This is a genomic window from Aquimonas voraii, assembly GCF_900101825.1.
Lineage (GTDB): Bacteria > Pseudomonadota > Gammaproteobacteria > Xanthomonadales > Xanthomonadaceae > Aquimonas > Aquimonas voraii.
Window position 1 is genome coordinate 566709 of sequence record NZ_FNAG01000001.1, and the last position, 56572, is coordinate 623280.

The window sequence follows — 56572 nt, forward strand, 5'->3', positions numbered from 1 at the left end:
AATGAAGCCGAAGCCGACGTGCGCGTAGGGTGCGCCTGTGGCGCACCCGCAGTTTCGAGAAACGCGAAGCCCCGACCGAAGTCCAAGCCTGCGCGTGGGTGTGGTGCGCGACACGCGCACCCTACAGGGCTTCGCTTACGTGCTTCTGGGGCTGAGCCATCCGTGGCGAGGTGCGCCCGCCCGCGCATCCTTGCGCGGGCCTAGCCAGCCGCTGGGTCCGCCATTCAAGGCGGACCCAGAGCGCGTCAAATGCTGCTTGGGCTGAGCCATCCGTGGCGGGTCGTTCCCGCCCGCGCATTCATGCGCCGGCCTGATTCGATGTGCGGACTGCGCTTCAACGCAGTCCACAAGCACATCAGTGTCGAGGGGCTGAGCCATCCATGGCGAGGTGCGCCCGCCCGCGCATCCTTGCGCGGGCCTAGCCAGCCGCTGGGTCCGCCATTCAAGGCGGACCCAAAGCGCGGCTGGCTAGCCCTCATCCCGCCAGCGGCGGAGGCGGGTGGCCAGGGCGATCATGGCGACGCCGGCAGCGGCGCCAATCCACAGGTTGAGCGAAGCCAGCGCCTGGCCCATCAGCTTCCAACCGAAGCTGCTGGTGACGTTTTGCAGATTGCCGCCATCGACGAGTAGCGCCGGATCGGTGACTGCCAGATGCAGCGGGAAGCTGCCAGGCAGTACGCCGAGCAGGATGCGCATGACCACATGCTTCCAGTACGCCGTGTACTCGAGGTTGATGAGGCTCAGCAGGTCGAACCAGTTCAGCAGCAGGCCAACCGAGACCGGCACCAGCAGTGCCCACAGGAAGGGCTTGCTGCGCGCGAAGGCTGAGATCAGCAGCAGCCAGCCAATGGTCGGCAGAGCCCAGAGTGCATTGACCGGCACGTTCGCCAGCATCTGACCCCACACGTTCAGCAGCGACACCGGCGCCCACAGCACAGTGAAGGGATTGATGCCGTGGAACAGCACGTAGAGGCTCAGCAGGATCAACAGGGCGAGCTGCAGCACCATCGCGATCAGGGTCGAAAGGATGGGCGCCAGCAGGGCGGCGGCCAGCACTTTCGAAACCACCATCGAGCTGTCTGACAACGGCAGCGACTTCCAGAAGAGCACGCTGCGGTCCCGGCGGTCATCGTAGAGTGCGCCCAGCAAGTAGAAGAAGACCACGAAGAACAGGATGAACTGCAAGAGGCCCGACATCGACAGCAGGGCCACATCGAGCGCTGAGCCCAGGGTCTGCAGCTCGTTGTCCGACAGCCGCTCGGTCAAGCGTTTCAACGGGATGCCGATCTGGATGTCACCCGTGAATTTCTTGCGGAAGACCTCGGCCGTGATCAGCCCCATCACGGTCAGCAGCAGGGTCACGCCGGCGCCAATGGCCGGTGCCCAGAAGAAGCCACCGCGGTTTTCCCAGTATTCGCGCTTCAGCAGCCAGGGCAGGGTGGTCTTCATGCGTAGGTTCCTTTCATGGTGGCCACGAAGATGTCGGCGACGCCGGGCGTGCGGATCTCGCCCATGCGGCTGAGCGCGGCGCGGTCGGCGCCATCGAACAGGAAGATGCTCTTGCCGAAGACCTGGCGCTCGTCCAGCGGCTTCATGGCGCGGCAGGTCTCGACATGCTCGGCGCCGACCATGACTTCGGTAAAGCGCTCGCCCACGTCCTCCATGCTCGCCGACAGCGAGACCTCGCCGTCGCGGATGAAGATCAGGTCGGTGAGGATGTGCTCGATTTCCTCGACCTGGTGGGTGGTGACGATGATCGTCTTGTCGTGGTCGAAGTAGTCATTGAGCAGGTGCTGGTAGAAGGCCTTGCGGTAGAGGATGTCGAGGCCGAGGGTGGGTTCGTCGAGCACCAGCAGGCGGGCGTCGATCGCCATCACCAGGGCCAGGTGCAGCTGCACGATCATGCCCTTGGACATGGTCTTGACCTTCATGTCCGGGGTCAGCTTGGTGGCCTTCAGGAAGGCTTCGCACTTCTCTCGCGAGAAGCGGGGGTGCACGCCTTCGACGAAGTCGATCGCCTCGCGCACGCGGATCCAGCGCGGCAGAACAGCAACGTCGGCGATGAAGCAGACGTCCTGCATCAGCTGGTTGCGCTGGGTGCGCGGGTCAAGGCCCAGCACCTTGAGTTCGCCCTCGTAGGGGGCGAGACCGAGGATGGCCTTGAGCGCCGTGGTCTTGCCCGCGCCGTTCGGGCCTATCAGGCCGACGATGCGGCCGGCGTGGATGTCGAAGTCGAGGCCCTTGAGGGCCGTGGTCTTGCCGTAGCTCTTGCTGAGGCCGCGCGCGCTGATCACCGTGCTCATGCCTGTGTCTCCCTGTCCTCGTCGCGATTCATGAGTTGGTCGAGGCGTAGCCCCAGTCGCTCGATCCGCGCCAGCACGGCGGGCCACTCCTCCTTGAGGAATCGCTCGCGTTCGCTGGCCAGCAGCTTTTCGGGTGCGCCTTCCGTGACGTACATGCCTAGACCTCGACGTTTCTCGACCAGGGATTCGTCCACCAGCTCCTGATAGGCGCGCGAGACGGTGATGGGGTTCAGCTGGAAATCGGCAGCCACCTGCCTTACCGAAGGCAGGGCATCGCCCGGCTTCAACACGCCGTCCAGCAGCATGCCGATCACCTTCTCCTTGAGTTGCAGGTAGATCGGCGTGTTCTCGTTCCAGATCACGCTCATGCGTTAAATCTCCTGGTCCGCCGGGCGGGCGCCGCCGCCAGGCACGTAGGGCAGGGTCATGCGTAGCTTCAGGCTGCCGGGAGTCGTGGCTCTCGGCAGCGGCATCGCGAGTCCACCTGCCGGGGGGGAGCGCATTGCCTCGATGGGCGCGACGGCGCTTGGGTGCAGTGCGAACAAGGCAGCAAGCAGGCCGCAATAGGCGAGGGTCGAGACAAGACTGAACGCCAGACGGGTGCCAGGGGCGAGATGTTGGCATTTCATGGAGGGGCGCTCCTGTCTGTGCGGGTGGGGCGTTGGTGTTGTAGTTGACTATAACACTAGATTTTGGGCTGTCAAGCACGTCCGCGTTTGCCGGCCAGACGCGACTGGCCTAGCCTGTGCTCTGGCCGCAGTCCGCATGGGCTCGCGCCTGTCACGAGATCTGCGCGCAAGCTGCCGATTTCCCACATTTTCTCGCCGGCTTCGGCCGGCCAAGTCCAGATTCGGAGCCCTCATGCAGATCGCAGACCGCTGCGTCGTGTCCTTCCACTACACCCTGACCAACGACGCCGGCGACGTTCTCGACAGTTCGTCCGGCCGTGAACCCCTGTCCTATCTCCACGGCGCCGGCAACATCGTGCCGGGTCTCGAATCGGCGCTCGAGGGTCGCGAGGCGGGCGACAGTTTCAAGGTGTCGGTGGCGCCCGAGGAGGGCTACGGGGTGCATCACGAGGGTCTGGTCCAGCAGGTGCCGCGCGCGGCCTTCGCCGGCGTCGACGAGGTCCAGATCGGTATGGAGTTCCATGCTCAGGGGCCGCAGGGGCCCTTGGCGGTGACGGTTACTGCGGTGGACGGCGATACCGTCACCATTGATGGCAACCACCCGCTGGCAGGCCAGACCCTGCATTTCGCCATCGAAGTGACCGGAGTCCGCCAAGCCACTCTGGAAGAGAGCCTGCATGGCCATGTGCATGGCCCGGGTGGCGTCGAGCATTGAAGTGTGCGTCGGCGTAAAGCGTTGATCTGAAAAGGTTGTCCGGTCTTGAGTCCCTGTAAGATCTGCGTAGTCGCTTTGACGTGAATGATGGCGTATAGTGGCTTCGCTGTGTTTGCTGGGGTCACCGTGACTCGTGACCCGATGGTGTTGGTTCCACAACGTTCATCGCTTCACCTCGTGTCTTTCTCCGAGCAGACCCAGTCGGCGGCATCCAAAGTCGCCGCATTCATTTCATTCAAGTTGCAAGGAGCAAGACATGTCTGATCGTCAGACCGGCACCGTGAAGTGGTTCAACGACGCAAAGGGCTTTGGCTTCATCAGCCGCCCGGACGGCGAGGACCTCTTCGTTCACTTCCGCGCCATCCTGGGCACCGGCTTCAAGTCGCTGCAGGAAGGCCAGAGCGTGAGCTTCGTCGTGACCAAGGGCCCGAAGGGCCTGCAGGCCGACCAGGTCCAGCCGCTGTAATCTGCAGTTCAACTGCCGATTCGAACAAAGCCCCGGGAAACCGGGGCTTTGTTTTTTCCGCCCGCCATGTCTTGATGCGGAAATGAAGCCACTGCTCATCCTGCATGCTGGCGATGAAGCCGGCACGACTCGACGATTGATCGACGCGGTCCGCGAGGGCGCCCAGACCGCGGAGCCCGGGCTGCCGGTTCGCCTGCAGCCGGCATTGGAGGCTGGGCCCGAAGCCCTGTTTGAAGCGGGGGCCGTAGTGTTCGCCACGCCGGAGAAGTTCGGCTACATGGCGGGTGCGTTGAAGGACTACTTCGACCGATGTTTCTATCCGCTCGAAGGCAAGGTCCCGGGGCTTGGCTACGCGCTGCTGGTAAGCGCCGGCAACGACGGGCGAGGTGCGGTCGACTCCGTGCAGCGCATCGTCCGCGGCCTGGCCTTGAAGCCGGTTGCCGAGCCGCTGCGTGTCGTCGGGCAGCCGCGCCCTGAGGATCTCGCCGCGGCGCGTGAGCTCGGCGCAGCCCTCGCCTCCGGGCTCGTCTTGGGTATCTTCTGAATCGCCATCGACAAGGACGCCTGCATGAACGAAGCCGCTGAATCCCATATCCACCGCGACTCTGCGGACGGTGCGGCGCCACCGCGACTGCTCACCGAGATCGAAGCTCGTATCCTCGCCAGCCTGTTCGAGAAAGCGCAGACCACGCCGGAGCAGTACCCCCTCACCGTGAATGCGCTGCAGCTGGCCTGCAACCAGAAGAACAACCGCGACCCGGTCAGCCAGTACGAGCAGGGCGCGATCGTGCACGCGCTGCGCGATCTGGAGAATCGCGGCTGGGCGCGGCAGTCCTCCGAGGGCGTGCGCGCGCAGCGCTGGGAGCACCGCTTAGATCAGCACCTGGGCCTGACCCCGCGCAAGGCGGCTGTCCTATGCACCCTGTTGTTGCGCGGCCCGCAGACGCTCAACGAGATCCACACCCGCAGCGAGCGCCTCACGCCGTTCCCGGGTGTCGAGGATGTCGAGGACACCCTGGAGCGCCTCATCGAACGCGCTCCGCCGCTGGTGGTGAAGCTCCCGCGCCAGCCCGGTCAGCGCGAGGAGCGCTACATGCACCTGCTGTTCGGTGCGGTCGATCCGAGCTTGCTGGCCGAGCGTGCCGGCAGCGAGCGCGTACCTCGCGGAAGCTCGGGGCTGGAGGCCCGGGTGGAGGCGCTGGAGGCGGAAGTCGCCGAGCTTCGCACCGCACTGCAGGCGCTGGGCGCTCTGTAGAACTTTGCGCAAGCGTCACCGGCGCAGGGCCTTCGACCACCGTCGCAGGCCCTGCACGCGTGGGATCTCCTAAAATATCGGTTTCCCCCAGCCGGAAGCCACGCGCCATGGGCACGCCCGCCACGATCCGCCAGGACGACTTCATCCAGAGCGTCGCCGACGCCCTGCAGTACATCAGCTACTACCACCCGGTCGACTACATCCAGGCCCTGGCTGCCGCGTACGAGCGCGAGGAGAGCCCGGCGGCCAAGGATGCGATGGCGCAGATCCTGATCAACTCGCGCATGTGCGCCGAGGGCCATCGACCGATCTGCCAGGACACCGGCATCGTCACCGTGTTCCTGAAGATCGGCATGGACGTGCGCTGGGACGCCACGATGAGCGTCGAGGACATGGTCAACGAGGGCGTGCGCCGCGCCTACAACCACCCGGACAACAAGCTGCGCGCCTCGGTGCTCGCTGATCCCGCCGGCAAGCGCTTGAACACCAAGGACAACACGCCCGCGGTCATCAACATGACGGTGGTACCGGGCAACACGGTAGACGTGATCGTGGCTGCGAAGGGCGGTGGCTCCGAGGCCAAGTCCAAGTTCGCCATGCTCAACCCGTCCGACTCCATCGTCGACTGGGTGATGAAGACCGTGCCGACCATGGGCGCGGGCTGGTGCCCGCCGGGCATGCTGGGCATCGGCATTGGCGGCACCGCCGAGAAGGCCATGCTGCTGGCGAAAGAGGCCCTGATGGAGCACATCGACATCCAGGAGCTGATCGCACGCGGTCCTTCCAACCGCATCGAGGAGTTGCGCCTGGAGCTGTACGAGAAGGTCAATGCGCTTGGCATCGGCGCGCAGGGCCTGGGCGGTTTGACCACGGTGCTCGACGTCAAGATCAAGGACTACCCCACGCACGCGGCCAACCTGCCGGTGGCCCTGATCCCGAACTGCGCGGCGACCCGCCATGCGCACTTCGTGCTCGATGGTTCCGGCCCGGTCAGCCTGGAGCCGCCCTCGCTGGAGGACTGGCCCAAGCTGACCTATGACGCCAGCAAGGGCCGCCGCGTCGATCTCGCGACCGTGACCCGCGACGAGGTCGCCGGCTGGAAGCCCGGCGAGGTGCTGCTGCTGAACGGCAAGATCCTCACTGGCCGTGATGCCGCCCATAAGCGCATGGTCGATATGCTGAACCGCGGTGAGTCCCTGCCGGTCGACTTCACCGGGCGCTTCATCTACTACGTCGGCCCGGTCGATCCGGTGCGCGACGAGGCCGTGGGGCCCGCCGGCCCGACCACGGCCACCCGCATGGACAAGTTCACCGACCAGGTGCTGGGCGCGACCGGCCTGCTTGGCATGATCGGCAAGGCTGAACGCGGCCCCGCGGCAATCGAAGCGATCAAGAAGCACCGCTCGGTCTACCTGATGGCGGTGGGCGGTGCGGCGTATCTGGTGTCCAAGGCGATCAAGTCGGCCAAGGTGGTCGGCTTCGAGGACCTCGGCATGGAGGCCATCTACGAGTTCGACGTGCGCGACATGCCGGTGACCGTTGCCGTCGATTCGGCCGGCGAGTCGGTGCACAACACCGGCCCGAAGCAGTGGCAGGCGCGCATCGGCAAGATCCCGGTGGTGCTGGCCTGAGCGGGTTCGCATGCGTGTCCTGCTGATCGGCGGCTCGGGGCTGGTGGGGCGTGCGCTGGCTGCTCGCCTTTCCAGCCGTCCGGAGCTCCAGTTGGACCTGCTCCTGCGGCGGGTCGCCTCGGGGGTTTCCCCGGGCGCCCGCGTGTTCGCCGCCGAACCGCTGTCGGAGGCGCTCCAGCAGTGGCAGAGCGCGGGACAGGGCTGCGATGTGTTCATCAGCGCGCTCGGCACCACCCGGAGCATTGCCGGATCCATCGATGCCTTCGCACGGGTGGACCGGGACCTGGTGCTGCTGATGGCCAAGGCGGCGCGCGCAGCCGGGGCGCAGCAGGCCATCCTGGTTTCGTCCGTGGGTGCGGATCCGCGCTCGCGCAACGACTACCTGCGCATCAAGGGGCAGGTGGAGGCGGCGGTTGCCAACCTGGGCTTCGAGCGCTGCGACTTCCTCCAGCCGGGGCTGCTGCTGGGCGAGCGCGAGGGGCAGCCCGCGCGGCCGGCTGAGCGCCTCGGACAGCGGTTGGCGCCGCTGTTCAATGCCCTGCTCATCGGTCGGCTCGCGCGCTACCGCGCGATCGAGGCGGGGACCGTCGCGGCGGCAGCATCAGCACTGATCGGTCGCCGCGGCTCAGGCATCTGCCGCCACCAGGGGCCCGCGCTGCAGGCCTTGGCAGGGGGCGGCTAGGCGCACGCGAACGCAGAGCCGCAGAGCCGCGCCCGGCGTCCTCTAGAGGCGGATCGCGGGATGCGCGATCCGTGCGGCCGATTCGGTCACTGAACGTCGCTGCCCGCGCCCGGTCGCCTCACGTACACTTGCCGGCCTGTCCGACCCCAAGGTTTTCCCGGAGAACGCGCGTGCTGGAACTGCTGATTGCTGGCGGCTGGGTGATGTGGCCGATCCTGCTGTGCTCGGCCCTGGCCCTGGCCATCATCATCGAACGCTTCTGGAGCCTGCGACGCTCCAAGGTGCTGCCTCTCGACTTGGGCGATGAGGTCCGGCAGTGGGCGGCCAGCGGTCGGCTCGACCCCAAGCACATCGAAACCCTGCGTTCGAACTCGCCGCTGGGCGCCATCCTCGCGGCCGCACTGGAAGTGCGCCATCGCCCCCGCGAGCAGATCAAGGAGCGCGTCGAGGACGTCGGTCGCCATCAGCTGCACGGCATGGAGCGCTTCCTCAACACGCTCGGCACCATCTCCGGAATCAGTCCGCTGCTGGGCCTGCTGGGCACGGTATTCGGCATGATCGAGATGTTCCTGGGCATGCTCACCCACGGCGTGGGCGATGCCAACCAGCTCGCCGGCGGCATCGGCGAGGCCCTCATCACCACCGCCGCGGGACTGTGCGTGGCGATTCCCGCCTTCATGTTCTACCGCTACTTCCGCGGCCGCATCGCCGAGTACGTGGTCGAGATGGAGCAGCAGGTCATCGCGCTGATCGACACGCTCGAGAGCGTGCCGCAGCCGGGAAGCGCGCAGCCGGCGCAGCGTCCCCGTCGACCGATGCCGGGCGCCGCGGGTACCGGAGCCGCCTGATGAACTTCGGCAGCCGCCGCTCGCTGGAAGACCCCGAGCTGAACCTCACGCCGCTGATCGACGTGGTGTTCTGCCTGATCATCTTCTTCGTGGTCACCACCACCTTCGACGATCGCTCCGCGCTCAATATCCAATTGCCCACCGCCAGCCCTTCCGAGGCGCTACCCGTGGGCGAGCCGCTGCAGGTCCAGATCGATGCCGAGGGTCGTTATTTCATCGCGGGCAATGAAGTGCTGAGGCGCGATGCCGCGGCCCTGCGCGAGGCGTTGGAGCAGATCGCTGGTGATGACCGAGAGCGCAGCGTGATCCTGCGCGCCGATGCCCGCACCCCGCACCAGGCGGTGGTGACGGCCATGGACGCGCTCGGTGCGGTGGGTTTCACCAAGCTCTCGATCGCCACCGTGCCCGAGAGCGAGGCCGCGAGCGGCACCGAGGGCCGATGAGCGCGTCACCCGGGAGCGCCGAGACGGGGGCGCAGCTGTCGGCGGCGCAGTCCTACCGACGCCTGCTGGGCTATGCGAAGACCTACTGGGGCTTCGGCCTGATCGCGCTGATCGGCATCGGCCTCGATGCGGCTTCATCGGCGGCGTTCGTGCAGCTGATCGAGCCGATGCTCAATGACCTGTTCGTCGCCCGCGACCCGTGGGCGATCCAGTGGCTGCCGGTGATGCTGATCGGCGTGTTCGTGGTGCGCGGCATCGGCACCTATGCCACCGACTATGGCATGGCGCGGGTCGGCCGGGGCGTGGTGCGCGACCTGCGCGTGGCGATCTTCGCCCACTACCAGCGGCTGCCGGCCAGCTGGTTCGATCGCGAGCCCTCCGGCCAGATCATCGCGCGGGTGATCTACAGCGCCGAACAGATGGCGCATGCGGTTGCCGAGGCGCTCAAGGTCCTGCTGCTGGATGCACTGATGGTCATCGCGATGGTCGGCGTCATGCTTTCGAAGAGCGCCAGCCTGACCCTCTACCTGTTCGTGATGGTGCCCCTGGCCGGACTGGTCTGGCAGTTCGTGGGCAAGCGCTTCCGCCGCATCAACCGGCAGATCCAGGGCGCCGTGGGCGAGGTGACCGGCATGGTCGAGGAGGCCGTCGACGGTCATCGCGAAGTGCGTGTGTACGGCGGACAGGCGCGCGAGGCGGAGCGCTTCGGCGAGGCCGTGCAGCGCAACTTCCGCTTGAACCTGAAGGTCGCCGCGACCAATGCGCTGAGCACCTCGACCGTGCAGCTGATCGCCGCCAGCGTGCTGGCGGCAATCGTCTGGCGCGCCACACGACCGGACCTGCTCGACACCATGAACCCGGGCAGCTTCATGGCGCTCATCGGCGCGATGATGGTGATGTTGCCTTCGCTCAAGCGTCTGACCTCGGTGCAGTCGATGCTGCAGCGTGGCATCGCCGCCGCGGACGATCTGTTCGCCGTGCTCGACACGCCGCCAGAGCAGGATCGCGGCAGCCTGCGCGTCGAGCGTGCACGCGGCGACATCGAGTTCGACGCGGTGCGGCTGGCCTATCCGGGGGCGAATTCGCCCGCGCTCGACGGCGTCAGCCTCCGCTGTGCTCCGGGCACGGTCACCGCTCTGGTGGGGCGCTCGGGTAGCGGCAAATCGAGTCTGGTCAGCCTGCTGCCGCGCTTCTACGAGCCCAGCGAGGGCGTCGTCAGGTTGGATGGCCAGGCGCTGCAGGACTACCGGCTGGAGGACCTGCGTGCGCAGATCGCCCTGGTCAGCCAGCGCGTGGTGCTGTTCACCGGCAGCATTGCCGACAACATCGCCTTCGGCGCCATGCGCCGGGTGGAACGCGCCGAGATCGAGGCCGCCGCCGAGGCCGCCAATGCCATGGAGTTCATCCGGCCGCTGCCGCTGGGCCTGGACAGCCCGGTGGGCGAGGGCGGGGCGCTGCTGTCGGGTGGCCAGCGCCAGCGCATCGCGATCGCGCGCGCCCTGCTCAAGAACGCGCCGATCCTGATTCTTGACGAGGCCACCAGCGCGCTCGACAGCGAAAGCGAACGCCTGATCCAGGAGGCGCTGGCACGACTGATGCGTGACCGCACGACGCTGGTGATCGCGCACCGCCTTGCCACCGTCGAGCATGCCGACCAGATCGCCGTGCTCGAAGCCGGCCGCGTGCAGGAGGTCGGCCGCCATGCCGAACTGCTCGCCCACGACGGGTTGTACGCCTCTCTGCATCGCCTGCAGTTCAACGAGTCGGCGCCGGCCGCGGCCGATCCGCGGCCATGAGGCTCCGCGCCCGCCTGGAGTCTTGGCTGGTCAGGCGTTGGTACGGTTCGCGTCCGATCCTGCCCCTGCTGCCGCTGTCGTGGCTGTTCGGCGGAGTCGTTGCGCTGCGGCGCTGGCTGTATCGGCGCGGTCTTCTGAAGGCCGCGCCGCGCGCCATTCCCGTGCTGGTGGTGGGCAACCTGACCGTAGGCGGGGCAGGCAAGACACCGGCGGTGCTCGCCCTTATCGAAGGCCTGCGCGCGCGGGGCTGGCGCCCCGGCGTGATCTCGCGCGGCCATGGCGGTGACGCACACGCTGCGGCCCTGCTGCCCGAGCAGCCGGATCCGCGCCGTTTCGGTGATGAGCCGAGCCTGATCCGGAAGCGCAGCGGAGTGCCGGTGGCGGTGGCGCGCCGGCGCAGCGAAGCTGCCGCCCTGCTGGAGCGCATGGGTGAGGTGGATCTGCTGATCGCCGACGACGGCCTCCAGCACTACGCCCTCGCGCGCGACATCGAGGTGCTGGTGGTCGACGGCGAGCGTCGCTTCGGCAACGCGGCCCTGTTGCCGGCTGGCCCACTGCGCGAGCCGCTGGCGCGTGCCGGTGCCTGTGCCGCCCGGGTCTGCAATGGCGGCACGCCGCAGTCGGGGGAGTGGTCGATGCGGCTCCAGGCCCAGGCCCTGCGCGCTCTCGGCGAAGGCAGCGCGCAGCCACCCGAGGGCGGCCGGGTGCACGCCGTGGCCGGTATCGCCCATCCCGCGCGCTTCTTCGCCAGCTTGCGCGCGCTGGGTTTCGACCCGATCGAGCATGCGTTCGCCGACCACCATCCCTTTGTCGCTACCGACCTCGAATTCGCCGACGATCTGCCGGTGCTGATGACCGAGAAGGACGCGGTCAAGTGCGGGCGCTTCGCTTCCGCGCGCTGCTTCTACCTGCCGGTCAGCGCGAGCCTGCCGGAAGCACTGTTCGACCTGCTGCACGCGCGGCTCAAGGCCGCGCAGGATCTGCGAGGACACCGATGAGCCCTAGCTGCGATTTCGTGGTGGCGATTCCCGCCCGTCACGCCTCCACCCGCCTGCCCGGCAAACCGCTGCAGTTGATCGCCGGTGACCCGATGATCGTGCACGTTCTGCGGCGCGCGCTGGAGGCCGGTGCGAGCGAGGTGGTGGTGGCGACCGACGACGCGCGCATCGCCGAGGCCGTGGCAGGGCGGGGGGCCACGGTCTGCATGACCGCGCCCGAGCTGGCCTCGGGCACCGATCGCCTCGCCGCCGCCGCACGCGCCTTGGGCTGGTCCGATCAGCGCATCGTAGTCAATCTGCAGGGCGACGAGCCGTTGGCCCCGCCGAGTGCGATCGCCGCCGCCGCGAGGCTGCTTGAAGAGAGTGGCGCCCGCATCGCCACCCTGGCGCAGCCCATCGCCGACAGCGAGGAGCTGTTCAATCCCAACTGCGTCAAGCTGGTGCGCGCCGGCAACGGCGATGCGCTCTATTTCAGCCGTGCGCCGATTCCCTGGGATCGCGACGGCTTCGCTCGTGACCGCCTGCAGCTGTCTGGCCCGCACTGGCTCCGCCACATCGGTCTCTATGCCTACCGCGCCGGCGACCTGCAGCGCTTCGCCGCGATGCCGCCCGGGCGCCTCGAACAGCTGGAGTGCCTGGAGCAGCTGCGCGCGCTGGAGGCCGGCTGGCGGATCGCCGTCGCGCTGTCGCCCCAGCCCTTCCCCGCGGGTGTCGACACGCCCGAGGACCTCGCGCGGGTCGACGCGGCGCTGCGAGGCGCGCAGGCATGAGGACCGCCCGCGACGGCACCCGCAGCGTGCTCTTCGTTTGCCTTGGCAACATCTGTCGCTCGCCGATGGCCGAGGGCATCCTGCGAGCGCGTGCGGCTGAAGCGGGCCTCGCCCTGCACATCGATTCAGCCGGCACCGCCGGCTACCACGCGGGCTCGGCGCCGGACCCCAGGGCCATGCGGGTCGCGCGTTCCCGGGGCACGCCCATCGACGCCCAGCGGGCGCGCCAGTTCGATCGCCGCGACTTCAGTCGCTTCGACCTCATCCTGGCGGCCGATGCCAGCAACCTTCGCGACCTGCGTGCGCTGCAGCCACAGGCTGCACAGGTCTCGCAGGCGCGGCTCGCCCTGCTGCTGGAGTGGGCCGGCCTCGGCGAAGGCGCGGAGGTGCCCGACCCGTACTACGGCCGCATCGAGGACTTCGAAGAGGTGCATGCGCTGCTGGATCGCGCCTGCCGGCGGATCACGGCGCGGCTGCTCGGCATGGCAGAATGTGAACCGCAGCACGATGGGATGGGCTGGAGCAGCCACTGCTAGGACCCTGCCCGTTCCGCTCGGGTGAACAGCGCAAAGTGCGCGCAAATTGAGGATGCATCGATGGTGCCTGGCGCGCGCGCCCCTGAGTTCCACATCGCACTCGAGTGGGTCAATGCACCGCCGCAGCGCTTGGCCGAACTCAAGGGGCGCGCGGTCCTGCTGTATTTCTTCCATGTCGGTTCGGCCTGGTGCCAGAACGGGCTGGAAGACATGCGGCTGCTGCAGAACCAGTTTTCCGACGGGCTCAGCGTGCTCGGCGTGCATTGCCCGAAGTTCGAGGCCGAGCGCGATCCCAAAACCCTGCTGAAGGCCTTGAACCGCCTGTTCGTGCGCTTCCCGGTCGCGCAGGACTCAGACTTCATCAGCTGGCAGCACCATGGCATTGAGGCCTGGCCCACCGCCGTGCTGATCGATACCGGGGGCCGCGTCGTTGAGCGCGTGGTCGGCGAGCCGCTGCGCGAACGCCTGCAGTCGCTGATCGACAGCGTGCTGCAGAAGGCCGGCGAGACCGATTCCCGCGAGTACGAGGCGGCCAGTGCGTTCTCCCGCCCGGAGCCGCGGCTGCCGCTGGCGTTCCCGAGCGGCCTCGCCGCGAGCGAGCGCCATCTCTACGTTGCCGACACGGGCCACAACCGGGTGCTCGAGTGCACGCCGGATGGCCGCATCCTGCGCCAGTTCGGTTCCGGTAGCGCCGGTTTCATCGACGGTGGCAGCGCGGAGGCGAGCTTCCTTGCCCCGCGCGGCCTCGCGCTGTGGAAGGATGCGCTCTACGTGGCTGACACCGGCAACCATGCGGTGCGCCGGATCAGCCTGCTCGACGGCGATGTCGACACGCTTGCCGGCACCGGCCGCGCAGGCCCGAGCCCTGAGCAGGCGCCCGGCGACCCGGCCTCGTGTGCGCTGAATGCGCCGTGGTCGCTGGCGACGGCCTTCGACAAGCTCTACGTGGCAATGGCCGGATGGAACCAGATCTGGGAATACGACCTCGGGCGTCGTCGCCTCCGCCCCCTCGCCGGTTCCGGAGCCCTGGCACTCGGCGACGGCGAACAGCAGGCTGCGCACTTCGCGCAGCCGGCGGGCCTCGCCTTGGCGCAGAACACTCTGTTCGTCGCGGATTCCGCATCCTCTTCGATTCGCGGCATCCAGCTCGCCAGCGGCAAGGTGCAGACCCTCATGGGATCGGGCCTGTACGAGTTCGGTGATGTCGACGGCCCGCTCGGCCAGGCCCGTCTGCAGTACCCGCTGTCGATCGTGCTCGACCCGCGCGCGCCGCAGCTGTGGATCGCGGATACCTACAACAGCGCGCTCAAGCTGCTGACGCCGGCGACCCGGCAGGTCAGCACGCAGAACCTCGGCTATCGCCTGCATCAGCCGGCGGCGCTGGCGGTCAACCGCAGCAGCCTGTTCCTCGCCAACACCGATGCGCATGAGGTGCTGCGCATCGACTTCGACAGCCAGCTGCCGCGTCGCCTGTCGATCGGCGAGTGAGCCCGCGGCGGCGACACGGCACATGAACAACGAGTCGGTCACTGGCTTCGATGGCAAGGAGTTCGCGAGCCGCCTGACGCTGGCCCCGGGCGTCTACCGCATGCTCGCCGCCGACGGCAGCGTGCTGTATGTCGGCAAGGCGGCCAGCTTGCGCAAGCGCGTCGCCAGCTACTTCACCCGCAGCCCGCGCGAGCCGCGCCTGCGGGTGATGATCAGCCAGATCGCGAATATCGAGATCACCGTGACCCGCAGCGAGGGCGAGGCCCTGCTGCTGGAGAATCAACTCATCAAGTCGCTCAAGCCGCGTTACAACATCCTGTTGCGCGACGACAAGAGCTACCCCTACATCCACCTGACCACCGCCGACGAGACTCCTCGAATCCGCTTTCACCGCGGTCCCCGAAGCCAGCCCGGGCGCTACTTCGGGCCGTATCCGGGCGTGACCGCGGTGCGCGAAACCTTGGCTCTGATTCATCGCCTGTTCGGCCTGCGCAGCTGCGAGGACAGCGTGTTCCGCAACCGCACGCGGCCCTGCCTGCAGTACCAGATCCAGCGCTGCAGCGGGCCGTGCGTGGGACTGGTTGAGCCCGATGAGTACGCGGAATCGGTGCGCCGCGCGGCACTCTTGCTGGACGGGCGCAGCGACGATCTCGTCGGTGAACTGGCTGCGGCGATGGACCGTGCCGCCGAAGCACTCGAGTTTGAACGTGCCGCCAAGCTGCGCGACACCGTGGCGGCCGTGCGCAAGGTGCAGGCACGGCAGGTGGTCGACGGCGAACACGCCGAGCTCGACGTGCTGGCCTGCGCGCTGGAGGGCGGCCGCGCTTGCGTGCTGCTGCTGAGCTTCCGCGATGGTCGCAACCTCGGCAGCCGCAGCTTCTTCCCGAAGCTCAACGGCGCCGAGGACGCCGCCGAGGTGCTTGGCGCTTTCCTGACCCAGCACTATCTGGAGCAGAGCCCGCCGAAGGAGATCGTCCTGAGCCACGAGGTGCCCGACCAGGCTCTGATCGAGCGCGTGCTCGGTGAGATCGCCGGTCGCCGGATCGAGCTCAAGCTGCAGGTGCGCACCGATCGCGCGCGCCTGCTGCAGCTGGCCAGGCAGAACGCCGAGCTGGCCCTGCGCAGCGAACTGGCCAGCGCCGCCAGCCAGCGCGCGCGCCTGGACGCGCTGCAGGGGCTGCTGGACCTGCCCGAGCCGCCGCAGCGCATCGAGTGCTTCGACATCAGCCACACCCAGGGCGAGGCCACCGTCGCCAGCTGCGTGGTGTTCGATGCCGACGGACCGGTGCGGGCGCAGTACCGCCGCTACAACATCAGCGACATCACCCCCGGCGACGACTACGCCGCCATGCAGCAAGCGCTCACGCGGCGCTTCAGGCGCGCGGTCGAGGACGGCGTGCTGCCCGACCTGCTGCTGATCGATGGCGGCAAGGGCCAGCTGGAGCAGGCGCTGGGCGTCATGTCCGAACTGGACGTGCAGGGCGTGGCGGTGATCGGCGTGGCCAAGGGCGAGGAGCGCAGGGCCGGGCATGAAGCTCTCGTCTTTCCCGACGGTCGTCTGCTGCGCCCCGGCCCCGACTCGCCCGGCCTGCACCTGATCCAGCAGGTGCGCGATGAGGCCCATCGCTTCGCCATCACCGGCCACCGCGGGCGCCGCGCCAAGGCGCGCGAACGCAGCAGCCTGGACGACATCGAAGGCATCGGCGCCAAGCGACGCGCCGCCCTGCTGCGCCACTTCGGCGGGCTGGCTGGCCTGAAACGCGCCAGCAGTGAAGACATCGCGCGCGTTGAGGGCATCAACGATGCGCTCGCGCAGCGCATCTACGCCGCGCTCCACGGTCTGGAACCCGGCGAAAGCTGAGGCGCAGGCCGCGCGCGCGGAGACGGCGCACCACAAGCGTCGCCCGAGCGGGCAGAATTGACGCTCCGAGCCCAACCGCGCCCTGCGCGGTGCGCCGCGCCGACGGATGCACGCGTGCCCCTGAATCTGCCCAACCTGTTGACTCTGTTCCGCATTGCCCTGATTCCGGTGCTGGTGCTGGTGTTCTACCTGCCTTATGCATGGACCAACCTCGCTGCCGCGCTGGTGTTTGCGGTGGGCGCGATCACCGACTGGGCGGACGGCTATATCGCGCGTCGCTACGGCATGTTCTCGGCCTTCGGCGCCTTCCTCGATCCGGTCGCCGACAAGCTGGCGGTGGCGGTCGCCCTAGTCATCATCGTGCAGGCTCATCCGACCGTGTTCATGGCGCTCATCGCGGCGGTGATCATCGGGCGTGAGATCACCATCTCCGCGCTGCGTGAGTGGATGGCCGAGATCGGCCAGCGCGCGACGGTGCGCGTGGCTGCAATCGGCAAGATCAAGACCATCGTGCAGATGGTGGCCTTGGTGATGCTGCTTTATCGCGAGGACCTGCTGGGCCTGCCTGTGTTCCTGATCGGTGAGGTGCTGCTGGCGGTGGCGGCAGTGTTGACGCTGTGGTCGGGGGTCCAGTACCTGCTGGCCGCGTGGCCGGCGATGCGGGGCGAGGCCGCGATCGAAAAAAAGTCCACCGACGAGGCTTGACACATCATCTCTGATGCCTACAATGGCGGGCTCCAGCGCGGGAATAGCTCAGTTGGTAGAGCACGACCTTGCCAAGGTCGGGGTCGCGAGTTCGAGTCTCGTTTCCCGCTCCAGATCCACGAAACCCCGTGGTGACTTCGGTCCTCCGGGGTTTTGTTTTTAAGCGGAACGGCGAGCCGCTTCAGCGGCATCGGTGTGACGCTGGTGGTAGAGGCACCGCCACGGCCTGGTGGCAGAGTGGTCATGCAGCGGCCTGCAAAGCCGTGTACGCCGGTTCGATTCCGACCCAGGCCTCCATTCTCAGGAATGGGTGAAAAACAAGAGATACGCGGGAATAGCTCAGTTGGTAGAGCACGACCTTGCCAAGGTCGGGGTCGCGAGTTCGAGTCTCGTTTCCCGCTCCATTGAAAGCCCCGGGCGCAAGCCCGGGGCTTTTTGTTTGGATGATTGCGCCTTCGCGGGGACGCGCGTTCCTGCCTGCAGACGCAGGCGGGCGCTTGGCGGCGCCGGCAAGGCATGTGCTGGCTGAACTCGCTGTGGCTCCTGTCCTTCCTGCACTTGGTGCCGGGTCGGTGCAAGGGCTGGCGGCGACGCCCCCAACGCGGTGGTGCGGCGTGTGGCGTGCGCGATGATGCGCTTGACCGCTGCTTCCGGCGCCGTCCAGTCCCGTTCCGGCGGGCCCGCCCGGCGGCCCGCCACCCGCCGAGTATCCCGGAGGGCGGGGAACTGCGATGAATCAGAGCGTGCCGAGCTGGGAGCCCTTGCAGCATGGCCAGCCGCTTGCGCTGGAGCCCTTGCCTGCACCGGGTGCCACCCCTGGTCTGCAGCGTCCGCCTGACCGGCAAAAAAAAGCCCGCCGGCCCGGTGGCAGCAGGGGAGGGATCTGCGGCAACACCTGAATGGGCGGCGGGTTCTACCAAGCGCCCGCCGGCAAGCCGGCAGGCGCGCGTCCTCGGCGGACGCAAGCGGAAGTGCTTACTCGCTGGCGGGCGCGGACTCGGTGGGTTCACCCTTGGTCGCCACCTTCGCCTTGGACGCCTTGGCAGCCTTCACGGCCTTCTTGGCTGGGGATTTGGCGGCCGGCTTGGCGGCGGCAGGCCTTGCGGATTTCGATCCCGCCTTGGTGACGGTCACGTCGGCCTTTGCGCTCTTGGCGGCGGGCTTGCGCGCAGCGGGTTTGCTCTCAACGCCAAGCTTCTTGAGCTCAGCGGTCAGCGCGTCGACGCGCTTGGCCAGGTGGCCGAGATCCTCATGGCCCGGCACGCCGAGGCGGTTCAACGCGCGCTGCACGCGTTCCTCGAAGATCTTCTCGAGCTTGTCCCAGGTGTCGGTGGCGCGGTCACGCACCTGCTCGACGCGGTTTTCGACGGCGTCGCGGACGGCGTCGACGCGGCCGGTGGCGAGTTTGCGGGTCTTCTGTTCGATGCTGGAACCTTCCTTGACGAGGTTCTCGAACAAGCGCGAGCCTTCTTCCTGCGCGCGATTGAAGGCGCCCATGCCGGCCAGCCAGATGCCCTGAGCGGATTCCATGATCGAGCGCGACAGCGTCTCGGCCTTGCCACCAAGTGCAGCCACCGGGGACTTGGCGGCAGTCTTCTTCGCGGCCGGCTTGCTGGCCTTGGCGGTCTTGGCGGGGGCCTGGGCGGCCGCGGCTTTCTTGAACTTGGCCATGTGCAGTTCCTCGGTGGGAATAGGGGCGAACGTCCGGCATGCTGCCGGCGCCACCTAGAATAATCACACTATGCGGCGACTGTGCCGGCGCCCTTCAGCGCGGTTTGCGGCTGGGCTTGCGTTCGACGCGTTGCTCGATCAGTTCCTGCACTTCGTCCAGCGCCCGCGACAAGCGAGCGGTGGTCGCGGTGTGCGGCCGATAGGCGCGCCGCACCCCCTCCATCAGGGACGGCGCGCTGGTGTCCAGCAGGTCCTCGCGCAGGCCCAGACCAAGACGGGCAAGCAGGGGCCGCAGACGATCGCGATGGAGGCCCAAGTCGCGCAGAGTGGCGCGGTAGGCATGCTCGCAGACGCGCTGCCGCGAGGCGTAGCTGAAGGCGTTGGTGAAGAACACCTCGGCATCGTCGTGGTTGGGCTCGAAGATCAGCTGGTCGCTGTGCGCGTACTGCTGCGCGTACTTGGCCAGACCCACTTGCATGCGCGACTGCAGCAGGGTTCGGAAGGTCTGCGACAGCACCATCGGCAGCCCGCCTTCGGTGACCGAGGACAGGCGCTCGCCGTCCGCGCCGTGGGCGCTGTGGCCGTCGTAGGGCACCAGCGGGTTCAGGCCGATCAGCAGATCGATGTCCTCATCGAGCGCCACCGAGCCATGCATGGTGCGGCGCAGTGCGCCGTCCACCAGGTGTCGGCCGTGCAGCTTCACCGGAGGGTAGAGCCCCGGCAACGCGGCGCTGGCCTGCACGGCCACGGAGATCGGTACGTCGTCCCAGCCGCTGCTGCCGAAGCGCACGGTCTCGCCACTGTCGAGGTCGACCGCGATCACCCGCAGCTTGCGCTTGAGTTCGCGGAAGTCATTGCTGCGGCCGCGCCGGGTGAAGGCATCACGCAAGAAGTGTTCGATGCCGCTGTTGTCGAACAGTCCGTTGGGAATCAGCCCGCCGAAGCGGCCCAGCAGATCGCCCACGCCGACCTCACCCGGATGGGCCAGCGCATTGCGCCAGAAATCCAGCAGCAGACGCGGCAGCCCGATCACCCGTCGGGCGTATTCGAAGACCGCCGGGCGCAGGAAGGTCTCCGGGCGGAAACGCACGTCACCGCTGTCGCCGGTCAGGAAGATCCGGCACATCGTGGCGGTGTCCATGCGGTTGGCCAGCGAAGCCGCGAGAAAGGCGCCGGAGCTGACGCCGACGTAGATTTCCAGTCGCGTCAGGTCGAGGCCCTCGATCGCTTCGTCGAGGGCGCGCAGGGCGCCGAGTTCGTACATCCCCCCGATGGGGCCGCCGCCAGCGACGGCCAGGCCGATGCGGGGCTTGCGACGACGCGGGGCGCTGGCGGTCTGGATCGAGAGCATGCGCTAGGGTATGCAGGAGTCGAGCCAGCGAGTGTAACGCTGGCGTCGGCCTGCGCCCCGCATCCCAGGGACGCGCCCTTCGCCGCCTGCGACCAAGGTCGAATGCACGCCCATCACCCCACTGCCCGTCGCCTGTCGCGCCTCATTGCCGCCAATCAGCGCCTGCGTGACGCTGGGGCAGAGCCACGCAACCGCTCGCCATGGCTGCCCGCGCTGCAGCGCTGGCAGGCGCAGCGGCTGCAGCGCAGCTTCGGGAGCTTCCTGAAGCGCGGCGACACACGCCCTGCCGCCGAGTTCTTCCTGACCGATCTCTACGGCGACCATGATGTCAGCGGCCGCGACGCCGGCGTGGCGCGCATCGTGCCCCGGCTGATCCGCCTGCTGCCCGAGGATTTCCTGCGTACTGCCGCCGACGCCATCGAGCTGGGCGCGCTCAGCCACGCCTTCGACCTGCGGATGGTCGATCGGCTCGTCCTCCGGCACGGCCCGCACCCGACCGGGCTCGATGAGGCGCGATACGCACAGGCCTACCGGGACTGCGGACTGCCGCGTCTGCGCGCGCGCCAGATCGATCTGATTGTCGAGGTCGGGCAGTCGCTGGATGAGGCCGTGCGGCATCCGATGCTCGGGCGCGTGCTCAAGCTCTCGCGTCTGCCGGCGCGCGCCGCCGGTCTATGGGAGCTGCAGCGGTTCCTGGAGCGCGGATTTGCAGCCTTCGCCGAGCTGGGCGGTGCGGACGCGTTCCTCGGCACCATCGAGCGGCAGGAGCGCGAGGTCAGCCGCCGGCTGTTTGCAGGCCACGCGCGGCCCTTCGCCCTGGCTGGCGGGGCGAACGGGCAAGGCGGCTGATTGCCGCGCCGCCCCTCAGCTGTTTCAGCGGTCGGCCGCTTCGAAGAGCCGCCGATCAGGCGGGCCGGATCCCGCGCACGCCGTCCTCGACCACGTAGCGCCCGACGGTGCGCACCGCGCTCTGGCGCTGCTTGACCGTCTCAGGGGAGCGCAGCAGCACCTCGGCATCGCGGCCGATCTCGACCAGAACGTAGCCGCGCTCGTCGCTGTTCAGGTGCAGCAGCTGCGGGTTGTCGGCGCGCAGCGCCTCGTACGCGGACTGCGGCCAGCCCTGCGAGGACATCGAGGTGCCGCAGACCTCCGCGGCGAAGGTATGCGCCTCGCCCCAGGGATCGGCCTGCACGTTGGCGACCACGTTGGCGTGGAGGTCGCCGCCGATCACCATCGGGTTCGACAGCCCCGGTCGCGCCAGCGCCTCAATCAAGGCGCGCTGGCTGTGCGGATAGCCGTCCCAGCCATCGGTCCAGACGGTACGTCCGGCACCGGCCCGGTTGTCCATGGGAGTCAGCAGGGTCTGCTGGGCGATCAGGTTCCAGCGTGCGTCGGAAGACTCCAACTCGCGGAGCAGCCAGGCCTCCTGCTCGCGGCCCAGCATCGTCCGCTGCGGATCCTCGAGTGCCGCGCAGGTCGCCGCATCAAGCGTGACCGAGCCGCCGCGCTTGACGGGATCCGGGCAGGCCATGGCGCTGCGGTACTGGCGGTCGTCGAGCACGAAGAAGCGCGCGAGTCGGCCATAGTCGACCCGAGTGTGGATCGGCATGGACCCATCGAGGCGCGGTCGCATGCGGCGCGGCAGCGGCATGTGCTCGTAGTAGGCCTGGTAGGCGGCGGCGCGGCGCAGCAGGAAGCGCGGGTCGGCGTGTTCGCTCTCGTCCGCGGCGGGGTCGTTGTCGACCTCGTGGTCGTCCCAGGTCAGCAACCAGGGCAGGGCGGCGTGGGCGTCCTGCAGGTCGGGGTCGGTCTTGTACTGGGCATGGCGCACGCGGTACTCGTCGAGCGTGTAGGGCTCGCCGCCCATGTGCCGGCGCACCAGATCGTCGCCCCAGCTGTTTTCGTAGATGTAGTCACCCAGGAACACCATCAGATCCGGCGAATCGCGCAGCAGCTGGGCGTAGCCGTTGAAGTGACCCTGCTCGTAGTGCTGGCAGGACGAGAACGCGAACTTCAGCGCCCGCGGCATCGCATCCAGGGCCGGTGCAGTGCGCGTGCGGCCGCTGCGGCTGACGGCGTGACCGGCGATGAAGCGATAGAAGTAGACGCGATCCGGGCGCAGGCCGCTGACATCCACGTGCACGCTGTAGGCCAGCTCATGCACGGCGCGCACGCGACCTTCGGCCACGACCTTGCCGAAGGCTTCGTCCTCGGCGACCTGCCACTGCACCGAGACCAATGCATCGCGCTCGATGCCGCCATCGGCCTGCAGCGGTGCCGGCGCCAGCCGCGTCCACAGGCTGAAGCCCTCGGGTGTCGGATAGCCGGAGGCGACGCCCAGTTGGAAGGGATCGGCCACAAAGCGCGGCCCCTGCTGGGCGCGCGTCTCACCTGATCCGAGCAGGCCAAGCAGGCCGAGCCCGGCTGCAGCGGAGAGTAGATCGCGACGGCTCAAGCGGCCGGAGCGCAGCAGGGCGTCGAGTCGGGCGGAGCGGTTCGAATGGGGCATGGCGGGCAGTAGGGGGGCGGCGGGCGAGCGGTCTAGCCTGCCAAAGCGCGATGACGGGGGATAGCGTCGGAGGACGCGGCTCGCATTGACGCTCGCTTGAGTGATCTGCACCATCGCCCGACGGGAAGGGAGAGGCAGATGCCGAACACAGCTGCGAAGACAGCGCGCGGTGCACCCAAGCGCGAGGCCATGTCGAAGGTCGACACCGCCTGGCTGCGCATGGAGCGGCCGACCAATCTGATGATGATCACCGGCGTGCTGATGTTCTCCGAGCCTCTCGAGCTGTCGGCGCTGAAGAAGCTCATCAGCGAACGCTTCCTGGCTTTCCCGCGGTTCCGCCAGAAGGCGGTGGATGCCGCCACCGGTGCCCACTGGGAGGATGACGAGGACTTCGACCTGGACTGGCATGTGCGTCTGACCGCATTGCCGGGTCGCGCCGACAAGGCTGCACTTGAGAACCTGGTCAGCCTGCTGGCCTCGACGGGCCTCGACCACTCCAAGCCGCTTTGGCAGTTCCATCTCGTTGAACCCTACAACGGCGGCAGCGCGCTGATCTCGCGCATTCACCATTGCTATGCCGATGGCATCGCGCTGGTGCAGGTGCTGCTCTCGCTGACCGACGTCAGCCGCGAACCCAAGCCGGGCGCCGATCTGCCGCGGGCCTGGCTGAAGGACGACGGCCACAAGGTCACCAAACGCTTCTTCGACCCGGCCTTCCAGCAGTTCGACCGCGCCATGAAGATGGGCGGCAAGGTGATGGAGAAGAGCCTGGAGATGTACCGCGATCCGGGTCTGGCCGCGGTGCTGGCCAAGGAGGGCGGCGAGATCGCCCGTGAGCTTGGCCATGTGCTGATGCTGCCCGACGACCCCGAGACGCCGCTCAAGGCCGGGCTCGGCGTGAGCAAGCGCTGCGCCTGGGCCGAGCCGCTGCCGCTGCAGGAGGTCAAGACCATTGCCCGCGCGCTGGACTGCACGGTCAATGACGTGCTGCTGGCGGCCGTCGCCGGCGCGCTGCGCGCCTATCTGCTGGAGAGCGGCTTCGACCCCAATGGCTGCGGCATCCGCGCCACTGTGCCGGTCAACCTGCGGCCGCTGGAGCACGCCAAGAAGCTCGGCAACCACTTCGGCCTGGTCTTCCTCGACCTGCCGATCCACGAATCGAACCCGCTGCGCCGCCTGCAGCATGTCGCCGACAACATGCGTGAGATCAAGTCCTCGCGGCAGGCGATCATGACCTTCGGCGTGCTCGCCGCGCTGGGCATGGCACCACCCGCCGTGCAGAAGCTCGCGCTTGAGTTGTTCAGCAAGAAGGGAACGGCGGTGGCCACCAATGTGCCGGGTCCGCAGATGCCGCTGTATCTCGCCGGTTCGGAAGTCAGCGATCTGATGTTCTGGGTGCCGCAGACCGGCAGCATCGGCGTCGGCATCAGCATCCTGAGCTACAACGACCGCGTGCACTTCGGCCTGATCAGCGACGCCAAGTGCATCGCCCGCCCGCAGGAAGTCATCGACCGCTTCGCGCCGGAGTTCGAGAAGATGCTGCTGGCGACACTGCTGGAGGACTGGACTGCGCCGATCCGTCCGGAAGATGCGGAAGACACCCTGCGCCGCTGCCTGCAGTCACCCGAAAGCTTCACCCGCGCGGCCCCGGCCAAGGCCCGCAAGACGCCGCGCCGCAGAAAGAAGCTCGCGGGCGCCTGAGCGAGTTCGCGGGAAGTCCACTCATAGGGTGGGCCCCGGCCGAGGGTGAGCCATGCCTTCGCCGCGGACATCGGGCGCGAAACGTCGTTCGACGCGCTGTGAGGCACATCGAGCGTGCATAGGGTGGGCCCTGGCCCACCATGAGCCACACGCTCGCTTCAGTTACGATTGTCTTGGGCGCGGCACCTCTCGTGCCTGTCCAAGCTGCGGCAACGTCGACCTCCTGGTGGGCCAGTGCGCGCCCCATGAAGCGCGAATGCCTCTCTCCGGCGCGGGCGAACGTTCTGGAATATGCGAGTTCAGCGAGCGACACTGTGCAACTCGACATTCCGTGAGGTCGTCCCCATGTCGTTCGCCATCCGCTGCCTGATGCCGTTTCTGCTGGCCTGCGCCAGCGCCCACGCCGCCACCTACCAGGTCGGCCCTGGACGACAGTGGACCCAGCTGCAGCCGCTGTTCGACGCCGTCGACCTGCAGCCCGGCGATATCGTCGAAGTCGATGGCGGAGTGACCTACCCGGGCAACGTGATTCTGCGCGAAGCCGATGGCGGCGCGCCCGGCAATCCGGTCACGCTGCGCGGTCTCCGGGTCGGCGGACAGCGGCCGATCCTGCAGGGCGGCACCAACACCATCGAATTCCGGCTCGCCAACCACGTGGTCTTCGAAGGTTTCGAGGTGGTGGGCTCGGTCGCCGACAACACCTTCCGCTGCATCTACCACCACAGCCACGACGTGTTGATCCGCGACGTGCTGGTGCGCGACTGCCCGCGCCACGGCATCCTCGGCGCGGACAACGATTCCGGCTCGCTCACCATCGAGTTCAGCGAGATCCGCAACGCTGGCTCCAATCAGTTCAACCACGCCATCTACATGGCCACCGACGAGCTGCGCTATCCGGGCAGCGTGTTCCGTCTGCGCCACAGCGTGGTCCGCGACAGCCGCTTCGGTGACTCGGGCGAGGGCGGCAATCTCATCAAGAGCCGCGCCGAGCGCAACGAGATCCACTACAACTGGCTGGAGGGCGCGTGGTTCCACGCGCTGGAGTTGATCGGCCCGGATCCGGCGGGCGGCGTGCCTGCAAACGCGGCGCGCGAGGACTCGGACATCGTCGGCAACGTGGTCCTGCATGACGGAGCCTTTGGGGCGATTTTCCGTTTCGGCGGCGATGGCACCGGCGCCAGCAACGGCCGCTACCGCTTCGTCAACAACACGGTCATCCGCCGCGGCGGCAGCAACGACACGCCGACGCTGTTCCGTCTGTTCGACGGCATCGAGTCGGTGGAGATGCACAACAACGTGTTCCTGCGCGAGGGGGCATCTGCTTTTCGAATCATCCGCGAGGTCGAAGCCGCGTGGGTCGGCGGCGTCTCGCGCATCCGCGGCAGCCGCAACTGGTTCGACGCGGGTTCCACCTTCGTGCCCACCGGCTGGGTCGACAGCCTGACCGGCTCGGATCCCGGCTTTGTCAACGCTGCGGGCAACGACTTCCGCCCGGCGCCGGGTTCGCCCCTGCTGGATGCTGCGGGCGCAGCGATGACCGCGAATGGCTACGAGATCAGCGCGCCGCTGTTCCCACCGGGGTTCCATCCGGCGGCGGCCGTGCAGGCGGCCCTTGCCAGGCCGATCAGCGGTGCGCTGGACATCGGCGCCTACGAGCGTCCGATCGATGGCTTCCTGTTCGCCAACGGTTTTGAGGGCTGAGAGCGGGAACGGCCCCAGGCCCGAGGGACGTGCGGCCGGCATCTCCGGGCCTTGCTCGGCGCGGGTGGCCGGGCCAGCGAGCGGACGCCGGCAGGTCGGCTGAAACCAAGGGCTGCACCACTCGCGCTGGCTGATCCCTCAACAGGCGTCCGGTGATGCACACAGGGAAGCCCAAGCGCTGCCCGAGCGCGCACTGCAGACGCCGGCGCAGGCTTCAGGCATAAAGCGCTCTGAACCCGAGCCCGGCCCGCCCATGCACGCCACCGCCCCCGAGCCCTTGCGCATCCGCCGCTCGCACACGCCGCCCACGCCGGCCGTGCGGCGGCGCGAGCTGTGGGCCTGGATGATGTTCGACTTCGCCAACTCCGGCTACACGACGGTGGTGATCACGGCGGTGTTCAGCGCCTACTTCGTCGCGACCGTGGCCGGTAACGCCGACTGGGCGACGTTCGCCTGGACCGCGGCGCTGTCGCTGTCCTACGCGCTGATCCTTCTCAGCGCGCCCGTGCTCGGCGCCTGGGCCGATTTGCGCGCCGGCAAGCGCGCGCTGCTGTGGTGGACGACCGGGCTCTGTGTGCTGGGCACCGCCGCCTTGGCCTGGACCGGGCCCGGCAGCGTGGTGCTGGCGCTGGTCCTGATCGTGCTGACCAACACCGCCTACGGAACCGGAGAGAACGTGATCGCGGCCTTCCTGCCCGAGCTGGCGCGCGAGGAAGCGATGGGCCGCCTTTCGGGCTATGGCTGGGCGGTGGGCTATCTGGGCGGGCTCGCAATCCTCGCGGTCTGCCTGTGGTGGATCACCGGCGCCGACTCGCGTGGCTCGGAGACCGTTACCGCCGTGCAGCAGTCGATGCTGTTCACCGCGCTGGTGTTCGCGCTGGCTGCGCTGCCGACCCTGCTGCTGCTGCGCGAGCGCGCGCGACCGCAGCCCCTGCCGCCCGGCGGCGCGCTGCTGGCGACGGCGTTCTTGCGGGTGCGCGAATCGCTGCTGGGCAGCGCCGGGCTGACCGATCTGCGCTGGCTGCTGGCCTGCATCGTGTTCTACCAGGCCGGCGTGGCGACGGTGATCGCGATCGCCGCGATCTTCACCACCCAGGCGCTGGGCTTCACCACCGCCGAGAGCATCCAGCTGATCCTGGTCGTGAACGTTACGGCTGCGGCGGGCGCCTTCCTGTTCGGCTGGCTGCAGGACCGGCTGGGCCACAAACCCCTGCTGGCCCTGTCCTTGTTGGGCTGGCTGCTGGCGATCGGCCTGTTCTGGTTCTCGGAGTCGCGCACCGTGGTCTGGGCGGCCGCCAATGTGGCGGGCCTGTGCATGGGTGCGTCGCAGAGCGTCGGCCGCGCGCTGGTCGGCGTGCTGTGCCCGCCCGCTCGCGAGGCCGAGATCTTCGGCCTCTGGGGGCTGGCGGTGAAGCTCGCCAGCATTCTCGGCCCGCTGTCCTATGGCGCGGTCAGCTGGATCAGCGGCGGCGATCACCGCACGGCCATGCTCTGCACGGCCCTGTTCTTCATTGCCGGCCTGGCCATCCTGTTCAGCATCGACATTGAGCGCGGACGCGCCGCGCGCGGCCTCGGATAGGGAGGGCCTTGGCCCACTTCAAGTTCCAACCCCAGGAGCTCAATCGGGCGCCGCACGACTCAAATCGCGCTCCGTTGGGTGGACCCTGGCACACCAAGAGCTCGACCCCGCCGTGCCTGCGCACGCCAAGCGATGTCAAAGGGTGCCGATCAGGAGACTTCTTTCGGTACGGACCACGCTGCGTGGGCCCTCCGCGCTACTTCGGCGCCCCCGCCCCACGCCGTCCGATCTCGCAGCCCGTGCAGCCGCCGCAGGCGGATGGCGCGCTCACAGCTTCCGCAGCGCTCGCACACCGCGAGCGCACGCGCTGCCTTAACGGCCGCGTCAGCCGCCAAAGGCTGACGCCCAGGGCCAGCGCGACCAGCGTCCATTGCCAGTGCAGAGCCATCAGCCGCCTCCCAGGGCGACGGCGGTCTGGTAAGTCAGCAGCGCCATCACATAGGCCAGCGCGAACAGGTAGAAGGCGGCAAAGCCCATCTGCTTCCACGAGTTGGTTTCGCGCTTGATGGTCGCCAGCGTTGACAGACACATCGGTGCGTAGATGTACCAGACCAGCAGGGACAGGGCCGTGGCCAGCGACCAGTCGCTGGCGATCAGCGGCTCCAGCGCCGCGGCCGCGGCCTCGTCATCGACCGCCGACAGCGCATACACCGTGGCCAGCGAGGACACCGCCACCTCGCGTGCTGCCAGCCCCGGGATCAGTGCGATGCAGATCTGCCAGCCGAAGCCCAGCGGCGCGAACACGAAGGCCAGCGCGTGGCCGATGCGCCCGGCCAGGCTGTACTCGATGGCGGCGCCGGTGGCGCCGTCCGGCGGTGCCGGGAAGCTCAGCAGGAACCACAGCAGCACGGTCATGGCGAGGATGATCCCGCCGACGCGCTTCAGGAAGATCATGCCGCGCTCCCACAGGCCGATGGCGAGGTCGCGCACGTGTGGCAGGCGGTAGCTGGGCAGTTCCAGCAGCAGCGGGTGTTCGCCCTGGTCGCGCTTGAAGCGCTTCATCAGCCAGGCCACGGCCAGCGCGCTCAGGATGCCGGCGAGATACAGCCCGAACAGCACCAGACCTTGCAGGTTGAACAAGCCGCCAACCGATTCATTGGGTACGAAGGCCGCGATCAGCAGCGCATACACGGGCAGGCGTGCCGAGCAGGTCATCAGGGGCGCCACGAGAATCGTCGCCAGCCGGTCGCGCGGGTCGCTGATGCTGCGCGTGGCCATGATCCCCGGAATGGCGCAGGCGAAGCTCGACAGCAGCGGAATGAAGCTGCGTCCTGACAGCCCGGCCGCCGACATCATCCGGTCGAGCAAGAACGCGGCGCGCGGCAGGTAGCCGGATTCCTCCAGCGACAGAATGAATGCGAACAGGATCAGGATCTGCGGCAGGAACACCACCACGCCACCGAGCCCGGCAATGACGCCATCGACCAGCAGGCTGGCCAGCGGACCCTCAGGCAGCGCTGCGGCCACGATTTCGCCCAGCCAGGCCGTGCCGGCGTCGATGCCGTCGCTGAGCGGCGAGGCCCAGCTGAACACCGCCTGGAAGATGCAGAACATCACGATGGCCAGGATCAGCAGACCGTAGAGCGGGTGCAGCAGCACGCGATCGAGCTGCTCGTCGATGCGCGCGGTGCGCTCGGGCATCACCACGCAGCGCTTGAGCAGCTCGCGCACGCGGGCGTGCAGATCGATGGAGCGCTCGACCTCGGGCGCTGCGGCCGTCGGCAACGGCGCGTCCAGCGCGTCCAGCAGCTCGGCCGCGCCCTGGCGCTTGACCGCGATGGTCTCCAGCACCGGCACGCCGAGCTCGGCGGCGAGCGCTTCGCGATCGATGCGGATGCCGCGGCGCTTCGCCGCATCCATCTGGTTCAGCACCACCAGGGTTGGCCGGCGCAGGGCGAGGATCTCCAGCGCGAAGCGCAGGTGCAGGCGCAGGTTGGTGGCGTCGAGCACGCAGACCAGCACATCCGGCGGATCGACATCACTGCGCTGGCCCAGCACCACCTCGCGGGTGATGGCCTCGTCCAGGCTCGCCGCGTCCAGGCTGTAGGCGCCGGGCAGGTCGAGCACGCGCACCTCGCGGCCGGCCGGCGTGGTGAAACGGCCTTCCTTGCGCTCGACGGTGACGCCCGCGTAGTTGGCGACCTTTTGCCGGCTGCCGGTGAGGCGATTGAACAGGGCGGTCTTGCCGCAGTTGGGATTGCCCACCAGAGCGAGCTGGAGCGATGCCGTGCTCATGCGCCCGCCGCCTCGATTTGCACCTGCACACGCGCGGCTTCCGCTCGACGCAGGGCGAAGCGCGTGTAGCCGATCTGCACCAGCAGGGGCTCGGCGCCGAAGGGGCCGCGGGTCAGCAGGCGGACCGGTTCGCCCTGCACAAAGCCGAGTTCGCGGAGGCGTCGGCCGATGATGTCGGTGCTGCCCGGAAGCTCGTCCACGCCGAGCACCGTCGCGGTCTGGCCTGCGCTGAGTTGGTCGAGATGCATGGCGCGTTTCCTGAGAATGGTTCGCATTATAGGTTCCGCGCGGGCCGCGCGTCAGCCGCCCCGATCGCGCTCCGCGCTGCTGTCGGTCAGCCGGCGTTTCGGCGTGCCAAGCTGCACCCCCCAGCCCTGAGACGCCCGCCATGTCGATCGCCCGAATCCATCCACAGCCGCCTGAGGAGTACTGGTTCGTCGAGGGCTGCCACATCCTCGAATGGCACAATCGCGTCGACGACCCTGCACTGTCGGTCGCGCGTGCCCGGGTCGCCTCGGGCCAGACCACGCGCTGGCATCGCCTGCATGGCATCACCGAGCGTTATCTGATCCTCTCCGGGCGGGGCAGGGTGGAGGTGGAAGGGCTGCCGCCCACCGAACTCGGCGCCGGCGCGGTCGTGGTGATCCCGCCGGGCGTGGCGCAGCGCATCGCCTGCGTTGGCGAAGAGGCGCTGGTGTTCCTGGCGATGTGCACGCCGCGCTTCGAGGCGGCGGCCTATGAGGATGTCGACGCGACGTCGTCCTTCTGAGCCCGGGTCTCGGGAGACCACGCGGATGGGCTCGCGCGGCGGCCCGCCCGACCCGGCCGCGGTCCCGGCCACGAGTCGCTTCGATGGCCCGGCCCCTCGAAGGAGCGCGCGCCTGGGCGATACTGCGGGTTGTCCGCGCCGCCCGTGTTCGACCTCTCATGACCGATCTCATGCTGCCTTCGAACGACCGCTTCGTCGTCGCGATCTCCTCGCGCGCCCTGTTCGACCTGGAGGACAGCCACAGTCTGTTCGAACAGCAGGGTCTCGCCGCTTACGCCGAGTTCCAGCGCCTGCGCGAGAACGAACCGCTGGAGCCCGGCATCGCCTTTCCGCTGGTGCGCAAGCTGCTGGCCCTGAACGCGCATGCGCAGCCGGGTCTGCCGCAGGTCGAGGTGATCCTGCTCTCGCGCAACTCGGCCGACACCGGACTGCGCATCTTCAACTCGATCGAGCGCTATGGGCTGGAGATCGTGCGCGCCGCATTCACCAACGGCGCGCCGACTTTTCCGTACATCCGCCCCTTCGGCGCGCACCTGTTCCTGTCGGCACACGCCGAAGACGTGGCGCGCGCGCTCGAGGCCGGCGTGGCGGCAGCCACCATCCTGCCGAGCAAGGCTTCGCTGCGCGACTCCGAGCAGCTGCGCATCGCCTTCGACGGTGATGCGGTGATCTTCGGCGATGAAAGCGAGCGCATCAGCACCGAGCAGGGTCTGGCGGCGTTTGCCGCCAATGAGCGCGCCCAGGCCGAGCAGCCGCTGTCGGGCGGACCCTTCCGCGGCGTGCTGGCGGCGATTCATGCCATCCAGAGCGCCTTCCCGATGGAGAACTCGCCGATCCGCACCGCCCTGGTGACCGCGCGCTCGGCGCCCGCGCACAAGCGCGTGATCCTCACCCTGCGCCACTGGGGCGTGCGCCTCGATGAGGCCCTGTTCCTCGGCGGTCGCGACAAGGGGCCCTTTCTCGAAGCCTTCGGCGCCGACATCTTCTTCGACGACAGCCACAGCAATGTCGAGTCGGCGCGCAAGCATGTGGCGACCGGGCATGTGCCGCATGGGGTGCTGGGACGGCCGGGATGAGATCCTGTGCCTGCGGCCCCTCGCAGGCACCCTCAGGCGGAGAATCCGGGGTGGCCTGCTAGAATCGCGCCCCTTTCACACAGGCAGGCGGGTGTCTCGCCCATGAGCTGGCTTTCCAAACTGATGCCCTCGCGGATCCGCACCGAGGGCGGCAACAAGCGCGGCGTGCCCGAGGGGCTGTGGAGCAAGTGCGACAGCTGCGCGGCCGTGCTCTACCGGCCCGAGATGGAGCGCAACCTCGAGGTCTGCCCCAAGTGTGGGCACCACCATGCGATCGGTGCGCGCCAGCGGCTGTCGATGTTTCTCGACAGCGGCAGTGCCGTGGAGATCGCCCCCAACCTGGAGCCCAGTGACGCCCTGCGCTTCCGCGACCAGAAGAAGTACAAGGACCGCATCGCCGCCGCGCAGAAGCAGACCGGCGAGAAGGACGCGCTGATCGCCATGCACGGTCGTCTGAAGGGCCAGCCGCTGGCCGCCTGTGCCTTCGAGTTCCGCTACATGGGCGGCTCGATGGGTTCGGTCGTCGGCGAGAAGTTCGCCCGCGCGGCGGAGTACGCCCTGGCCGAGCGCATGCCCTTCGTCTGCTTTGCCGCCACCGGCGGCGCACGCATGCAGGAAGGCCTGTTCTCGCTGATGCAGATGGCCAAGACCTCGGCCGCGCTGGGCCGCCTGCGCGCGGCGGGCCTGCCCTACATCTCGGTGCTGACCCACCCGACCACCGGCGGAGTTTCGGCCAGCCTGGGCATGCTGGGCGATCTCAATGTCGCCGAACCGCAGGCCCTGATCGGCTTCGCCGGCCCGCGCGTGATCGAGCAGACCGTGCGCGAAACCCTGCCGCAGGGCTTCCAGCGCTCGGAGTTCCTGCTGAGCCACGGTGCTATCGACCTGATCGTCGATCGTCGCGAGATGCGCGAGCGCCTGGGCGCGATCCTGGCGATGCTGATGAAGGCCCCGCGTCCGGCGCCCGACCCCGCCGCGGAGGCCATCGGCGCATGAGCGGCAAGCGCTGGTTCGGCACCGACGGCATTCGTGGTCGCGTCGGCGAAGGCCCGATCTCGGCCGACTTCGTGCTGAAGCTCGGCTGGGCGGCCGGGCGCGTGCTGGCCCGCGAGGGCCATGCCGGCGTGGTGATCGGCAAGGACACCCGCATCAGCGGCTACATGTTCGAGTCGGCCCTGGAGGCCGGCCTGGTCGCCGCCGGCGCCAATGTGATGCTGCTGGGGCCCATGCCGACGCCGGGCGTGGCCTTCCTCACCCGCCAGTTGGGTGCGGACGCCGGCATCGTCATCAGCGCCTCGCACAATCCGCACTACGACAACGGCATCAAGTTCTTTTCGGCCGACGGTGAAAAGCTGACGGACGCCGTCGAGCTCGCCATCGAAGCGGAGTTGGAGCGCGCCTTCAGCACGGTCGGCTCGGAAGAGTTGGGCAAGGCCGTACGCATCCGCGATGCCGCCCAGCGTTACAGCAGCTTCTGCAAGTCGACGGTCGACCGTGGCTTCAGCCTGCGCGGCATGAAGATCGTGCTCGACTGCGCGCACGGCGCCAACTACCAGATCGCGCCCGAGCTGTTCCGCGAGCTCGGCGCCGACGTGATCTCGATGGGCGTCTCGCCCGATGGGCTCAACATCAACCAGGACTGCGGCAGCACCCATATGGACGCGCTGCGTTCGCTGGTGCGCGGCTCGGGTGCGGCGCTCGGCATCGCCTTCGACGGCGATGGCGACCGCGTGCTGTTCGTCGATGCCGAGGGCGGGCTTGTCGATGGCGATGCGCAGCTCTACATCCTGGCCTGCGACCGCCTGGCCCGGGGCGAGAACCCCGGCACCGTGGTCGGCACGCTGATGAGCAACTACGGCCTTGAACGCGCCTTCGCGCAGCGCGGCATACCCTTCGTGCGCGCCAAGGTCGGCGACCGCTACGTGCTGGAGCAGCTGAAGGCTCACGGCGGGCTGATCGGCGGCGAGGCCTCGGGCCATGTGCTGGTGCTGGACAAGGCCAGTACTGGCGACGGCATCGTCAGCGCCCTGCAGGTGCTGCAGGCGCTGCGCCGCAGCGGCACATCGCTGAAGGCCCTGCAGGAGGGCCTGAGCTGGGTCCCGCAGAAGACCGTAAATGTGCGCATCACCCCGGGCGCCAAGCCGCTGGAGTCGGCAGGGGTGCAGGCCGAGGCCAAGGCGGCCGAAGCCCGGCTGGAGGGCAGGGGACGCCTTGTCCTGCGCGCCTCCGGCACCGAACCGCTGATCCGCATCACCGTCGAAGCGGACGACGAGGCGCTGCTGCTGGATGTGCAGCAGCGCTTGCGTTCCGCCGTTGAAGCCGCGCTTTAGCGCGGCTTCAACGGCGGCGGGATTCGGGATTGGAGATTCGGGATTCGTTTTAGAGCCTTGCGACTGGGGCGAGCCTCTTGGACTCGCCCCGTATTCAGCCGTCAACGGAGCGAGCGCTTAACGTCTGCCGCGCGCTGACGACCGCGCTCTACGAATCCCGAATCCCCAATCCCGAATCCCGTCGCCTCCAAACCCCAGAACCCTGAACTCCGCCACTGCCAACAACGAAGGCGAACCACATGTCCATCCCCACCCTAGATATCCGCCGTTTCGACACCGACCGTGATGCCTTCGTCGCCGAGCTCGGCGCGGCCTATCGCGAGTGGGGGTTCTGCGGCATTCGCGGTCACGGCATCCCGCAGGCGCAGATCGACCGCGCCTATGACGTGTTCCAGCGTTTCTTCGCCCTGCCTGAAGCGGTGAAGAAGCAGTACCACGTGCCCGGCAGCGGCGGTGCCCGCGGCTACACGCCCTTCGGCATCGAGACCGCCAAGGGCGCCAAGCACTTCGACCTGAAGGAGTTCTGGCACGTCGGCCGCGAGATTCCGCGCGACTCGAAGTACGCCGAGGTGATGCCGGCCAACCTCTGGCCCAGCGAAGTGCCCGAATTCAAGGAGGTCGCCTACGGCCTCTACACCACGCTCGACCAGCTCGGCTCGCGGGTGCTGTCGGCGCTGGCCCTGCATATCGATCTGCCGGCCGACTGGTTCGCCGACAAGACCAACTTCGGCAACTCGATCCTGCGGCCGATCCACTACCCGCCGATCACCGCCGACGACATCCCCAATGTGCGCGCCGGCGCGCATGAGGACATCAACCTGATCACCCTGCTGGTCGGTGCCTCTGCGGCCGGCCTCGAAGTGCTCTCGCGCAAGGGCGAGTGGGTGCCGTTCACCGCTGACGAGGACACCATCGTGGTCAACATCGGCGACATGCTGCAGCGTCTGACCAACCACGTGTATCCATCGACCACCCACCGGGTCACCAATCCGCCCGGCGAGGCCGCGCGCAAGCCGCGCTATTCCACGCCCTTTTTCCTGCACCCGAACCCGGATTTCCTCATCGAGACCTTGCCGCAGTGCATCTCGGCCGAGAACCCGAACCGCTACCCCGAGCCGATCAGCTCGCACGACTACCTGATGGAGCGGCTGCGCGAGATCAAGCTGGTCTGATCGCAGCGGCACTGCACGACCTGAGCGGGGCCCGGCGCATGCGTCGGGCCTCGTTCTTTATGGACGCGCGCAAGTCGCGCCCTGCTGTCTGCCTCAGCGGTCCATGCCGGCGAAGCCCATGAAGGCCAGGGCCATGAGGCCGGCGGTGATCAGGGCGATCGGTGCGCCGCGGAACGCGGCCGGGACGTCGGCAAGGGCCAGGCGCTGGCGAAGTTGGGCGAACAGCAGCAGGGCCAGAGCGAAGCCGAGGGCGGCGCCGAAGCCCTGCAGCAGGGCCTCCAGCAGCGAGTGCCGGGCCTGCACGTTGAGCAGGGCGACGCCCAGCACCGCGCAGTTGGTGGTGATCAGCGGCAGGTACAGGCCGAGCACGCGGTAGAGCAGGGGCGCGCGGGCGCGCATGAGCAGTTCGGTGAACTGCACCACCGCCGCGATCACCAGGATGAAGCCCAGCGTGCGCAGATGGGCGAGATCCAGCGGCTCCAGCAGCCAGGCTTGCAGCGCCCAGGCCAGTCCTGAGGACAGGGTCAGCACGAAGGCGGTGGCCAGCGACAGGCCGAGTGCCGAGTCCAGTCGCTGCGACACGCCCATGAAAGGACACAGCCCCAGGAACTTCGCCAGCACGAAGTTGTTGACGAGCGCGGCACCGAACAGCAGGAGGGCGAGATCCGACATGGCGCGCAGTCTAGTCGAGGCCGTCCGGGCGTCCCTTGTCTGCGCCTGCCAGCGGGGGATCGAGGGCGAAGGCGACCACGTGCTCGAGGTCCAAGCGGATGCCGATGCGCTGGCCGATCGCATGGTCGTGGTGACTCGGCACCAGCGAGAGCAGGCGCTCGCCTGAGTCGAGCCTGAGGGTGTAGAGGAAATCGGCGCCGCGGAAGGCGCGGGCAACCACTTCGGCCTGCAGCGGGCTGGCATCGTCGTGGACCACATCATCCGGCCGCAGCAGCAGCTGAAGGCGCTGGCCCGGGGCGTGGCGGGATCGCGGCATGCGCGCTTCACCCAGGGGCGTCATGAGGCGCTGATCCTCCAGGCAGATCGCGCCCACAAACACCCCTTCCCCGATGAAGCGCGCCACGACCGGGTTGGCAGGCTGGTGGTAGAGCGCATAGGCGCTGTCCCACTGCTGCAGCGCGCCCTCGGCGACCACGCCGATGCGGTCGGCCATGGCGAAGGCCTCGACCTGCGAGTGGGTGATCAGCAGCGCGCCCACGCCTTCCGACTTGAGGGCGGCGCGCACGTCCAGAGCCAGGCGTTCGCGCAGGTCGGGGTCGAGGCTGGAGAAGGGTTCATCCAGCAGCACCAGCGAAGGCCGCGGCGCCAGCGCGCGGGCCAGCGCCACGCGCTGCTGCTGGCCGCCGGACAGTTCATGCGGATAACGGGGCTCGAAGCCCGCCAGGCCGACCAAGGCCAGCATGCGCCGCGCGCGCGCCTCGGCCTCGCGGCGCGGCAGGCGGAACAGGCCGAACATCACGTTGCCGAGCGCGGTCAGATGCGGCAGCAGGGCGTGGTCCTGGAAGACCATGCCGATGTCGCGCCGCTCCGGCGGCAGCTGCGCGCCGGGGCCGCTCAAGACACGGGGATCGGCGTCCGCCGCACGACTCTGGATGCGCCCGGCATACAGCGGCGCGAAGCCGGCGATGGCGCGCAGCAGACTGGTCTTGCCGGCCCCCGACGGCCCGAGCAGGCAGCCGATTTCACCCGCTTCGATGGCGAGGTTCACGCCGGCCAGCACCGCGTGGCCGTCGTAGCCCACCGCACAGTCGATCAGTTCAAGTCGCATCGCGGGCGCGCCTTGTCAGCAGAAGTACAGGGATCAGGCCGACCGCGACGATGCTGAGCGCCGGCAGCGCCGCGCGCCGCCATTCGCCTTCGTTGGTCAGCTCGAACACGCGGGTGGCCAGAGTGTTCCAGCCGAAGGGGCGCATCATCAGGGTGATCGGCATTTCCTTCATAACGTCGACAAACACCAGCAGGGCAGCCGTGGCCAGCCCGCCGCGCAGCAGCGGCCAGTGCACCTGCTGCAGCCGGCGCAGGCCGGTGACGCCCAGCAGCTGCGCGGCTTCCAGATGGCTTTCGCGCACGCGCAGCAGTGCGCCTGCGACCGGCGCATGTGCCACCGCGGTGAAGCGGACGCCGTAGGCGATCAACAGCAGGCCGAGACCGCCGGTGAGGGCCATGTCGATCTGCAGGCGATCCAGCAGCCAGCCGCTGGCGCGGGTCACCGGCACGTACAGGCCGATCGCCAGCAGCGCGCCCGGCAGGCCGTAGCCCACCGTGCCGACGCGCAGCGCCAGGGTGCTCAGAAGGCCCGGCTGCTCGCGTGCCGCGAGCGCCAGCACGAGCGCAGCCACCACGGTCAGCGCCGCCGCCATCGCCGACAGCAGCACACCGTTCCAGACGAACTCGACATAGCGCGCGTCAAGCTCATGCAGATGCGCGGAGGCGATCCAGCCGAGTCGCGTTACCGGCAGCACGAAAGCCAGCGCGAACACCAGGGTGCAGAAGCCCGCGGCGAGCCAGCGCCAGCGCCCCAGCGGCAGGCGCGTGGCATTCACCGCGCCCAGCTGCACGAAGGACTGCCGGCGCCGCGAGTGCGCTTCCAGCAGCACGAGCGCGATCACCGCGAGCAGCATCACGGCGGCGATCTGCAGGGCGGTGTCGGTGGAGAACATGGCGAACCAGGCGCTGTAGATCGCGCTGGTGAACGTGTCGTAGTTGAAGGCCGCGACGGTGCCGAAGTCGGCCAGGGTTTCCATCAGCACCAGCAGCACGCCGCCGGCGATGAACGGACGCGCCAGCGGCAGGGCCGCACGCAGAAAGGCGCGCCGAGGCGACATGCCCAGCGCGCGGGCCGCTTCGAGTGCACGTGCGCCCTGGCTGGCGAACGCGTCGCTGGCGACAAGATAGACATACGGAAACAGCGCCAGCGTCATCACCGCGATCACGCCACCGCGCGATCGGATCTCGGGAAGCGTCAGGCCGTGCTCGCGCAGCAGGGTGGCAAGAGCGCCGCTGTAGTCGAACAGACCGATGAACGCCACCGCGAACACATAGCCGGGCAGGGCCAGCGGCAGCACCAGCGCCCAGCGAAAGAAGCGCCGGCCGGGGAATTCGGTGAGCGCGATCAGCGCCGCCAGCGCGGTGCCGAGCAGGGCGCTGCCGAGGCCCACGCCGAGCAGCAGCCAGAACGTGTTGAGGCCGACCCGCGGCAGCGTGTGCTGCCACAGGTGGCCGAGCAGTTCCGGATTGGGGTTGAACAGCGCCGCCAGCGCAGCGACCAGCGGCACCGCACTGGGCAGGCAGAGCGCCAGCGCCAGCAGGCTGAGCCCGCCCAAGCGCCCGCGCCGCGTGGGCGGCGCGAACGGAATCGCATCAGCGGTAGCCGACACGATCCATCAGCTGGGTCGCCTGCACCTGCAGCGCGCCGGCGCGCGAGACATTGATCAGGTCCTGACGGAAGGGACCCCAGTCGGCGACGGCGGGATCGACCGCAACCGCCGGGTTGGCCGGGAACTCGAAGTTCACCGAGGCGAACTGGGCCTGTGCCTCACCCGCCGACAGCCACTCAAGGAAGGCCTGCGCGGCTTCCGGCCGTTTCGCGTGCGTGGTGACGCCGGCGCCGGACACGTTGACGTGCACGCCGCGCTGGCCTTCGCCCTGGTTGGGCCAGAAGATCGCCGCCGGCAGGGCCGGGTTGTCCCGCTTCAGCCGGCCGAAGTAGTAGGTGTTGGCGATGCCGACATCGCAGCGGCCGGCCGCCACCGCCTGGATGACCTCGTCATCGCTGGCGAAGGGCTGCGCCGCCAGATTGGCGACCCAGCCGGCGACGATCGCCTCGGCACCCTCGGCGCCGTGGTTCTCGATCAGGGTCGCGACCAGGCTCTGGTTGTAGACCTTCTTCGAGGTGCGCAGGCAGAGCCGGCCCTTCCACTCGGCGTTGGCCAATGCCTCGTAGGTGCTGAGCTCGGAGGGCTGCACCTTGTCGGTGTTGTAGATGAGGGTACGGGCGCGCACCGACAGGCCGAACCAGCGGTTTTCCGGGTCCTGCAGATGGCCGGGGATGTTGCTCTCCAGCACCGGCGATTCGAGCTTGCGGAGCAGGCCGAGCTGGGCCGCCTGCCAGAGGTTGCCGGCGTCGACCGTCATGAAAACATCCGCTTCGGTGCGGGCCCCTTCGGCCTGCAGGCGGGCCATCAGCGGCGCTTCCTTGTCGGTCAGGAACTCGATTTCGACCCCGGTCTCGGCGGTGTAGCGGTCGAACAGCGGTTTGATCAGCTGCTCGTTGCGCGCGGTGTAGACCACGAGATCGGCGGCCTCGACAGCCGGCGCGAGCGAAAGCGCGAGCCCGGCGAGGACGGGAGCGGCAAGGAGAGGAAGGCGGATGCGCATGGGAGAACCTGGTCGATGAGGCCGGAAATGAGAATCGATGTTATCCAGCCCGAGGTGTACGGTCCATGTGCCTGAAGCCGATGCGTACACTTGCGGCCCATGAACGAGACCCCGAAGCATGCCAGCCGGCGTGCGGCCGCAGGAAGCCGGCTGCCGTCGCGCAGTGAGGCAGATTCCATCGAACTGTTCGCCGAAGCGGCGGTGCGCGCGATCGACGCGCGCTTGATCGAGGCGCTCGACGGCGACGCCTATGCCCTGATGCAGCGTGCGGCCTGGTCTGCACTGGATGCGCTCAAGCAGCGCTGGCCGCGGGCGCGCACCCTGGCGGTGGTCTGCGGACCGGGCAACAACGGCGGTGACGGCTGGGTGCTGGCGCGGCTGGCGGAGTCGGCGGGCTTTGATGCCTGGGTGGTGCACCTGCGCGCCGACGACCATCGCGGCAGCGAGGAGGCGCGTCGCGCGCGCTGCGATTGGCGCGGCCGCCGCGTGGCCTGGGAGGACGATCCCGAGCTGGCTGCGGAGAGCCTTGGCCTGGCGGATTTGGTGGTCGATGCCGTATTCGGTCTCGGCCTGACGCGCGCGCCCGCGGCGCCGCACGCCGATCTGATCGAGGCCATCAACCTGGCCCCAAGTCCCGTGCTGGCGCTCGATCTGCCCTCAGGCGTGGATGCCGACACGGGCGCGGTGCCCGGCGCGGCAGTGCGGGCCGATGTCAGCATCAGTTTCGTCGCGGCGAAGCCTGGGCTGTACACCGGCGCCGGCCGCGCGCTTTCGGGGGAGCGCCGGCTGGCTTCGCTGCTGCTCGAGGGCGTGGACCCGCCGGGCCCCAGCGCCCACTTCGAGCCGATGGCGATCGCGCTGGATGCGCGAGCACTGGCCGGGGCCCTGCCGCGCAGGCGCATGGATGCGCACAAGGGCGACAGCGGGCATGTGCTGGTGCTGGGCGGCACCAGCGGTATGGCAGGCGCGGCCCTGCTGTGCGCGCGCGCCGCGCTGCGCGCCGGAGCCGGGCTGGTCAGCATGGGAACGCGCGCAGCCCACGCCGCGGCCCTGGTCGCGGCGCAGCCGGAATGCATGGTCCGGGGCGTCGAAGCCGTGAGCGATCTGGATCCGCTGCTTGAGCGTTCAAGCGTGGTCGCGCTGGGACCCGGCCTGGGGCAGGGCGAGTGGGGCCGTGCGCTGTTTGGGCAGGTGCTCGCGGCGCATCGGCTCTGCGTGCTCGATGCCGACGCCCTCAACCTGCTGGCGCAGATGCCACGCGCCTGTCCGCACGCCGTGCTGACTCCGCACCCCGGCGAGGCCGCGCGCCTGCTCGGTGTGAGCACCACGGAAGTTCAGCGCGACCGCTACACCGCGCTTGCACATCTGGTGCAGCGCTACGAATGCCCGGTGGTGCTGAAGGGCGCAGGCAGCCTGGTCGGCGCGCCCGGCGAGGTGCCGCGGGTGATCGACGCCGGCAACCCGGGCATGGCGGTCGGCGGCATGGGTGATCTTCTCGCTGGCGTGATCGCGGCCCTGATCGCGCAGGGGCTTGCTGCCTTCGATGCCGCCGTGCTGGGCGCGCTGGCGCATGCCGTGGCCGGCGATCTGGCCGCCGCCGAGGGCGAGCGCGGCCTGCTGCCTTCGGATCTGCTGCCCTTGATTCGACAGGTGCTCAATCGACCCGCGGAGTCTTCGCGATGAGCGCCAGCGTATCCACGTCGACGGGCCGGCTCGTTCTCGATCTGCCGGATGAGGCAGCCAGTCAGCGTTTGGGCCAGCGGCTCGCCGCTACCCTGCCGGCGCGCGCAGTGGTGCACCTGCGGGGCGACCTCGGCGCCGGCAAGACCACTCTGGCCCGCGCCCTGCTGCGCGCGCTCGGCGTCGAGGGCGCCATCAAGAGCCCGACCTACACCCTGATCGAGCGCTACCCGGTCGAAGGCGGCGAAGTCGCGCATCTGGATCTGTACCGCATCGCCGATCCGGAGGAGCTGTCCTTCCTGGGCCTCGATGAGCTCGCCGACAGCGCGCGTCTGTGGCTGGTTGAGTGGCCCGATCGCGGTGCGGCCTTTCTGCCGGCCGCCGATCTGCGGATCGGGCTGGCCGTAGAGGGTGCGGGGCGCAGGGCCGAGCTGGAACCGCTGAGCCCGCAGGGTGCCCGCTGGTTGACCGCGCTCGCTGCACTAAAGTGAAGAAATTCAGCAGCTTGTTCGAGATGCTGCAGCTGTCTGTGCGGGCTGGCTGGCGTTCCTGCCTGCACGGCAGTTGAACCCGAATCTAGAAAGGCGGCGCATCTGGCGGATTTCCAAGCATTTTTCAGCTTGCGCACAGGCGCTGCATCGGCTTGAATGTGCGCCATGCTCAGGGGAAGCCTCCGCCTCGTACTGCTTGCGCTGCTCAGTCTGGTCGCGTTCGCGGCCGGGGCGGTCGAAGTGCGCGAGCTGCGCGTTGCGACGGGCGAGGAGCGCACCCGGCTGGTGCTGGATCTGTCCGACAGCGTGGACTACAAGCTGTTTTCGCTGGACAACCCGCACCGCATCGTCATCGACCTGAAGTCGACCAGTCTTGGTCGCGGCGCGCGGGTGCCCGACTTCCAGCCTGGTCTGCTGCAGCGCCTGCGCACCGGCGTACAAAACGGTCGCGACCTCCGCGTCGTGCTGGATCTGCAGCGGGGCGTGCGTCCGCGCAGCTTCATCGAGCCGCCGGGCGACGGTCGCGGGCATCGGCTGGTGATCGATCTGCCCAACGGCGCGAGCGCCGTGGCCGAGGCGCCGGCGCGTACGGTGCAGACTGCTCTGCCCAGCAGCGATCGCGACATCGTCATCGCCATCGACGCCGGCCACGGCGGCCGTGATCCCGGTGCGATCGGCCCGGCGGGCACCTTCGAGAAGAACATCACGCTGGCGGTCGCGCGCGAGCTCGCCCGCCATGTGAACACCATGCGTGGCTACAAGGCCGTGCTGATCCGCGATTCCGACGTCTTCATCCCGCTGGAGCAGCGCTACCGGCTGGCGCGCGAGGCGCAGGCGGACCTGTTCGTGTCGATCCACGCCGACGCCGCACCGCGCGCCAGCGCTGCCGGCTCCTCGGTGTATGTCCTGTCGACCCGCGGCGCCACCAACGAGGCCGCGCGCTGGCTGGCCGATCGCGAAAACGCGGCTGACCTGGTCGGCGGCGTCAAGCTCGACGACAAGGACAACACACTGGCCGCGGTGCTGCTCGACCTCGCGCAGAGCGCGACGATGAAAGCGTCCGAGGACGCCGCCAATCAGGTCTTGAACGCGCTGAAGCGGGTTGGCAAGGCGCACAAGCCTGCGGTGGAGCGCGCCAATTTCGTGGTGCTGCGCTCGCCCGATGTGCCCTCGATGCTGGTCGAGGCGGCCTTCATCAGCAACCCGGGCGAAGAGCGCAAGCTCAACGATGCCGGCTACCGTCGCCGCCTGTCGGCGGCAGTCGCCGACGGCATCCGCGACTTCTTCAGCCTGCAGCCGCCGCCCGGCACCTGGGTGGCGTCGAACACCACGGCGCGCGCGCGCGAGCACATCGTTGCCCGCGGTGAAACCCTGAGCGCGATCGCCGTGCGCCACGGCGTCAGCCTGGCCAGCCTGAGAGCGGCCAATGCCGGGCGTGTGCGCGGCGATGTGGTGCGGGTCGGCGACCGACTGCAGATTCCCGGCGCCTGAGGGTCTCCAGGCGCCGCTTCTCGGATCGGGTGCTTCTCAGAGGACGCTCTGATTCGTCATCCCCGCGCATCGTCGGCCCCGGCGTTGGCGGGGTCCAGTGTTCTTTCGACCGCCGCCCCTGTACCGACTCAGCGAATGCATGCAGTCCGGCGGTTGGCGGGATGGCGCCGGCATGGCAGTGTCCCGTCTTCTGCAGCCACCGAGGCCGACCCATGCCCGAGATCATCAACCCGCGCGAGCACGACCTCGGTGGCTTCAAGGTGCGCCGCGCGCTGCCTCACGTCAGCCGTCGCCGCATCGGCCCCTTCGTGTTCTTCGACCACATGGGCCCGCATACCTTTCCGCCGGGCGAGGGCATCGCCGTGCGCCCGCATCCGCACATCGGCTTGGCCACCGTCACCTGGCTGTGGGAAGGCTGCATCCGCCATCGCGACAGTCTCGGCAGCGTGCAGGACATCCAGCCGGGCGACGTCAACTGGATGATCGCGGGCTCAGGCATTGTCCATTCCGAACGCAGCCCAGACTCGTTCAAGGATCGTGCGCACCCGATCCACGGCCTGCAGACCTGGATCGCCCTGCCGGTCGAGCAGGCCGAAATGCCGCCGGCCTTCGAGCACCACCCGGCATCCACACTGCCGCGCGTCGTGCGCGACGGCGTCGAGCTGACCTGCGTGGCCGGCCACGGTTTCGGCATGCGCTCGCCCGTGGGCGTGCAGTCGGACACGCTGTACGTGGCGATCGAGATGCAGGACGGCGCCGAGCTGGAGATCCCGCCCGAACACATCGAGCGCGCGCTCTACCTGGTCGAAGGCGAGGCCGAACTCGATGGCATGCCGCTGCCGCCCTGGGCGCTGGTGGTGCTGGACGAGGGCAGCCTGCCGCGCCTGCGTGCGCAGGGCAGGGCGCGCCTGATGCTGTGCGGCGGTGCCCCGCTGGGTCCGCGCTTCGTGTGGTGGAACTTCGTCGCCAGCAGCCGCGAGCGCATCGAGCAGGCCAAGCAGGACTGGGCCGAAGGGCGATTCGCGGAAGTTCCGGGCGAGAGCGAGTTCATCCCGCTGCCGGAGCGCTGAAGCGCTCGATCGGAGCGCGCGTCCAATCCGCGCAAGCTGCGCCTGTGAGGCACCACTTCCACGGTGCAGGGCGTGTCTGTGGCGCAGCACCTCGACGTCACCACCTCAGCCGCTGCGCTGGACCGCCTGCTTGAAAAACTCCCCGGAAGGCAGTTCTTAGCAAAGCGGCTAGAGCGTGCCGGAGCGCTCCATGCCCTCGACCCGCAGACGCTCGCGCGGATCGAAACTGCGCTGGCGCAGGGCGTTGAGCGCTGCGGCGTCGGCTGTGCCCGATCTGACCAGTCGATCGCGCTCGCGCGCATAGGCCTGCAGCCGTCCGTCCCAGGCCGCGCGTTCGGCGTCAAGCGCGTCCAGGCGCGCCGCTGCCTGTGCGCCCCACAGCGCCTCGCGCTCGGCGCGCCGCTGTTCGGCAGGCAGGCCCAGCGCCTCGAACTGTCGGCTCTGTTCTTCGGCCAGTAGTGCTGAGCGCGCCTCGCGCTCGGCCGGTGCCACCGCTTCGGGCGAAGGCTTCGAGTGTGCATGGCTTGAATCGAGTCGCTGCACCGTGCGGGCGTCGTGATCGCGGGCTTCGCCGAACATGGCCTCGGCGTCTTCGCCGAACCACTGCCGTTCAAGCGCCCGTCGCGCCTGCAGGGTGTCCGTGAGCGATGTGCCCGCGGGCAGCGCGGCGAGCGCCTGCCGCAGGCCCAGATAGCGCTCGAACGCCGCCATCACCTCCGCGACGGCTCTCGCTCCCAGACGCTGTGCCGCGTGCTCGGCCAGCAGGGCGTGGATGTCGTTGAGCTGAAGCTCGCCGAGCAGGGCGAGGTGGTACTCGGAGAAGCGCACCGTGGCGGCATCCATGCGCAGCCGGCCGTCGGCGGCGAGTCGAAGCTCGCCGTCGACTTCGCTGCCGCGCAGCGAGCTGCGTGCGAGACGGTCGGACGCGCGAGACTTCTCATCTGACGAGATCGGCGCGGACAGCGTCACCGTCAAGGCGTCTTGAGCTCCATGGGGCGCCGCGCGCGCAGTCATCCCCGCGGTGGCGATGGCCTGCGGGGGCGCCTCGACCAGCGGTACGCGCGCGTTCCGAGCATCCGGCGGCTGCGGTAGCACCAGCAGCACGCCGAGCAGCCACAGCCCGAGCACGACTGCGCTGCCGAGCAGAAGAGGCCGGCGTCTTGCCGCCTGCGATTCCAGCGCGGCAGGCGCAACTTCCCGCGCTTGCACGACTTTCAGAGCCCCGCGTTCTTCAGCCGGTTGGCGTGCGCGCGCAGCACGGCCTTCGGATCGGGTGTGAACCAGCGGGTCAGGCCCAGCACCTGGTTGACCTGGTCGAGATGGTTCCAGGGGTAGTCATCGCGCAGAACAACACCGAGGTGCGAGCTGCAGCGCCCGACCAGGCCGTCGTTCTGCTCGAAGCCGAAGAACAGGCTGCCCGCGCCCAGCAGCGGGTCGCCGGCGTCAAGCACGTGGGTCAGCACCGCCGTGCCGCCCCAGCTGTAGTAGCGGATGCCGTTGACCACCGCCGCGCCCTGGCCGCACGCGGTGGCCGGCATGCCCTGCGGGAAGCGCCGGTTGAAGTCGGCCGCACCCCGCGAGGACAGCGAGGCCAACGCGCCCAGCGCGTTCTGCGGGTCGCGGCTGCCGGACAGGAACTCGATGAAGCCGGACAGCGCGTTGACGAAGCCCGCCACCAGCGGCCGCAGTGGCGAACCGACGGGCAGGGTGGTGTCGAGCGCATCGGCGACCTTGCTGCCGGTGTGCGGCGCGCCGATCGATGTGACCGAGGCCACCAGATCCGGGCGCACCGCGGCGACGTAGCGGATGGTCGGCCCGCCGTGGCTGTGGCCGATCAGGTTGAACTTCGCGTGGCCGTGGATGGCGCGCAGGCTGTCGAGCTGGCGGATCAGCTGCTCGCCGCGGACCTCACTGAAATTGCTGGCAGAAACATCCGCCACGTAGACCCGCGCACCGCCGGCGCGCAGCTCGGACGGCATGCCGTACCAGTAGTCGTAGACGCCCAGCAGCGAGTCGAAGCCGAGCAGGCCGTGCACCAGCACGATCGGGTGTCGGGTCTGGGTGTAGCCGCTCTGTGCAAGCGCGGCGGTGGATGCGAGGCACAGCAGCAGGGCCGCAAGGGCGGCGCGGATCGAACGTACGAACATGCTTCCCTCCCCGAAAGCGTGTCGATGCGGTGTGCGGCTCGCGGGCGGCCTGTTGTTGTTGTGGCCTGCCGCGCGCGCCGGTCGAGTCCGTTCGCGTGAATCCCGGGGCGCGACCCTACGCAGGCGTAGGGTGGGCATCAAGCTGCGCTGCAGCGAAGCCCGCCATGAGGAGGCGACGCGCTCACCGAGGGGCATGCGCCCCACGAGATTGTGATCGAACTGTTAAAGTTCGCGTCCGATGCGCCCTGCGCCGAACCACAAGGACACCGCCATGCACCGACCGATGCTGCTGGCCGCGCTGCTCACCTTCGCTTCCGGAGTCACCCAGGCGCAGACCGCGCCGCCGCCCGCCAAGGGCGTGGTGCCGATCACCTATGTAGGCAGCAATGGCCGCATCGGCGTCGGCATCAATGACGACGGCGACGTCAACGGCGAGTTTCTCGGCTTCTTCGCCCACCGCGGTCACGCCACCGGCATGGTCGAAGGCTGGTACGGCCAGGGCGGCGCGGGCGGCTTGAAGCTCGGCTGGCACTGGCTGTGGGGCGGCCGCACGCTGGACCAGGTCATCGCCGATCCGAGCGGCGCCAGCGTGGCCAAGGTGTTCGCCGCGGTGGATCGCAACGTCATGGGTGACCGCAAGGCCAGCCTGGGCTTCGGCTGGGAGCGCGAGACCTGGTTCGGGGACCTCTACGTCTCGGCGGGCCTCACCGACGAGCGCCTGGTGGACAGCCGCACGCGGGTGGATGTCAGCACGATCACCGGCACCAACGCCACCGGACGGCCCTTCACCCAGCAGCGCACCCTGACCACCCTGACGCGCGTGTTCGAGCAGGCCTATGACCACGGCCTTGGCGCCCGCTTCGGCCGCTTCTTCGAAGAGGCCCAGCTGCGTCTGCAGGCGGGCTTCGACCGCGAGTGGGGCGATTTCAGCTCGCACCAGAACACCTTCAGCCTCGGCGTCGAGAAGTTCATCCCCGGCACCGGCCACAGCATCGGCCTCAGCATCGAGGCCCTGCGCCGCGCCGGGGATTTCGTGCTGGATCGGTCGGACACCCGCGGCCTGCTCAGCTGGCGCTATGACTTCGGCGGTGCCCAGGCCTATCGCGAGGTGCAGCCCTATCGCGATGTCGAAGTCGTCACCGAAGTCGAAGTCGCTGGCGAGCCGCAGCTGATGCGCAACGAGGTCGGCATGGACGCGGCGACCTACTTCAAGCTCGACCGCTTCAGCCTGCAGGATGCCGATGCCTCGCAGCTTGATGCCCTGCTGGCGGCACTGAAGTCCGACAGCCGCGTCTCGCGCATCCGCATCGTCGGACACACCTGCGATCTCGGCCGCGACGCCTACAACCAAGGTCTGTCCGAGCGCCGCGCGCGTGCCGTGGCGGAGTTCTTCGCCAGCCACGGCGTGTCGATCGAGGAGATGGACGTCTCCGGTGAAGGCGAGAGCGATCCGCGCTTCCCCAACGACGGCGAAGCCAACCGCGCGAAGAACCGCCGCGTCGACGTCAGCTTCCTCAGCGTCGAAGAGCGCAGCGTGCCGGGCGAAACCCGCATCGAGAAGCGCAGCGAGTGGAAGCGTGAGCCGGTGGCGGCACCGCCCGCCTGGATCGAGCGCGCCTTGCGCAACCCGGCCGCGCACAAGCGCGCCGTCGATGTCTATCGCTTCGAGGAGACCGAGCAGAGCGAACAGCTCGGCCCGCAGGTGCTGGTCAACCGCGCGCCGCTGGCGGTCAACGACAGCGCGACGGTCGATCGCGACGCCAGTGCAGCGAGCATCGCGGTGCTGGGCAATGACAGCGATCCGGATGGCGACACCTTGACGATCACCACGGTCTCGGCGCCGGCCAACGGCAGCGCCACCCTCAGCGGCAGCAGCGTGCTCTACACCCCGCGTGCCGGATTCACCGGCAGCGACAGCTTCACCTACACGATCAGCGATGGCGCACTGACCGCCACTGCGACAGTGGACATCACCGTGCGCATCGCCCCGCCTGTGGCCAACCCGGACACCGCCAGCACCGTGCGCGGCACGCCGGTCAGCTTCAACGTGCTGAGCAACGACAGCGACCCCGCCGGCGAGGCGCTGAGCCTGGTCGCCGTCGGCACGCCCTCGAACGGCAGCGCCAGCTTTGTCGCCGATGGCGTGGTCACCTACACGCCGGCCGCTGGCTTTCTCGGCAGCGACACCTTCAGCTACCGCGCTCGCAACGTCTCGGGTGCGGAGGTGGAAGGCCGCATCACCGTGACCGTCACCGCGGTGCCGCCGCGCGCGCTCTCGGACGTGGCCACCACCCCTTACAGCACGCCGATCACGGTCAACGTGCTGGCCAACGACAGCGATCCTTCGGGCGACACCCTGACCCTGGTCGAGGTCACGGGCGCCCGCAATGGCACGGTCAGCTTCAGCGCCGATGGCAGTGTCACCTTCAGCCCGGACGCGGACTTCTTCGGCGGCGTGGTCACCTTGGGCTACCGCATCCGCAACACCGCGGGCGGTGAGGACACCGCCAGCCTGGTGATCACGGTGTCGCCGCCGGTGGGCCCGATTGCCGTGGCCGACGAGGCTTTCACGCCAGGCATCACCCCGGTCGAAATCGATGTGCTGGCCAATGACAGCGACCCGCAGAACCTTGCCATCCGTGTCGTCACGGTCAACCGCGGTTTTCGCGGCACGACCACCCTGCTGCCGGACGGCCGCGTGCGCTACGTGCCCAACGACAACTGGTGTGGCACCGATCTTTTCACCTACATCATCGAGAACAGCGCCGGTCTGAGGGCAGCGACGACCGTGATCGTCCGCCGCATCGCCGGCAGCTCGGCCAGCCCCGGCGCGCAGGCCAAGAGCTGCTCGATCCAGTAAGTCCTGGCCTGGGGCGGGCCGCCTCTCGCGGCTCGCCCCATACCGTCCTTGAGTCGGCCACGGAGACGGGTGCAGATGCGTCGATCCTCCCTGTTCGGCTTGACCGGACTGGCGCTGCTGGCCTTCGCCGGCAACTCCCTGCTGTGTCGCGCGGCCCTGCGCGACACCGCCATCGACCCGGCCAGCTTCACCCTGCTGCGCATGGTGTCGGGTGCCCTCGTGCTGGCTCTGCTGGTCGGCCTGCGATCGCCGGTGCAACTGCGCAGCGGAAGCTGGATTTCCGCCGCCGCGCTGTTTGCCTACGCCATCGCGTTTTCCTACGCCTACATCGGGCTCAGCGCCGGCACCGGCGCCCTGATCCTGTTCGGTGCGGTGCAAGCCAGCATGCTGGGCTGGGCCCTGCTGCGCGGCGAGCGCTTCGGCGCGCTGCAGTCGCTCGGCTTCGCACTCGCCATCGCGGGCCTGATCGGCCTGCTGCTGCCCGGGCTGTCGGCGCCACCGATCGGTGCTGCCCTGCTGATGCTGCTTGCAGGCGTGGCCTGGGGCGTCTACAGCCTGCGCGGACGCGGCGCAGGTGAGCCCACCGCCGTCACTGCCGGCAACTTCCTGCGCGCGGTGCCGATGGCCGCTGCCGCCCTCGCGGTCGCCCTGCTGCTTGCGCCTGATGCAATGCAGATCGATGCGCCGGGCAGTCTGTACGCCATCGCTTCCGGCGCGCTCACCTCGGGCCTGGGCTACGCGATCTGGTATCGCGCCCTGCCGCAGCTGCGCGCCAGCACCGCCGCCACCGTGCAGCTCAGCGTGCCGGTGATCACTGCGGTGGCCGGCGTGCTGCTACTGAGTGAGCCCTTGAGCCTGCGGCTGGTGCTGGCCTCGGTTGCGGTGCTGGGCGGCGTGGCCCTGGTGGTGCTTTGGCCGAAGAGCACCCGCTGAATCGAGTTGGCTCGAATCGTCTGTGGTGCGGCCTTCCGAACGCAGGGAATCAGAACTGCCGCCGCACCCAAACCCCCGCATTGCTGTCGTCCTCCAGCTGGCCGAAGAAGCGCTGCACGCGGCCGCCAAAGACATTCGCGCTCGCGCCGAGCAGCCACTGGTCGCTCAGGCGATGGCTGGCGGTGAGGCGCAGCCAGCGGTCGTGCTGGTTGGGTGAGTGGAAGGCGATGGCGCTCAGGTTCAGGCGATCGCGCAGGGCTTGTCGCGTGATCCGCAGCGAGACCAGCCGGCGTGATTCGCCATTGAGGGGTGAGAGGTTGCCGGGCTCACTGTCGTGGCGCTCGACGTAGAGCTGCAGGCCGATGGTCAGCTTGGGTCGCCACTCTTTCTCGAAGGCCACCATCGCGGCGCTCTTGTGCGGCACGCGCGCGGCGACGGTTCCGGGGCTCGCCCCCAACTCGGCGCTCGACCACTCGCGACCTGCTTCGAACGAGGCGATGCCGCCGAATACAGGCCCGCGCAGACTGAAGCCCGCGCTGTCGCGGCGGAAGTGGCTGGGCCGGCCTTGCGCGTCGGCGCCCAGCGGCTGCTTGTCGAAGCCGCGGTAGGCGTACAGCGCGTACTCAATGCCTTCATGCCTGCGATGCAGACGCAGGCCCCATTCGCTGCCGCCCGGCGCGCTCGCGTCGATCAGGTCGCGGCCGCCGACGCGCTCACCGCGGCGCGCATCGAAGAAGCCGAGACGCTGGCCGTCGATGTAGCGGTCGGGGGTGAAGCGCGGCGTCCAGGCGAGATCCACGCTCAGCGCATCGAAGCGCCAGTCGAGCCGCAGACTGTTGGACGGCGCCTTGAAGTAGAGGTCTTCGCCGCCGGCCAGCGGGGTCTCGAAATCCTTGGGAAAGCGGTCGTTGATGAACAGCAGATCGCCCGTGCCCCAGGACAGCACCTGGCGGCCGATGCGCGCATGGCCGCGGCTGCCCACCGGCAGGCTGAGCATGCCCTCGCGCAGGTCGAACCAGAGGCCATCCTCGACGCCATCCGCATGCACATCGAGCTTGGCGCTCAGCTGCGCGCGCTCGAGGTCGTGGCTGACCTCAATCTGGCCCTTCAGCTCGGCGCGGCTGGCGCGGTTGTCGAACAGCGGGTCGCGGTCGAAGCGGGTGCTGTAGGCGGCTTCGACGTAGCCGCTCCACTGGGTGGGAGATTCCTCGCCCCAGTCGTCCCAGTCGTCGTCCTGCGCGATCACTGCAGACGACAGGCCGAGCGCCAGCAGCGCGGCCAGCGGCCGCAAACGAACACCTGCACTCACGGGCGCAGCCACTGCTGGGGCGGGTTGCGCAGGGCGCCTGTGCCGAAGGCGCTGGCGTCGAGGCCGAGGTCGTACTGCGGATTGCGCATTTCCATGAGCGTGCTGCTGCCGGAGCGCAGGTCGGTGACCTGGCTGCGTATCACGGTCGGGTGGCCCTGCACCACGGCGGTCTCCAGCGTCTCGATCTTGCGGAACAGCTCGCCGTCGGCGTTGTAGTACTCGGCGCGGATCGGCAGGAAGGTCGCGGGATCAATGACCGCATGCGAGTAGGCGAACTCGACGCTGTCCGGTTCCTTGGGATCGCAGCGGATGACGATCTCGCGCTCGCCTTCGCTGACGATGGAATGCCAGTCCAGGGCCGGGTTGCGGCCGCTGATGTCTTCGTAGAAGAAATCCGAGCCGACGAAGCTGGTGCGCTTGTCGCCGGCGGAGATGCGCTTCTCCAGGTCCAGAGCGGGCAGATAGAGCCAACGGTCGTCGTCGCGCTCGGTCTTCTTGTTGACCAGAAACGCGGTGCCGCGCACGTCGGCGGGGCGCGAGAACACGACCAGGAAATCCTGGTCGCCGCCGTCTTCGATGTCACGGCGCAGGATGGTGAACACGCGCTGCTGCTGCTGGCCGCGGCCATCGGTGATCAGCATGCGTGCGAGGCTGCGGCCGTCGTCGCCAGCGTAGCGAGCGGCCTGCTGCGCCTTCGCCACGATGGCTTCGGCGCGCGGGTCGACTTCGCGAGCCTGCGCAGGGCCTGCGGAGAGCGCGGCGAGCAGGGCAAGGGCGAGGGTCTTCAGTACGGGCTTCATCGCATCATCCTCTTCAACATCCATCCATTGCCGGCGCCCAGCAGGGCCGCCAGCAGGTACAGGCTGACCACGGCCGACAGCGCCATGATGCCGGCCAGCAGCCAGCCCACCGTGATGTAGGGCACCAGCGGCGCGAACAGCAGGGGCGTGAAGCCCACCGCGATCACGATGGCATTGCGGCTGATCGCCAGCGCCGGCTCGCGGAACAGGGCGTCGAGCGTGGCCTCGACATCGCGCAGCTCGGCGGCGAGCGCGCGGGCGCGCTGCAGGAAGTGGATCGCGAAGTCCACGGCCAAGCCCAGCGCCAGCGCCGACAGCACCGCGATCGGCATGTCGTAGTCCTTGCCCATCCAGCCGACCAGCCCGTAAAGCACGCCGATCGACAGGGTCAGCGGCAGCATGGCCAGGAGCCCAAGCGGCAGGCTGCGGAACAGCAGCAGCATCATCACCAGCACGGCGCCCCAGGCGCCGGCCAGGCTCATCGCCATGCCGTGCACCATCTCGCCCTGCCACACGCGATTGAGGTGCGTCTTGCCGGCCCAGCGCGCGCTCACGCCCGAAGGCAGCGGATGCGCCGCAAGATGCGCGGCGACGAAATCTTCGACCCGACTCATGTCCTGGTTGTCGCCGCTCGTCATCTGCAGCCAGACCAGCGCACTGCGGTAGTCGGGGGTGACGAAGTGCCAGAGGTCCTGTGGACGGTGCGAGCCCTGGAACTGCAGCAGGGTCTGGGCGACGCCGGCCTGGCTGTCGGGAATGCGCTTCTCGGCGAGATCACCGCCGCGCAGCTCGCGGTGCACGGTCTTGACGATGTCGGTGACGGCGTTGGACTTGCCGACCAGGCCTGAATCATCCAGCGCCTGCTGCAGCTGTTCGATCCAGCGCAGCATGTCGGGCTGCTGGAAGCGCGCCAGCTGGCTCTGCGCCGCTTCGATGCGTGCGGTCCAGGCCTCGATGAGGCCGAAGTCGGCGTCGCTGTCGTCGACCGCATCCTGCGCGGCACGCAGGGCATTCGCCGTCTCAGGTTCGGACTGCAGCGCGGCGAGCACGGCCTCGCGCAGCGGGTCTGCCGGCGTCGTCGACCATTCGCGCGTCCACTCCGCGCGCAGGGCGTCCACGTCCTGCGCCAGCACCAGCCAGGCATCGTAGGTGCCGGCGAAGTGCGCGTTGAGCGCGCGATCGGCCACGCGAATCTCGTGGCTGGCCTTGAACCAGCGCACCGGGTTGTCGTTGATCTCGATGCGCAGGATGCCGACGGCGCTGAAGGCCACGGCCAGCAGTGCAATGCCGAACACCAGCGGACGCGCCTGCTGCGAGCTGCAGCGGATGAAAGCCAGCGGCGCGTACAGACGGCTGCGCTGGGTGTCGATCGCGGCGATGCGCGCCAGCGTGGCCGGCGACAGCCGGCAGAGGAAGGCCGGCAGCAGGGTCATGGTCAGCGCGAAGGCCAGCAGGATGCCGAAGGCCACGAAGGCGCCGAACACCTGCACCGGCGGGATCGGCGTCAGCAGCAGCGAAGCGAAGCCCACCGCCGAGGTCAGGCTGGTGAACAGCATGGGCTTGAACAGATCGCCCAGCACCGCCTGCATCACCGTGCCGGCGTCGTCGCCGGGCCGATAGCGCTCGGCGAAGTCCGACTGGATGTGGATGGCATCCACCACCGCGATCGGCATCAGGAAGATCGCGATCATCGAGCTCATGATGTGGACCGGAAAGCCCAACCCGATCAGCGCGCCCATGGTGACGATGACGCTGCCCATCGCCACCAGCATCGGCCCGGTCACGAACAGGGCGCTGCGGAAGAAGCCCCACATCAGCAGGAAGATCACCAGCCCCGCCAGCGGCGCGCAGATTGCCATCTGCACGAACATCTCGTAGCCGAAGGTGTCTTCCGCCACTGGCAGGCCAGTGATGTGGAAGGCATCCTCGCTGTCGAGCGCGGCGATCAGGCCGCGGATCTCGCCGGCGATGCGGTGGCTCTCGTTCTTGTCTTCAATCGGCACGTACAGCGCGGCGGCGCGGGCGTCTTCCGAGGCCAGTGTCCCGTAGGCCTGCGGCAGGCGCTCGACCGCCGCGCGGATGGCCTGCGCTTCGGCCTCGGTCGCAGGCGGCGTGCGCATCAGCCACTCGAAGCGCACCGTGCCCGGCCCGCCCTGAGTGACGTTGTCGACCTCGGCCAGCGACATCAGGTCGACCTCGACCACGCCTTCAATGCGCTTCACCTGCTCGCTCAGCGCCTGCAGGGCGGCCAGCGAGCGCGGCGTGTAGATGCTTTCGCCAGTTGCGATGACACCGACCACGATCGCATCGCTCAGGCCGAAGCGTTGCTTGGCGGCGTTGTGGAACACGCGCTCGGGCTGCTCGGCCGGCAGCATGTTCTCGGGGTCGGTATCGATGCGCACCTGCGGGAACTGCAGCAGGGCGAACAGGGTGATCGCCAGCGTGGCCGCGAACACGGGCCAGGGACGTTCGATGCAGGCGCGCCAGAGCGCGCGCAGGGCAGGGGGCATGCGGAATTCGCGGGTCGGGAGCAGGCGCGGAGTGTAGCGGTCCGCCCCCATGGGCGGCAGGCCGGACCGCTTCCCGCTGCCGCCGGCCTGACGCGGGCGCGCGTGCGCGGCGGATGCAGCGCAGTGATACGCGCTGCGTCCCCTTTGCGTCATGGCAAGTCGAAGGAGGCCGGATGCGTGTCCGGCGGAACAGATCCCGGAGTGTTGAGATGCGTCTGGCCTTTTCGACGGTGTGTTCGATTCTTGCCCTGCTAGTGGCGGGCGGCAGCCCGGCGGCGTTCGCGCAGGAGCTGCGCCGCGTGCTGGCGCCCGGCGCTCCGCCGACCCAGGCCACCGAGGCTGTACGCGATCCGTGGCTGTCGACGGATGGACGCCATGTCGTCTTCGTCAGCGCCTCGCCGAACTTCAGCGCCAGCGGGCTTCTGCAGGTGTTCCGCTACTCGCTGGACAGCGGCGAGCTGCGCCTGCTCAGCCGCAACGTCTCGACCGGCGCGGCCGCCGATGCGGCCAGCTTCGCGCCAGTGGTCTCCGCAGACGGTCGCTACACCGTGTTCGAGAGCACCGCCATCAACCTGGGCCCGATCGGCAGCGGCAGCCAGCTGTTCCGCGCGGAGGTGGGTGGGGCGGTGCGGCGGGTCAGCGAGAGCCCCGGCGGGGCGGCAGGCAACGAGGCTTCGCGGCACCCCGCCCTCAGTGCCGACGGCCGCTTCGTGGCATTCCATACGCTCGCCAGCAACCTGCTGCCGGCCGATGGCAATGGTGTCGCCGATATCATTCTGAAGGATCTCGGGACCGGCGCGACCGAGCTCATCAACCGCACGGCCAGCGGCGGCTTCGGCAATGCCGGCGCGCAGCCGCTGACTCCGCAGGCGATGTCCGCCGACGCGCGCTTCGTGGTCTTCAGCACCGCCGCATCGGACACGGTGGCTGGCGGCATCAACACCTTCGGCGTGGCCCAGGTCTATCTGCGCGATCGCAGCGCAGGCACGACCCGCCTGTTGTCACGGAACGGCAGCGGTGAGGCGGCGAACGGGACTTCTGACCAGGCTTCGATCTCGGCCGACGGTCGCTACGTCGTGTTCCGTTCGGTGGCCAGCAACCTGGGCGCTACCGGCAGCCGCCTGTTCGTGGTCGACACCGAAGGCGGCACGCTGCAAAACATCCCGCTGCCGCAGGCCAGCGACTTCAGCCCGCCCTTGGCCGCCTCCGCGGCGATCTGCCGCGAGGGGCGCATCAGCAACGCGGGCGACGTGCTGATGATCTGTAACCTGCTGTCCGGCCAGCCTGCACAGGTCTTCCGCTGGCGGCGATCCAGCGCGGCCTTCCAGCTGCTCAGCCGGGGTCTGGATTCGCCCTCGACCCTGGGCGATGCCATCAGCGGCAGCCGCGTGGCGCAGACCCCGGACGGCGCGAGTTGGGTCTTCGAGTCGCAGGCCGCGAACCTGGTGGCCGGCGACAGCAATGGGGTCACCGACGTGTTCTACGCCAGCCCGCTCCCGACGCCATCGAGCGAGCCGATCTTCCGCAACGGCTTCGAACCGCTCTGAGCGCGGGCGCTCGCGCCCGCACCGCCACTCACTCCGCGACCCTCGGCGCCTGCTGCGGGCTGGGAAGCGGCTTGTCCACCGAAGGAGAACACCATGAGCATCCCCCAGGCGCTGCGCCGTCTTGG

Annotated in this window: 49 protein-coding genes and 3 tRNA genes (1 of these 52 running past the window's edge); 35 read left to right on the plus strand and 17 right to left on the minus strand. The window is 68.8% G+C overall.

Going from position 1 to position 56572, the window contains the following annotated elements:
* Positions 1 to 468: 468 nt before the first annotated feature.
* Genes BLP83_RS02450 through BLP83_RS02460 form a run of 3 tightly spaced genes read right to left on the minus strand, consistent with a single transcriptional unit; the run spans position 469 to position 2671 of the window.
* Complete coding sequence (locus tag BLP83_RS02450) at positions 469 to 1449, minus strand: hypothetical protein (protein ID WP_091238373.1); 981 nt, start codon at positions 1447 to 1449, stop codon at positions 469 to 471.
* The gene (locus BLP83_RS02455) at positions 1446 to 2303 is read right to left on the minus strand and encodes an ABC transporter ATP-binding protein (protein WP_091238377.1); all 858 of its coding nucleotides are present in this window, start codon (positions 2301 to 2303) and stop codon (positions 1446 to 1448) included. Before BLP83_RS02455 ends, BLP83_RS02450 begins: the two co-directional genes overlap by 4 nt.
* Positions 2300 to 2671: a GntR family transcriptional regulator gene (locus tag BLP83_RS02460; protein ID WP_091238380.1), complete on the minus strand. Its 372-nt coding sequence runs from the start codon at positions 2669 to 2671 to the stop codon at positions 2300 to 2302. The genes BLP83_RS02455 and BLP83_RS02460 overlap by 4 nt, the downstream gene beginning before the upstream one ends.
* Positions 2672 to 3164: 493 nt before the next feature.
* Between BLP83_RS02460 and BLP83_RS02465 the strand changes: the two genes are divergently transcribed.
* The 18 genes from BLP83_RS02465 (at position 3165) to BLP83_RS02550 (ending at position 17530) form a co-directional block, all read left to right on the plus strand.
* Positions 3165 to 3647 carry an FKBP-type peptidyl-prolyl cis-trans isomerase gene (locus BLP83_RS02465; RefSeq protein ID WP_091238382.1) on the plus strand — a complete coding sequence of 161 codons (483 nt, stop codon included), beginning with the start codon at positions 3165 to 3167 and terminating at the stop codon, positions 3645 to 3647.
* Between the two features lie 256 nt (positions 3648 to 3903).
* Entirely contained in the window at positions 3904 to 4113 is a 210-nt protein-coding gene (locus tag BLP83_RS02470) for a cold-shock protein (protein ID WP_091238385.1), read from the plus strand.
* An 82-nt stretch (positions 4114 to 4195) separates the two neighbouring features.
* Positions 4196 to 4657, plus strand: coding sequence for a flavodoxin family protein (locus tag BLP83_RS02475; protein WP_091238386.1), 462 nt, complete (start codon positions 4196 to 4198; stop codon positions 4655 to 4657).
* 24 nt (positions 4658 to 4681) lie between these two features.
* Entirely contained in the window at positions 4682 to 5368 is a 687-nt protein-coding gene (locus BLP83_RS02480) for a YceH family protein (RefSeq protein WP_091238389.1), read from the plus strand.
* A gap of 107 nt (positions 5369 to 5475) precedes the next feature.
* The gene (locus BLP83_RS02485) at positions 5476 to 6999 is read left to right on the plus strand and encodes a fumarate hydratase (RefSeq protein ID WP_091238391.1); all 1524 of its coding nucleotides are present in this window, start codon (positions 5476 to 5478) and stop codon (positions 6997 to 6999) included.
* Between the two features lie 10 nt (positions 7000 to 7009).
* A complete protein-coding gene (locus BLP83_RS02490) occupies positions 7010 to 7681 on the plus strand; it encodes an NAD(P)H-binding protein (RefSeq protein ID WP_091238393.1) in 672 nt (223 codons plus the stop codon).
* 170 nt (positions 7682 to 7851) lie between these two features.
* Positions 7852 to 8529 carry a MotA/TolQ/ExbB proton channel family protein gene (locus BLP83_RS02495; RefSeq protein WP_091238395.1) on the plus strand — a complete coding sequence of 226 codons (678 nt, stop codon included), beginning with the start codon at positions 7852 to 7854 and terminating at the stop codon, positions 8527 to 8529.
* The gene (locus BLP83_RS02500) at positions 8529 to 8972 is read left to right on the plus strand and encodes an ExbD/TolR family protein (protein ID WP_091238397.1); all 444 of its coding nucleotides are present in this window, start codon (positions 8529 to 8531) and stop codon (positions 8970 to 8972) included. The genes BLP83_RS02495 and BLP83_RS02500 overlap by 1 nt, the downstream gene beginning before the upstream one ends.
* Positions 8969 to 10768 (plus strand): lipid A export permease/ATP-binding protein MsbA, encoded by a 1800-nt coding sequence (gene msbA, locus BLP83_RS02505; RefSeq protein ID WP_091238399.1) that lies wholly within the window; start codon positions 8969 to 8971, stop codon positions 10766 to 10768. The genes BLP83_RS02500 and msbA overlap by 4 nt, the downstream gene beginning before the upstream one ends.
* Positions 10765 to 11766 (plus strand): tetraacyldisaccharide 4'-kinase, encoded by a 1002-nt coding sequence (lpxK, locus tag BLP83_RS02510; RefSeq protein ID WP_091238402.1) that lies wholly within the window; start codon positions 10765 to 10767, stop codon positions 11764 to 11766. The genes msbA and lpxK overlap by 4 nt, the downstream gene beginning before the upstream one ends.
* Positions 11763 to 12536: a 3-deoxy-manno-octulosonate cytidylyltransferase gene (gene kdsB / locus BLP83_RS02515; protein ID WP_091238404.1), complete on the plus strand. Its 774-nt coding sequence runs from the start codon at positions 11763 to 11765 to the stop codon at positions 12534 to 12536. The genes lpxK and kdsB overlap by 4 nt, the downstream gene beginning before the upstream one ends.
* Positions 12533 to 13072 (plus strand): low molecular weight protein-tyrosine-phosphatase, encoded by a 540-nt coding sequence (locus BLP83_RS02520; RefSeq protein WP_091238407.1) that lies wholly within the window; start codon positions 12533 to 12535, stop codon positions 13070 to 13072. Before kdsB ends, BLP83_RS02520 begins: the two co-directional genes overlap by 4 nt.
* Before the next feature lie 60 nt (positions 13073 to 13132).
* Complete coding sequence (locus tag BLP83_RS02525; protein ID WP_091238410.1) at positions 13133 to 14560, plus strand: thioredoxin-like domain-containing protein; 1428 nt, start codon at positions 13133 to 13135, stop codon at positions 14558 to 14560.
* A gap of 22 nt (positions 14561 to 14582) precedes the next feature.
* The gene (gene uvrC, locus BLP83_RS02530; RefSeq protein ID WP_091238413.1) at positions 14583 to 16421 is read left to right on the plus strand and encodes an excinuclease ABC subunit UvrC; all 1839 of its coding nucleotides are present in this window, start codon (positions 14583 to 14585) and stop codon (positions 16419 to 16421) included.
* 114 nt (positions 16422 to 16535) lie between these two features.
* On the plus strand, positions 16536 to 17126 hold the full coding sequence (pgsA, locus tag BLP83_RS02535) for a CDP-diacylglycerol--glycerol-3-phosphate 3-phosphatidyltransferase (protein WP_091238419.1): 591 nt from the start codon (positions 16536 to 16538) through the stop codon (positions 17124 to 17126).
* Between the two features lie 37 nt (positions 17127 to 17163).
* A tRNA-Gly gene (locus tag BLP83_RS02540) sits at positions 17164 to 17239 on the plus strand.
* Positions 17240 to 17349: 110 nt separating this feature from the next.
* Positions 17350 to 17423, plus strand: a tRNA-Cys gene (locus BLP83_RS02545).
* A gap of 31 nt (positions 17424 to 17454) precedes the next feature.
* A tRNA-Gly gene (locus BLP83_RS02550) sits at positions 17455 to 17530 on the plus strand.
* Between the two features lie 571 nt (positions 17531 to 18101).
* Here BLP83_RS02550 and BLP83_RS02555 read toward each other — a convergent pair.
* Positions 18102 to 18797, minus strand: a complete 696-nt coding sequence (locus BLP83_RS02555) for a phasin family protein (RefSeq protein ID WP_091238422.1) — start codon at positions 18795 to 18797, stop codon at positions 18102 to 18104.
* Between the two features lie 94 nt (positions 18798 to 18891).
* Entirely contained in the window at positions 18892 to 20148 is a 1257-nt protein-coding gene (locus tag BLP83_RS02560) for a patatin-like phospholipase family protein (protein ID WP_091238425.1), read from the minus strand.
* A 102-nt stretch (positions 20149 to 20250) separates the two neighbouring features.
* Here BLP83_RS02560 and BLP83_RS02565 point away from each other — a divergent pair, with 102 nt between their 5' ends.
* A complete protein-coding gene (locus tag BLP83_RS02565; RefSeq protein WP_091238428.1) occupies positions 20251 to 20997 on the plus strand; it encodes a DUF8198 family protein in 747 nt (248 codons plus the stop codon).
* A gap of 55 nt (positions 20998 to 21052) precedes the next feature.
* On the opposite strand, the gene BLP83_RS02570 is transcribed toward BLP83_RS02565, so the two are convergent.
* Positions 21053 to 22657 (minus strand): alkaline phosphatase D family protein, encoded by a 1605-nt coding sequence (locus BLP83_RS02570; protein ID WP_176763978.1) that lies wholly within the window; start codon positions 22655 to 22657, stop codon positions 21053 to 21055.
* Between the two features lie 138 nt (positions 22658 to 22795).
* Between BLP83_RS02570 and BLP83_RS02575 the strand changes: the two genes are divergently transcribed.
* The 3 genes from BLP83_RS02575 (at position 22796) to BLP83_RS02585 (ending at position 27638) form a co-directional block, all read left to right on the plus strand.
* Positions 22796 to 24358: a WS/DGAT/MGAT family O-acyltransferase gene (locus tag BLP83_RS02575; RefSeq protein WP_091238435.1), complete on the plus strand. Its 1563-nt coding sequence runs from the start codon at positions 22796 to 22798 to the stop codon at positions 24356 to 24358.
* A 345-nt stretch (positions 24359 to 24703) separates the two neighbouring features.
* Positions 24704 to 26059: a right-handed parallel beta-helix repeat-containing protein gene (locus BLP83_RS02580; protein ID WP_091238438.1), complete on the plus strand. Its 1356-nt coding sequence runs from the start codon at positions 24704 to 24706 to the stop codon at positions 26057 to 26059.
* Positions 26060 to 26312: 253 nt separating this feature from the next.
* Positions 26313 to 27638, plus strand: a complete 1326-nt coding sequence (locus tag BLP83_RS02585; RefSeq protein ID WP_091238441.1) for an MFS transporter — start codon at positions 26313 to 26315, stop codon at positions 27636 to 27638.
* 387 nt (positions 27639 to 28025) lie between these two features.
* Here the strand turns inward: BLP83_RS02585 and feoB are convergent, their stop codons facing one another.
* The gene (gene feoB / locus BLP83_RS02590; protein WP_091238443.1) at positions 28026 to 29873 is read right to left on the minus strand and encodes a ferrous iron transporter B; all 1848 of its coding nucleotides are present in this window, start codon (positions 29871 to 29873) and stop codon (positions 28026 to 28028) included.
* Entirely contained in the window at positions 29870 to 30121 is a 252-nt protein-coding gene (locus BLP83_RS02595) for a FeoA family protein (RefSeq protein ID WP_091238446.1), read from the minus strand. The genes feoB and BLP83_RS02595 overlap by 4 nt, the downstream gene beginning before the upstream one ends.
* A 140-nt stretch (positions 30122 to 30261) precedes the next feature.
* Here BLP83_RS02595 and BLP83_RS02600 point away from each other — a divergent pair, with 140 nt between their 5' ends.
* The 5 genes from BLP83_RS02600 to BLP83_RS02620 all read left to right on the plus strand — a co-directional run bounded on the left by BLP83_RS02600 (position 30262) and on the right by BLP83_RS02620 (position 35220).
* Complete coding sequence (locus BLP83_RS02600) at positions 30262 to 30642, plus strand: cupin domain-containing protein (RefSeq protein ID WP_091238449.1); 381 nt, start codon at positions 30262 to 30264, stop codon at positions 30640 to 30642.
* Between the two features lie 158 nt (positions 30643 to 30800).
* Positions 30801 to 31718 carry a 5'-nucleotidase gene (locus tag BLP83_RS02605; RefSeq protein ID WP_091238452.1) on the plus strand — a complete coding sequence of 306 codons (918 nt, stop codon included), beginning with the start codon at positions 30801 to 30803 and terminating at the stop codon, positions 31716 to 31718.
* Between the two features lie 102 nt (positions 31719 to 31820).
* Positions 31821 to 32714: an acetyl-CoA carboxylase, carboxyltransferase subunit beta gene (gene accD, locus BLP83_RS02610; RefSeq protein ID WP_091238455.1), complete on the plus strand. Its 894-nt coding sequence runs from the start codon at positions 31821 to 31823 to the stop codon at positions 32712 to 32714.
* A complete protein-coding gene (gene glmM / locus BLP83_RS02615) occupies positions 32711 to 34048 on the plus strand; it encodes a phosphoglucosamine mutase (protein ID WP_091238458.1) in 1338 nt (445 codons plus the stop codon). The genes accD and glmM overlap by 4 nt, the downstream gene beginning before the upstream one ends.
* A 239-nt stretch (positions 34049 to 34287) precedes the next feature.
* The gene (locus BLP83_RS02620) at positions 34288 to 35220 is read left to right on the plus strand and encodes an isopenicillin N synthase family dioxygenase (protein WP_091238462.1); all 933 of its coding nucleotides are present in this window, start codon (positions 34288 to 34290) and stop codon (positions 35218 to 35220) included.
* A 93-nt stretch (positions 35221 to 35313) separates the two neighbouring features.
* Here the strand turns inward: BLP83_RS02620 and rsxA are convergent, their stop codons facing one another.
* From rsxA to BLP83_RS02640, 4 genes are read right to left on the minus strand one after another with little or no spacing between them, the layout of a single operon-like run.
* Complete coding sequence (gene rsxA / locus BLP83_RS02625) at positions 35314 to 35892, minus strand: electron transport complex subunit RsxA (RefSeq protein WP_091238465.1); 579 nt, start codon at positions 35890 to 35892, stop codon at positions 35314 to 35316.
* A 10-nt stretch (positions 35893 to 35902) separates the two neighbouring features.
* Complete coding sequence (locus BLP83_RS02630; protein ID WP_091238467.1) at positions 35903 to 37000, minus strand: ABC transporter ATP-binding protein; 1098 nt, start codon at positions 36998 to 37000, stop codon at positions 35903 to 35905.
* A complete protein-coding gene (locus BLP83_RS02635; RefSeq protein WP_218121170.1) occupies positions 36990 to 38609 on the minus strand; it encodes an ABC transporter permease in 1620 nt (539 codons plus the stop codon). Before BLP83_RS02635 ends, BLP83_RS02630 begins: the two co-directional genes overlap by 11 nt.
* Positions 38593 to 39609: an extracellular solute-binding protein gene (locus BLP83_RS02640; protein WP_091238469.1), complete on the minus strand. Its 1017-nt coding sequence runs from the start codon at positions 39607 to 39609 to the stop codon at positions 38593 to 38595. The genes BLP83_RS02635 and BLP83_RS02640 overlap by 17 nt, the downstream gene beginning before the upstream one ends.
* A gap of 99 nt (positions 39610 to 39708) precedes the next feature.
* Here BLP83_RS02640 and BLP83_RS02645 point away from each other — a divergent pair, with 99 nt between their 5' ends.
* The 4 genes from BLP83_RS02645 (at position 39709) to BLP83_RS02660 (ending at position 44341) form a co-directional block, all read left to right on the plus strand.
* Positions 39709 to 41292, plus strand: a complete 1584-nt coding sequence (locus BLP83_RS02645; RefSeq protein ID WP_091238471.1) for an NAD(P)H-hydrate dehydratase — start codon at positions 39709 to 39711, stop codon at positions 41290 to 41292.
* Positions 41289 to 41780: a tRNA (adenosine(37)-N6)-threonylcarbamoyltransferase complex ATPase subunit type 1 TsaE gene (gene tsaE, locus BLP83_RS02650; protein ID WP_091238474.1), complete on the plus strand. Its 492-nt coding sequence runs from the start codon at positions 41289 to 41291 to the stop codon at positions 41778 to 41780. The genes BLP83_RS02645 and tsaE overlap by 4 nt, the downstream gene beginning before the upstream one ends.
* 165 nt (positions 41781 to 41945) lie before the next feature.
* Positions 41946 to 43271, plus strand: a complete 1326-nt coding sequence (locus tag BLP83_RS02655) for an N-acetylmuramoyl-L-alanine amidase (RefSeq protein ID WP_091238477.1) — start codon at positions 41946 to 41948, stop codon at positions 43269 to 43271.
* A 212-nt stretch (positions 43272 to 43483) separates the two neighbouring features.
* Positions 43484 to 44341 (plus strand): pirin family protein, encoded by an 858-nt coding sequence (locus tag BLP83_RS02660; protein WP_091238479.1) that lies wholly within the window; start codon positions 43484 to 43486, stop codon positions 44339 to 44341.
* Between the two features lie 168 nt (positions 44342 to 44509).
* Here BLP83_RS02660 and BLP83_RS02665 read toward each other — a convergent pair whose 3' ends face one another.
* Both BLP83_RS02665 and BLP83_RS02670 read right to left on the minus strand, forming a co-directional pair.
* Positions 44510 to 45469, minus strand: a complete 960-nt coding sequence (locus BLP83_RS02665) for a lipase secretion chaperone (RefSeq protein WP_091238482.1) — start codon at positions 45467 to 45469, stop codon at positions 44510 to 44512.
* A gap of 86 nt (positions 45470 to 45555) precedes the next feature.
* Complete coding sequence (locus BLP83_RS02670) at positions 45556 to 46488, minus strand: lipase family alpha/beta hydrolase (RefSeq protein WP_091238485.1); 933 nt, start codon at positions 46486 to 46488, stop codon at positions 45556 to 45558.
* 271 nt (positions 46489 to 46759) lie between these two features.
* On the opposite strand from BLP83_RS02670, the gene BLP83_RS02675 reads away from it, so the two are divergent.
* A complete protein-coding gene (locus BLP83_RS02675; protein ID WP_176763979.1) occupies positions 46760 to 49348 on the plus strand; it encodes an Ig-like domain-containing protein in 2589 nt (862 codons plus the stop codon).
* A gap of 75 nt (positions 49349 to 49423) precedes the next feature.
* Entirely contained in the window at positions 49424 to 50281 is an 858-nt protein-coding gene (locus BLP83_RS02680) for a DMT family transporter (RefSeq protein WP_091238489.1), read from the plus strand.
* Positions 50282 to 50330: 49 nt separating this feature from the next.
* On the opposite strand, the gene BLP83_RS02685 is transcribed toward BLP83_RS02680, so the two are convergent.
* The 3 genes from BLP83_RS02685 to BLP83_RS02695 are packed head-to-tail and all read right to left on the minus strand — an operon-like array spanning position 50331 to position 54900.
* A complete protein-coding gene (locus tag BLP83_RS02685; RefSeq protein WP_143006525.1) occupies positions 50331 to 51590 on the minus strand; it encodes a hypothetical protein in 1260 nt (419 codons plus the stop codon).
* A complete protein-coding gene (locus BLP83_RS02690) occupies positions 51587 to 52390 on the minus strand; it encodes an outer membrane lipoprotein-sorting protein (protein ID WP_091238493.1) in 804 nt (267 codons plus the stop codon). The genes BLP83_RS02685 and BLP83_RS02690 overlap by 4 nt, the downstream gene beginning before the upstream one ends.
* Complete coding sequence (locus tag BLP83_RS02695; RefSeq protein WP_218121171.1) at positions 52387 to 54900, minus strand: efflux RND transporter permease subunit; 2514 nt, start codon at positions 54898 to 54900, stop codon at positions 52387 to 52389. Before BLP83_RS02695 ends, BLP83_RS02690 begins: the two co-directional genes overlap by 4 nt.
* A 209-nt stretch (positions 54901 to 55109) precedes the next feature.
* On the opposite strand from BLP83_RS02695, the gene BLP83_RS02700 reads away from it, so the two are divergent.
* Entirely contained in the window at positions 55110 to 56447 is a 1338-nt protein-coding gene (locus tag BLP83_RS02700; RefSeq protein ID WP_091238499.1) for a TolB family protein, read from the plus strand.
* A gap of 93 nt (positions 56448 to 56540) precedes the next feature.
* On the plus strand, positions 56541 to 56572 hold the start of the coding sequence (locus BLP83_RS02705; RefSeq protein ID WP_091238501.1) for an FG-GAP-like repeat-containing protein. It continues 2692 nt past the right edge of the window; the window shows 32 of its 2724 coding nt (coding positions 1–32); the start codon lies at positions 56541 to 56543; its stop codon lies beyond the right edge, outside the window.

Coding starts and splice junctions, on each gene's coding strand:
- BLP83_RS02450 (WP_091238373.1), bottom strand. CDS start 1,449: ATGAAGACCACCCTGCCCTGGCTGCTGAAGCGCGAATACTGGGAAAAC.
- BLP83_RS02455 (WP_091238377.1), bottom strand. CDS start 2,303: ATGAGCACGGTGATCAGCGCGCGCGGCCTCAGCAAGAGCTACGGCAAG.
- BLP83_RS02460 (WP_091238380.1), bottom strand. CDS start 2,671: ATGAGCGTGATCTGGAACGAGAACACGCCGATCTACCTGCAACTCAAG.
- BLP83_RS02465 (WP_091238382.1), top strand. CDS start 3,165: ATGCAGATCGCAGACCGCTGCGTCGTGTCCTTCCACTACACCCTGACC.
- BLP83_RS02470 (WP_091238385.1), top strand. CDS start 3,904: ATGTCTGATCGTCAGACCGGCACCGTGAAGTGGTTCAACGACGCAAAG.
- BLP83_RS02475 (WP_091238386.1), top strand. CDS start 4,196: ATGAAGCCACTGCTCATCCTGCATGCTGGCGATGAAGCCGGCACGACT.
- BLP83_RS02480 (WP_091238389.1), top strand. CDS start 4,682: ATGAACGAAGCCGCTGAATCCCATATCCACCGCGACTCTGCGGACGGT.
- BLP83_RS02485 (WP_091238391.1), top strand. CDS start 5,476: ATGGGCACGCCCGCCACGATCCGCCAGGACGACTTCATCCAGAGCGTC.
- BLP83_RS02490 (WP_091238393.1), top strand. CDS start 7,010: ATGCGTGTCCTGCTGATCGGCGGCTCGGGGCTGGTGGGGCGTGCGCTG.
- BLP83_RS02500 (WP_091238397.1), top strand. CDS start 8,529: ATGAACTTCGGCAGCCGCCGCTCGCTGGAAGACCCCGAGCTGAACCTC.
- msbA (WP_091238399.1), top strand. CDS start 8,969: ATGAGCGCGTCACCCGGGAGCGCCGAGACGGGGGCGCAGCTGTCGGCG.
- lpxK (WP_091238402.1), top strand. CDS start 10,765: ATGAGGCTCCGCGCCCGCCTGGAGTCTTGGCTGGTCAGGCGTTGGTAC.
- kdsB (WP_091238404.1), top strand. CDS start 11,763: ATGAGCCCTAGCTGCGATTTCGTGGTGGCGATTCCCGCCCGTCACGCC.
- BLP83_RS02520 (WP_091238407.1), top strand. CDS start 12,533: ATGAGGACCGCCCGCGACGGCACCCGCAGCGTGCTCTTCGTTTGCCTT.
- BLP83_RS02525 (WP_091238410.1), top strand. CDS start 13,133: ATGGTGCCTGGCGCGCGCGCCCCTGAGTTCCACATCGCACTCGAGTGG.
- uvrC (WP_091238413.1), top strand. CDS start 14,583: ATGAACAACGAGTCGGTCACTGGCTTCGATGGCAAGGAGTTCGCGAGC.
- BLP83_RS02555 (WP_091238422.1), bottom strand. CDS start 18,797: ATGGCCAAGTTCAAGAAAGCCGCGGCCGCCCAGGCCCCCGCCAAGACC.
- BLP83_RS02560 (WP_091238425.1), bottom strand. CDS start 20,148: ATGCTCTCGATCCAGACCGCCAGCGCCCCGCGTCGTCGCAAGCCCCGC.
- BLP83_RS02565 (WP_091238428.1), top strand. CDS start 20,251: ATGCACGCCCATCACCCCACTGCCCGTCGCCTGTCGCGCCTCATTGCC.
- BLP83_RS02570 (WP_176763978.1), bottom strand. CDS start 22,657: ATGCCCCATTCGAACCGCTCCGCCCGACTCGACGCCCTGCTGCGCTCC.
- BLP83_RS02575 (WP_091238435.1), top strand. CDS start 22,796: ATGCCGAACACAGCTGCGAAGACAGCGCGCGGTGCACCCAAGCGCGAG.
- BLP83_RS02580 (WP_091238438.1), top strand. CDS start 24,704: ATGTCGTTCGCCATCCGCTGCCTGATGCCGTTTCTGCTGGCCTGCGCC.
- BLP83_RS02585 (WP_091238441.1), top strand. CDS start 26,313: ATGCACGCCACCGCCCCCGAGCCCTTGCGCATCCGCCGCTCGCACACG.
- feoB (WP_091238443.1), bottom strand. CDS start 29,873: ATGAGCACGGCATCGCTCCAGCTCGCTCTGGTGGGCAATCCCAACTGC.
- BLP83_RS02595 (WP_091238446.1), bottom strand. CDS start 30,121: ATGCATCTCGACCAACTCAGCGCAGGCCAGACCGCGACGGTGCTCGGC.
- BLP83_RS02600 (WP_091238449.1), top strand. CDS start 30,262: ATGTCGATCGCCCGAATCCATCCACAGCCGCCTGAGGAGTACTGGTTC.
- BLP83_RS02605 (WP_091238452.1), top strand. CDS start 30,801: ATGACCGATCTCATGCTGCCTTCGAACGACCGCTTCGTCGTCGCGATC.
- accD (WP_091238455.1), top strand. CDS start 31,821: ATGAGCTGGCTTTCCAAACTGATGCCCTCGCGGATCCGCACCGAGGGC.
- glmM (WP_091238458.1), top strand. CDS start 32,711: ATGAGCGGCAAGCGCTGGTTCGGCACCGACGGCATTCGTGGTCGCGTC.
- BLP83_RS02620 (WP_091238462.1), top strand. CDS start 34,288: ATGTCCATCCCCACCCTAGATATCCGCCGTTTCGACACCGACCGTGAT.
- rsxA (WP_091238465.1), bottom strand. CDS start 35,892: ATGTCGGATCTCGCCCTCCTGCTGTTCGGTGCCGCGCTCGTCAACAAC.
- BLP83_RS02630 (WP_091238467.1), bottom strand. CDS start 37,000: ATGCGACTTGAACTGATCGACTGTGCGGTGGGCTACGACGGCCACGCG.
- BLP83_RS02640 (WP_091238469.1), bottom strand. CDS start 39,609: ATGCGCATCCGCCTTCCTCTCCTTGCCGCTCCCGTCCTCGCCGGGCTC.
- BLP83_RS02645 (WP_091238471.1), top strand. CDS start 39,709: ATGAACGAGACCCCGAAGCATGCCAGCCGGCGTGCGGCCGCAGGAAGC.
- tsaE (WP_091238474.1), top strand. CDS start 41,289: ATGAGCGCCAGCGTATCCACGTCGACGGGCCGGCTCGTTCTCGATCTG.
- BLP83_RS02655 (WP_091238477.1), top strand. CDS start 41,946: ATGCTCAGGGGAAGCCTCCGCCTCGTACTGCTTGCGCTGCTCAGTCTG.
- BLP83_RS02660 (WP_091238479.1), top strand. CDS start 43,484: ATGCCCGAGATCATCAACCCGCGCGAGCACGACCTCGGTGGCTTCAAG.
- BLP83_RS02670 (WP_091238485.1), bottom strand. CDS start 46,488: ATGTTCGTACGTTCGATCCGCGCCGCCCTTGCGGCCCTGCTGCTGTGC.
- BLP83_RS02675 (WP_176763979.1), top strand. CDS start 46,760: ATGCACCGACCGATGCTGCTGGCCGCGCTGCTCACCTTCGCTTCCGGA.
- BLP83_RS02680 (WP_091238489.1), top strand. CDS start 49,424: ATGCGTCGATCCTCCCTGTTCGGCTTGACCGGACTGGCGCTGCTGGCC.
- BLP83_RS02690 (WP_091238493.1), bottom strand. CDS start 52,390: ATGAAGCCCGTACTGAAGACCCTCGCCCTTGCCCTGCTCGCCGCGCTC.
- BLP83_RS02695 (WP_218121171.1), bottom strand. CDS start 54,900: ATGCCCCCTGCCCTGCGCGCGCTCTGGCGCGCCTGCATCGAACGTCCC.
- BLP83_RS02700 (WP_091238499.1), top strand. CDS start 55,110: ATGCGTCTGGCCTTTTCGACGGTGTGTTCGATTCTTGCCCTGCTAGTG.